The organism is Actinoplanes sp. L3-i22, assembly GCF_019704555.1.
In the GTDB taxonomy this organism is placed as follows: Bacteria; Actinomycetota; Actinomycetes; order Mycobacteriales; family Micromonosporaceae; genus Actinoplanes.
Map to the genome: position 1 here is coordinate 10,330,515 of NZ_AP024745.1, position 56,614 is coordinate 10,387,128.

The 56,614-nt window shown below is 70.8% G+C and carries 53 protein-coding genes (2 of these 53 only partly in view); 24 read left to right on the forward strand and 29 right to left on the reverse strand.

The features are described from left to right. The 4 genes in view from L3i22_RS45740 to L3i22_RS45755 are tightly spaced (at most 37 nt apart) and all read right to left on the reverse strand, a layout consistent with a single transcriptional unit that may run on beyond the window. On the reverse strand, positions 1 to 1,408 hold the 5' portion of the coding sequence (locus tag L3i22_RS45740) for a glycoside hydrolase family 127 protein (protein ID WP_255657651.1). Its footprint begins 449 nt before the window's first position; 1,408 of the gene's 1,857 nt are visible here — the first part of the coding sequence; it begins with the start codon at positions 1,406 to 1,408; its stop codon lies beyond the left edge, outside the window. 37 nt (positions 1,409 to 1,445) lie between these two features. After that, positions 1,446 to 2,255 carry a carbohydrate ABC transporter permease gene (locus L3i22_RS45745; protein ID WP_255657652.1) on the reverse strand — a complete coding sequence of 270 codons (810 nt, stop codon included), beginning with the start codon at positions 2,253 to 2,255 and terminating at the stop codon, positions 1,446 to 1,448. Further along, positions 2,248 to 3,174 carry a carbohydrate ABC transporter permease gene (locus L3i22_RS45750; protein ID WP_221323673.1) on the reverse strand — a complete coding sequence of 309 codons (927 nt, stop codon included), beginning with the start codon at positions 3,172 to 3,174 and terminating at the stop codon, positions 2,248 to 2,250. Before L3i22_RS45750 ends, L3i22_RS45745 begins: the two co-directional genes overlap by 8 nt. Continuing rightward, the gene (locus tag L3i22_RS45755) at positions 3,171 to 4,244 is read right to left on the reverse strand and encodes an extracellular solute-binding protein (RefSeq protein ID WP_255657653.1); all 1,074 of its coding nucleotides are present in this window, start codon (positions 4,242 to 4,244) and stop codon (positions 3,171 to 3,173) included. Before L3i22_RS45755 ends, L3i22_RS45750 begins: the two co-directional genes overlap by 4 nt. A 285-nt stretch (positions 4,245 to 4,529) precedes the next feature. Here L3i22_RS45755 and L3i22_RS45760 point away from each other — a divergent pair, with 285 nt between their 5' ends. The 5 genes from L3i22_RS45760 to L3i22_RS45780 all read left to right on the forward strand — a co-directional run bounded on the left by L3i22_RS45760 (position 4,530) and on the right by L3i22_RS45780 (position 10,113). Then, positions 4,530 to 5,525, forward strand: a complete 996-nt coding sequence (locus tag L3i22_RS45760; RefSeq protein ID WP_221330469.1) for a LacI family DNA-binding transcriptional regulator — start codon at positions 4,530 to 4,532, stop codon at positions 5,523 to 5,525. A gap of 178 nt (positions 5,526 to 5,703) precedes the next feature. Beyond that, positions 5,704 to 6,369: a hypothetical protein gene (locus tag L3i22_RS45765; RefSeq protein WP_221323675.1), complete on the forward strand. Its 666-nt coding sequence runs from the start codon at positions 5,704 to 5,706 to the stop codon at positions 6,367 to 6,369. Further along, entirely contained in the window at positions 6,366 to 6,845 is a 480-nt protein-coding gene (locus L3i22_RS45770) for a hypothetical protein (RefSeq protein ID WP_221323676.1), read from the forward strand. The genes L3i22_RS45765 and L3i22_RS45770 overlap by 4 nt, the downstream gene beginning before the upstream one ends. A 37-nt stretch (positions 6,846 to 6,882) precedes the next feature. Further along, a complete protein-coding gene (locus L3i22_RS45775) occupies positions 6,883 to 7,314 on the forward strand; it encodes an SRPBCC family protein (RefSeq protein ID WP_221323677.1) in 432 nt (143 codons plus the stop codon). 351 nt (positions 7,315 to 7,665) lie between these two features. Continuing rightward, positions 7,666 to 10,113, forward strand: coding sequence for a glycogen/starch/alpha-glucan phosphorylase (locus L3i22_RS45780; RefSeq protein ID WP_221323678.1), 2,448 nt, complete (start codon positions 7,666 to 7,668; stop codon positions 10,111 to 10,113). A gap of 212 nt (positions 10,114 to 10,325) precedes the next feature. On the opposite strand, the gene L3i22_RS45785 is transcribed toward L3i22_RS45780, so the two are convergent. The 3 genes from L3i22_RS45785 to L3i22_RS45795 are packed head-to-tail and all read right to left on the reverse strand — an operon-like array spanning position 10,326 to position 12,028. After that, a complete protein-coding gene (locus L3i22_RS45785; protein WP_221323679.1) occupies positions 10,326 to 11,168 on the reverse strand; it encodes a helix-turn-helix transcriptional regulator in 843 nt (280 codons plus the stop codon). 9 nt (positions 11,169 to 11,177) lie between these two features. Next, complete coding sequence (locus L3i22_RS45790) at positions 11,178 to 11,699, reverse strand: DUF6879 family protein (RefSeq protein WP_255657654.1); 522 nt, start codon at positions 11,697 to 11,699, stop codon at positions 11,178 to 11,180. Beyond that, the gene (locus tag L3i22_RS45795; protein WP_221323680.1) at positions 11,696 to 12,028 is read right to left on the reverse strand and encodes a hypothetical protein; all 333 of its coding nucleotides are present in this window, start codon (positions 12,026 to 12,028) and stop codon (positions 11,696 to 11,698) included. The genes L3i22_RS45790 and L3i22_RS45795 overlap by 4 nt, the downstream gene beginning before the upstream one ends. A 298-nt stretch (positions 12,029 to 12,326) precedes the next feature. Between L3i22_RS45795 and L3i22_RS45800 the strand changes: the two genes are divergently transcribed. The 3 genes from L3i22_RS45800 (at position 12,327) to L3i22_RS45810 (ending at position 14,006) form a co-directional block, all read left to right on the forward strand. Next, positions 12,327 to 12,566: a DUF397 domain-containing protein gene (locus L3i22_RS45800; RefSeq protein ID WP_221323681.1), complete on the forward strand. Its 240-nt coding sequence runs from the start codon at positions 12,327 to 12,329 to the stop codon at positions 12,564 to 12,566. A gap of 71 nt (positions 12,567 to 12,637) precedes the next feature. Continuing rightward, positions 12,638 to 13,096: a hypothetical protein gene (locus L3i22_RS45805; protein ID WP_221323682.1), complete on the forward strand. Its 459-nt coding sequence runs from the start codon at positions 12,638 to 12,640 to the stop codon at positions 13,094 to 13,096. Between the two features lie 13 nt (positions 13,097 to 13,109). Then, the gene (locus tag L3i22_RS45810) at positions 13,110 to 14,006 is read left to right on the forward strand and encodes a cupin domain-containing protein (RefSeq protein WP_221323683.1); all 897 of its coding nucleotides are present in this window, start codon (positions 13,110 to 13,112) and stop codon (positions 14,004 to 14,006) included. 265 nt (positions 14,007 to 14,271) lie between these two features. Here L3i22_RS45810 and L3i22_RS45815 read toward each other — a convergent pair whose 3' ends face one another. Continuing rightward, positions 14,272 to 15,282, reverse strand: coding sequence for a phosphatidylinositol-specific phospholipase C (locus L3i22_RS45815; protein WP_221323684.1), 1,011 nt, complete (start codon positions 15,280 to 15,282; stop codon positions 14,272 to 14,274). A gap of 151 nt (positions 15,283 to 15,433) precedes the next feature. Between L3i22_RS45815 and L3i22_RS45820 the strand changes: the two genes are divergently transcribed. Genes L3i22_RS45820 through L3i22_RS45830 form a run of 3 tightly spaced genes read left to right on the forward strand, consistent with a single transcriptional unit; the run spans position 15,434 to position 17,337 of the window. Next, positions 15,434 to 15,940 (forward strand): SigE family RNA polymerase sigma factor, encoded by a 507-nt coding sequence (locus tag L3i22_RS45820; protein WP_221323685.1) that lies wholly within the window; start codon positions 15,434 to 15,436, stop codon positions 15,938 to 15,940. Then, a complete protein-coding gene (locus tag L3i22_RS45825) occupies positions 15,937 to 16,794 on the forward strand; it encodes a hypothetical protein (RefSeq protein WP_221323686.1) in 858 nt (285 codons plus the stop codon). Before L3i22_RS45820 ends, L3i22_RS45825 begins: the two co-directional genes overlap by 4 nt. A gap of 54 nt (positions 16,795 to 16,848) precedes the next feature. Next, the gene (locus L3i22_RS45830; protein ID WP_221323687.1) at positions 16,849 to 17,337 is read left to right on the forward strand and encodes a carbonic anhydrase; all 489 of its coding nucleotides are present in this window, start codon (positions 16,849 to 16,851) and stop codon (positions 17,335 to 17,337) included. 123 nt (positions 17,338 to 17,460) lie between these two features. On the opposite strand, the gene L3i22_RS45835 is transcribed toward L3i22_RS45830, so the two are convergent. Further along, a complete protein-coding gene (locus L3i22_RS45835) occupies positions 17,461 to 19,821 on the reverse strand; it encodes an excinuclease ABC subunit UvrA (RefSeq protein ID WP_221323688.1) in 2,361 nt (786 codons plus the stop codon). A gap of 106 nt (positions 19,822 to 19,927) precedes the next feature. Between L3i22_RS45835 and L3i22_RS45840 the strand changes: the two genes are divergently transcribed. The 6 genes from L3i22_RS45840 to L3i22_RS45865 all read left to right on the forward strand — a co-directional run bounded on the left by L3i22_RS45840 (position 19,928) and on the right by L3i22_RS45865 (position 28,860). Next, positions 19,928 to 21,094 (forward strand): sensor histidine kinase, encoded by a 1,167-nt coding sequence (locus L3i22_RS45840; protein ID WP_221323689.1) that lies wholly within the window; start codon positions 19,928 to 19,930, stop codon positions 21,092 to 21,094. Then, positions 21,091 to 21,762 carry a response regulator transcription factor gene (locus L3i22_RS45845; protein WP_221323690.1) on the forward strand — a complete coding sequence of 224 codons (672 nt, stop codon included), beginning with the start codon at positions 21,091 to 21,093 and terminating at the stop codon, positions 21,760 to 21,762. Before L3i22_RS45840 ends, L3i22_RS45845 begins: the two co-directional genes overlap by 4 nt. An 89-nt stretch (positions 21,763 to 21,851) precedes the next feature. Then, positions 21,852 to 24,923, forward strand: a complete 3,072-nt coding sequence (locus L3i22_RS45850; protein WP_221323691.1) for an efflux RND transporter permease subunit — start codon at positions 21,852 to 21,854, stop codon at positions 24,921 to 24,923. 66 nt (positions 24,924 to 24,989) lie between these two features. Further along, a complete protein-coding gene (locus tag L3i22_RS45855) occupies positions 24,990 to 26,705 on the forward strand; it encodes a putative Ig domain-containing protein (protein ID WP_221323692.1) in 1,716 nt (571 codons plus the stop codon). Further along, positions 26,702 to 27,337, forward strand: a complete 636-nt coding sequence (locus L3i22_RS45860) for a type II secretion system protein J (RefSeq protein WP_221323693.1) — start codon at positions 26,702 to 26,704, stop codon at positions 27,335 to 27,337. Before L3i22_RS45855 ends, L3i22_RS45860 begins: the two co-directional genes overlap by 4 nt. Further along, positions 27,337 to 28,860, forward strand: coding sequence for a ricin-type beta-trefoil lectin domain protein (locus L3i22_RS45865; RefSeq protein ID WP_221323694.1), 1,524 nt, complete (start codon positions 27,337 to 27,339; stop codon positions 28,858 to 28,860). The genes L3i22_RS45860 and L3i22_RS45865 overlap by 1 nt, the downstream gene beginning before the upstream one ends. A 3-nt stretch (positions 28,861 to 28,863) precedes the next feature. On the opposite strand, the gene L3i22_RS45870 is transcribed toward L3i22_RS45865, so the two are convergent. Continuing rightward, entirely contained in the window at positions 28,864 to 29,718 is an 855-nt protein-coding gene (locus L3i22_RS45870; RefSeq protein WP_221323695.1) for an MEDS domain-containing protein, read from the reverse strand. 114 nt (positions 29,719 to 29,832) lie between these two features. Between L3i22_RS45870 and L3i22_RS45875 the strand changes: the two genes are divergently transcribed. Next, the gene (locus L3i22_RS45875) at positions 29,833 to 30,999 is read left to right on the forward strand and encodes an acyl-CoA dehydrogenase family protein (protein ID WP_221323696.1); all 1,167 of its coding nucleotides are present in this window, start codon (positions 29,833 to 29,835) and stop codon (positions 30,997 to 30,999) included. Here the strand turns inward: L3i22_RS45875 and L3i22_RS54775 are convergent. Both L3i22_RS54775 and L3i22_RS45885 read right to left on the reverse strand, forming a co-directional pair. Continuing rightward, on the reverse strand, positions 30,990 to 32,870 hold the full coding sequence (locus L3i22_RS54775) for an RNA polymerase sigma factor (RefSeq protein WP_221323697.1): 1,881 nt from the start codon (positions 32,868 to 32,870) through the stop codon (positions 30,990 to 30,992). The two genes, L3i22_RS45875 and L3i22_RS54775, sit on opposite strands and share 10 nt — an antisense overlap. 37 nt (positions 32,871 to 32,907) lie before the next feature. Further along, positions 32,908 to 33,228, reverse strand: coding sequence for a YciI family protein (locus L3i22_RS45885; protein ID WP_221323698.1), 321 nt, complete (start codon positions 33,226 to 33,228; stop codon positions 32,908 to 32,910). Between the two features lie 290 nt (positions 33,229 to 33,518). Here L3i22_RS45885 and L3i22_RS45890 point away from each other — a divergent pair, with 290 nt between their 5' ends. From L3i22_RS45890 to L3i22_RS45905, 4 genes are read left to right on the forward strand one after another with little or no spacing between them, the layout of a single operon-like run. Next, positions 33,519 to 36,635 carry a LuxR family transcriptional regulator gene (locus L3i22_RS45890; protein WP_221323699.1) on the forward strand — a complete coding sequence of 1,039 codons (3,117 nt, stop codon included), beginning with the start codon at positions 33,519 to 33,521 and terminating at the stop codon, positions 36,633 to 36,635. Further along, a complete protein-coding gene (locus L3i22_RS45895; protein WP_221323700.1) occupies positions 36,632 to 37,822 on the forward strand; it encodes an alpha/beta hydrolase fold domain-containing protein in 1,191 nt (396 codons plus the stop codon). The genes L3i22_RS45890 and L3i22_RS45895 overlap by 4 nt, the downstream gene beginning before the upstream one ends. Further along, positions 37,819 to 40,539 (forward strand): LuxR C-terminal-related transcriptional regulator, encoded by a 2,721-nt coding sequence (locus L3i22_RS45900; RefSeq protein WP_221323701.1) that lies wholly within the window; start codon positions 37,819 to 37,821, stop codon positions 40,537 to 40,539. The genes L3i22_RS45895 and L3i22_RS45900 overlap by 4 nt, the downstream gene beginning before the upstream one ends. Positions 40,540 to 40,543: 4 nt before the next feature. Next, positions 40,544 to 41,494, forward strand: coding sequence for an alpha/beta hydrolase (locus L3i22_RS45905; protein ID WP_221323702.1), 951 nt, complete (start codon positions 40,544 to 40,546; stop codon positions 41,492 to 41,494). A gap of 15 nt (positions 41,495 to 41,509) precedes the next feature. Here L3i22_RS45905 and L3i22_RS45910 read toward each other — a convergent pair whose 3' ends face one another. The 8 genes from L3i22_RS45910 to L3i22_RS45945 all read right to left on the reverse strand — a co-directional run bounded on the left by L3i22_RS45910 (position 41,510) and on the right by L3i22_RS45945 (position 47,404). After that, entirely contained in the window at positions 41,510 to 42,607 is a 1,098-nt protein-coding gene (locus L3i22_RS45910) for an acyltransferase (protein ID WP_221323703.1), read from the reverse strand. Positions 42,608 to 42,732: 125 nt separating this feature from the next. After that, entirely contained in the window at positions 42,733 to 43,773 is a 1,041-nt protein-coding gene (locus L3i22_RS45915; RefSeq protein ID WP_221323704.1) for a hypothetical protein, read from the reverse strand. A gap of 35 nt (positions 43,774 to 43,808) precedes the next feature. Beyond that, complete coding sequence (locus L3i22_RS45920) at positions 43,809 to 44,243, reverse strand: hypothetical protein (protein WP_255657655.1); 435 nt, start codon at positions 44,241 to 44,243, stop codon at positions 43,809 to 43,811. Continuing rightward, on the reverse strand, positions 44,236 to 45,474 hold the full coding sequence (locus L3i22_RS45925) for a hypothetical protein (protein ID WP_221323705.1): 1,239 nt from the start codon (positions 45,472 to 45,474) through the stop codon (positions 44,236 to 44,238). Before L3i22_RS45925 ends, L3i22_RS45920 begins: the two co-directional genes overlap by 8 nt. A gap of 93 nt (positions 45,475 to 45,567) precedes the next feature. Further along, complete coding sequence (locus tag L3i22_RS45930) at positions 45,568 to 45,819, reverse strand: hypothetical protein (protein WP_221323706.1); 252 nt, start codon at positions 45,817 to 45,819, stop codon at positions 45,568 to 45,570. Positions 45,820 to 45,855: 36 nt separating this feature from the next. Beyond that, a complete protein-coding gene (locus tag L3i22_RS45935) occupies positions 45,856 to 46,230 on the reverse strand; it encodes a hypothetical protein (protein ID WP_221323707.1) in 375 nt (124 codons plus the stop codon). After that, the gene (locus L3i22_RS45940) at positions 46,230 to 47,111 is read right to left on the reverse strand and encodes a class I SAM-dependent methyltransferase (protein WP_221323708.1); all 882 of its coding nucleotides are present in this window, start codon (positions 47,109 to 47,111) and stop codon (positions 46,230 to 46,232) included. Before L3i22_RS45940 ends, L3i22_RS45935 begins: the two co-directional genes overlap by 1 nt. Further along, a complete protein-coding gene (locus L3i22_RS45945) occupies positions 47,111 to 47,404 on the reverse strand; it encodes a hypothetical protein (RefSeq protein ID WP_221323709.1) in 294 nt (97 codons plus the stop codon). The genes L3i22_RS45940 and L3i22_RS45945 overlap by 1 nt, the downstream gene beginning before the upstream one ends. 65 nt (positions 47,405 to 47,469) lie before the next feature. On the opposite strand from L3i22_RS45945, the gene L3i22_RS45950 reads away from it, so the two are divergent. Further along, positions 47,470 to 48,105 (forward strand): TetR/AcrR family transcriptional regulator, encoded by a 636-nt coding sequence (locus L3i22_RS45950; protein ID WP_221323710.1) that lies wholly within the window; start codon positions 47,470 to 47,472, stop codon positions 48,103 to 48,105. A gap of 26 nt (positions 48,106 to 48,131) precedes the next feature. Here the strand turns inward: L3i22_RS45950 and L3i22_RS45955 are convergent, their stop codons facing one another. Beyond that, the gene (locus tag L3i22_RS45955; protein WP_221323711.1) at positions 48,132 to 48,356 is read right to left on the reverse strand and encodes a hypothetical protein; all 225 of its coding nucleotides are present in this window, start codon (positions 48,354 to 48,356) and stop codon (positions 48,132 to 48,134) included. A 209-nt stretch (positions 48,357 to 48,565) separates the two neighbouring features. On the opposite strand from L3i22_RS45955, the gene L3i22_RS45960 reads away from it, so the two are divergent. Next, positions 48,566 to 48,778: a hypothetical protein gene (locus L3i22_RS45960; protein ID WP_221323712.1), complete on the forward strand. Its 213-nt coding sequence runs from the start codon at positions 48,566 to 48,568 to the stop codon at positions 48,776 to 48,778. A gap of 3 nt (positions 48,779 to 48,781) precedes the next feature. Here L3i22_RS45960 and L3i22_RS45965 read toward each other — a convergent pair whose 3' ends face one another. The 8 genes in view from L3i22_RS45965 to dpgA are tightly spaced (at most 48 nt apart) and all read right to left on the reverse strand, a layout consistent with a single transcriptional unit that may run on beyond the window. Beyond that, positions 48,782 to 49,738, reverse strand: coding sequence for a LysR family transcriptional regulator ArgP (locus L3i22_RS45965; protein WP_221323713.1), 957 nt, complete (start codon positions 49,736 to 49,738; stop codon positions 48,782 to 48,784). A 7-nt stretch (positions 49,739 to 49,745) separates the two neighbouring features. Then, positions 49,746 to 50,891 (reverse strand): glycine amidinotransferase, encoded by a 1,146-nt coding sequence (locus L3i22_RS45970; protein WP_221323714.1) that lies wholly within the window; start codon positions 50,889 to 50,891, stop codon positions 49,746 to 49,748. Between the two features lie 18 nt (positions 50,892 to 50,909). Further along, entirely contained in the window at positions 50,910 to 51,104 is a 195-nt protein-coding gene (locus tag L3i22_RS45975) for a ferredoxin (RefSeq protein ID WP_221330472.1), read from the reverse strand. An 11-nt stretch (positions 51,105 to 51,115) separates the two neighbouring features. Then, on the reverse strand, positions 51,116 to 52,306 hold the full coding sequence (locus tag L3i22_RS45980; RefSeq protein ID WP_221323715.1) for a cytochrome P450: 1,191 nt from the start codon (positions 52,304 to 52,306) through the stop codon (positions 51,116 to 51,118). A 3-nt stretch (positions 52,307 to 52,309) separates the two neighbouring features. Next, positions 52,310 to 53,590 (reverse strand): PLP-dependent aminotransferase family protein, encoded by a 1,281-nt coding sequence (locus L3i22_RS45985; protein WP_221323716.1) that lies wholly within the window; start codon positions 53,588 to 53,590, stop codon positions 52,310 to 52,312. Next, positions 53,587 to 54,924, reverse strand: a complete 1,338-nt coding sequence (dpgC, locus tag L3i22_RS45990; protein ID WP_221323717.1) for a (3,5-dihydroxyphenyl)acetyl-CoA 1,2-dioxygenase DpgC — start codon at positions 54,922 to 54,924, stop codon at positions 53,587 to 53,589. Before dpgC ends, L3i22_RS45985 begins: the two co-directional genes overlap by 4 nt. Continuing rightward, positions 54,921 to 55,640 (reverse strand): enoyl-CoA-hydratase DpgB, encoded by a 720-nt coding sequence (dpgB, locus tag L3i22_RS45995; RefSeq protein WP_221323718.1) that lies wholly within the window; start codon positions 55,638 to 55,640, stop codon positions 54,921 to 54,923. Before dpgB ends, dpgC begins: the two co-directional genes overlap by 4 nt. 48 nt (positions 55,641 to 55,688) lie before the next feature. Next, positions 55,689 to 56,614 carry the 3' portion of a 3,5-dihydroxyphenylacetyl-CoA synthase DpgA gene (dpgA, locus tag L3i22_RS46000; protein ID WP_221323719.1) on the reverse strand. It continues 172 nt past the right edge of the window, so only the last 926 of its 1,098 coding nucleotides appear in the window; its start codon lies beyond the right edge, outside the window; its stop codon occupies positions 55,689 to 55,691.

Consider the following 56,614-nt stretch of genomic DNA (forward strand, 5'->3'; position numbering starts at 1 on the left):
CGTTGACCGTCAGCCGGGCGTCCCCGCACCACGCCGGGATCCGCAGCGACAGCGTCCACGGCCCGGGCCCGACCTCGGTGATCGTCACGCTGATCGTCTCGTCCCACGGGAAGCGGGTGCGCACGTCGACCGCGTGCCCGCCGGCCCGGAACGTGCCCGCGGTGTACAGGTGCAGTTGCAGGCCGCCGGGGTCGCCGGTGGCGGCGTAGTTGTCCAGCGAGGCCATCAGCCGGGCCAGGTTCGGCGGGCAGCAGGCGCAGGAGTACCAGGGCAGGCGCTGCGAGGGGGCGTCCTCGTGCGAGCCGTCGTGCCCGGTCCGCAGCTGCAGCGGGTTGGAGTAGAAGAACGTGGCGCCGTCGACCCCGGTGCTGCCGGCGATGCCGTTGTAGATCAGCCGTTCCATCTCGTCGGCGTACTTGGCTCCACCGGTGGCCAGGAGCAGGCGCCAGGCCCACTGGAAGCTGCCGATCGCGGCGCACGACTCCGCGTACGCACGGTCCGGCGGCAGCTCGTACGGATCCCCGAACGCCTCGTCGCGGTGGCGCGAGCCCTGGCCGCCGGTGATGTAGGTGCGGCTGGCGAGCGCCGAGTCCCACAGTCGCTCGGCCGCCGCCAGCAGCTCGGCGTCGCCCGTCTCCACGGCCACGTCGACCGCGCCGGCCAGCAGGTACACCTGCCGGACGACGTGCCCGGTGACCTCGTCGGCCGCCCGCACGGGTGCGTGATCCTGGAAGTAGCGTGGCCCGAACCGGCCCTCGCCGAGCACGCCGTGGCCGCGGTTGGCGACGAAGTGCGCGGCCAGGTCCAGGTACGGCCGGTGGCCGGTGACGCGGTAGAGCTCGACCAGCGCCGTCTCCACCTCGGGGTGGCCGTCCACTTCGGGCGACTCGGCGAACTTCCGTACCAATAAGTCTGCATATTTCCGGGCAATGCCCAGCACCTGCTGCGCGGCGGGATCGTCCGGCGCACTCCGCTCCGCCGCGACCGCCGCCTGGAACAGATGCCCCGCGCAGTACATCTCGTGACTGAAGTGCAGCTCGCTCCACTGCTTGTCGCGGTTGTCCACCTGGTAATACGAGTCAAGATACCCATCGGCATCCTGCGCTTTTTCCAGCAACGCGGCAATATCAGCGACAAATCCGGACTTGTCGCCTAGCCACCACGCCGCCTCCAGCGTCTTGTACACATCGGAGTCCGCGAACCAGAAGCCCCGGAACTCCCCGGCGTCATCGCCGGTCACCCGCCGCAGATTCGCCAGGTTGCCGTAGGAGTCGAGCTGCGCGACGCAGTGCGGCAGGGTCGCGGCGGCGTTGCGGGACTGCCAGCCGCCGAACAGGCTCTCCGGCCGGAGCGTCACCGCTTCCCGCGGCAGCGGCCGCAGCGCGGAGACGGCACGGGCGGTGGGCACGACAGGGCCGTATGAAGCGTCCATGGCGGGGTTTTCCTCAATCCTTGACCGCGCCGGCGGTCACACCGGCGGCGACGTAACGCTGGGCGACGATGAGTAGCAACGTCGCCGGGATGGACGCGATCACGGCGGTGGCCATGATGGCGTTCCACTGCTGGTTGTTGTTCCCGATGTAGTGGTAGATGCCGAGCGTGATGGGCTGGTACTCACCGCCGCCGTCGAGCGTGGTGGCGAAGACGAAGTCCGACCAGGCCCAGAGGAAGGCGAACAGGCTGACCGTGACGATCGCGTTGCGGGACACCGGCAGGATCACCGAGCGGAACGTGCGGAACTTCGAGGCGCCGTCGATCGCCGCCGCGTTGATCAGCTCGTCCGGGATGCCGGACATGAACGCCGTGAAGATCAGCACGCCGAACGGCACCGCGATCGTCGAGTCCGCCAGGATCAGCCCGGGCACCGTGTTGAGCACGCCGGCGCGCAGGTAGATGGCGTAGAAGCCCATCGCCATGATGATCCCGGGGATCATCTGCGCGATCAGCAGCACGAAGTTCAGCGCCCCGGTGCCCCGCGGGCGCAGCTTGGCCAGGGCGAATCCGGCCGGCGCCGACAGGAGCAAGGTCAGCAGAACCGTCCCGACCCCGATCAGAAGACTCGTTCCGAGGTACGGCATCTGTTGGTCGAGCACAGCCCGATAGCCCTCGAGCGTCCCGTGAAGCGGAAACAGATGCGGCGGATCGGCGCGCATGTCGGTGTCCTTGGTGAAGGACACGTTGACCATCCAGTAGACCGGGAACAGCATGATCGCGGTCAGCAGCACCCCGACCGCGGTCTTCAGCGGCTTAGTCACGGCGCTGCCTCCGGACATAGATCAGCCCGAAGAACAGGGCGATGATGATGAGCAGGTTGCCGACCGCGGCCCCCGGCCCGAACTCGGGCAGCAGGTTGCCGAACGACAGCCGGTAGGACCAGGTGGCCAGCGTGGTCGACGCGTCGGTCGGCCCGCCCTTCGTCATGATCCAGATCAGGTCGAAGACCTTCAGCGTGTAGACCAGCCCGAGCAGCAGCGTGATCGCCGAGACCGGCCGCAGCAGCGGGAACGTGACCCGCCAGAAGCGCTGCCAGCCGCTCGCGCCGTCCAGCGCGGCCGCCTCGTAGATGTCGTTCGGGATGCCCTGCAGGCCGCTGTAGAGGATCACCAGGTTGAACGGGATCCCGATCCAGACGTTCGCGATGATCACACTGGTCAGCGCCCAGTCCGGCGAGGTCAGCCAGTTGATCTGATCCACGCCGAAGATGCTCAACGCGTAGTTCACGATCCCGGAGTCGCTGTTGAGCATCCAGGACCAGGTCGACGCCGAGACGATCAACGGCAGCAGCCACGGTACGAGAAACAACGCCCGCAATGTCGCGGAAAGCTTGAAGTGCTGGGTGAAGAAGACCGCCAGCGCCAGCCCGATCGCGAACTGGAACGCGATGCTGACCAGCGTGAACACCATGGTGTGCAGCAGCGCCGGCCCGAACGTCGGATCGCTGAACACGGTCCGGTAGTTGTCCGCGCCGCTGAACGGCGCATCCCCCTGCACGAAGCTGCGCACCGTGTAGTGCCGCAGGCTCAGGTCGAGGTTCCGGTAGAGCGGGTAGGCGTAGAACGCGACCAGGTAGATGATCACCGGAGCCAGGAACGCCCACGCCGCCCACTGTCCCCGGGCCCGCCGGACCCGGGACGAACCCCGGGTCCGGACGAGCGTCTCCGCGTGCGAGGTCACTTGCCCGCCGCCGCCTGGGCGTCGGTGAGCGCCTGCTGCGGGGTCTTCGAGCCGGAGAGGGCGGCCTGGAACGCGCCCCACATCGGCTGGGAGATCTTCGGGTACTTGGTGCCGAGGTCGTCGCTGGTCCGGCCCTTGGCCGCCTTGACCGCCTCGACCCAGACCGTCAGCTCCGGGTTCGCCGCGACCTGCTTCTGCTGGACGGCGTCGGTCGCCGCCACGTAGGAGAGCGTGGTGTCCGTGGTCAGCGCGTTGTCCGCGCTGGTCAGGCAGGCCACCAGCTTCTGCGTGGTCGGGTACTTGGCGGTGTCGGACTGGACCGGCGCGGTGACGAACTCACCACCGGTCGGGGCCGGGGCGGTGCCGCCGGCCTGCGACGGGATCGGGATGATCCCGTACTCGAAGCCGGTCTTCTTGGCGTTGGCCAGCTGCCAGGTGCCGTTCTCGCTGAACGCGAAGTCCCCGGCGGCGAACTCCTGCCAGCTGGTGGTCTGGGTGTTGTTCAGCACCGAGTTCGGCGCGTAGCCCTTCTTCAGCCAGTCGGTCCACAGCGTCAGCGAGGCGACGCCCTGCGGCGAGTCGAGCTGGGTCAGGTTCGCGCCGGAGCCCCAGAACCACGGGAGGAACTGGAACGAGCCCTCCTCGGTGCCGATCGCCGAGAACGTGATGCCCTTCTTGCCGGCCGCCTTGACCTTCTCCAGCGCGCTGGTCAGGGACGCCCAGTCCTTGATCGCCGCCGGGTCGACCTTCGCGGCGTCCAGGACCTTCTTGTTGTAGTAGAGCGCCAGGGTGTTCGCGCCGATCGGGGTGCCGTACGTCTTGCCGCCCTGCTGCCCGGCGGCGAGCAGGTTCGGCGAGACCGCCGACGTGTCGATCTTCATGTCCTCGGTGGTGGTCAGCACGCCGGCCTCGGCCAGCGTGGAGACCACCGGGTTGTCGACGATCAGCACGTCCGGGGAGTTGCCCTGCTGCGCGGCGAGCAGCGCCTTGTTGGTCAGGTCGGTGGTGTCGTAACCGGTTCGCTTGACCGTGACGCCGGCGTCGGTGCCGCACTTGGTCAGCAGCTTCACCCAGTCCGAGCTGGCGTCGAACTGCGGGTACGGGTCCCAGATGGTGTAGTCGGTGGGGGTTTTGCTCTCCGTGCCGGAGCTGCCGGAGGAGCAAGCGGTGAGCAGGCAGGCGGTGACCGCGAGGACGGCTCCGAGGCCTCGGATGTTCATGGTTGTTACCCCTCAAGAGCGGTGTGGGGAAACTCAAGGAAAACGATTGCCTAGACGCTAAGGACGACCTTGCGGGCCTGTCAATAGGAAGTTACCGTCGCATTACACGGGGCGAAGGAAACCGGGGAGGAAACACTGAGCAACGATCGACGCGGCGCCACGATCAGCGAGGTCGCCGCACTCGCGGGGGTTTCCACCGGTACGGCCTCGAAGGCGCTCAACGGTCGCGGGACCATGCGCCCGGAGACCCGGCTGCGCGTCCGGCAGGCCGCTGACCAGCTCGGCTTCGTGGTCAACGCGGCCGCGCGGTCGCTGCAGACCGGGCGCACCTACACGGTCGGGATGATCACCACCGACACCATCGGGCGGTTCAGCATCCCGCTGCTCATCGGCGCGGAGGACGCGCTCGGGGCGGGACAGATGTCGGTGTTCCTGTGCGATGCCCGGGACGACCCGATCCGGGAGCAGTACTACCTGCGGACGCTGCTCGGCCGCAAGGTCGACGGGATCATCGTGACCGGCCGCCGGACCCAGGCCCGGGCGCCGATCGGCGCCGAGCTGCCGGTGCCGGTGGTGTACGCGTTCATCAGCTCCACCGACCCGCGCGACTGCTCGGTCGTGCCTGACGAGGCGGACGGCGCCCGGCGCGCGATCCGGCACCTGCTGGACACCGGCCGCCGCCGGATCGCACACGTCACCGGGCCGGAGCACCACCACTCGGCACAGGTCCGGGCGGCCGCCGCGGGGGCCGAGGCGGAGCTCGCCGCCCCGGTGCTCTACGGCGAGTGGACCGAGGCGTGGGGTCGCCAGGCCGCCGGGATGCTGGTCTCCGGCGGCGTCGACTTCGACGCGGTGTTCTGCGGCAACGACCAGATCGCCCGGGGCGTCGGGGAGGGCCTGCGGGAGGCCGGGCGGGACGTGCCGGGCTCGGTCGCGCTGGTCGGCTTCGACAACTGGGACGTCATGGTCGACGCCAGCCGGCCCGCCCTGACGAGTGTCGACATGGACCTGGAGGGCATCGGCCGGACCGCCGCCGAGGTGCTGCTCGCCGCGATCAACGGCGACCCGGCGCACGGCCCGATCACCCGCCCCTGCCGCCTGGTCCCGCGCGGCTCGACCGCCATCCGCTGATCCCGTTTCCGGCACTGTCGTGAATGGAACAGCGGAATGGACTCTAAACTTTCCATTCCATTCAAATGGCGTTGCGCTAATCACAGACGAGAATGGTTAATTGACCATCATCACGCGGCGCACCTACTGTGGCGAACCGATCCACTGAAGATCATCTTCATTTGCGAACGGGGACCCCTTGAACCGCCGACCGCTGCGCACCGCAGTACCGATCCTGTCCACCACCGCCCTGCTGCTGACCGGCGCCACGGCCGCGTCCGCCGCGGCGCCCGCGCCCACCGGCGAACCGGTCATCGTCCTCGACAACGGCACGGTGGTGCACGCCGGCGAGACGGTCACCTTCAGTTTCACCGGCGACAAACCGGCCGGGAGCCAGGACGACGCGGACGCCGGCAGCGGCGTCCACCACCCCACGCGGTGCATCGAGACGAATGACAAGCCGACGTACACGGTGAAGGGCACGCCCTATTTCCTCGAGGACAGGAACAAACCGCAGTCGACCTATCTGCTGCCCCGTCAGACGGTTTCCTGGGCGGTCACCGGAACGCACACGTTCACCTGGGACGTCGGGACCGGGGTCGAGATCGACGCCAACGCCATTCTCGCCAAGGCAAAGGTGAAGCTGGATACCAAAATCAGCAATTCCTGGACCTGGACCGGCACGCAGACGGTGACCGACACGAACACCACGAGCAAGGCGTACCGCGCGGTGCTCGGACAGGTCGGGTGGAAGATCACCTCGGTGAAGAGCTGGGTGGCGGCCCCGTGCACGCCGAAGACGAAGACCATCGTGATCAAGACGCCGCGCCGGGGCGACATGTCGATCGGGCGCCAGAGCTCGTGACCCGGATCCGCACCGCGGGACGGCGCGCCTGGGTGGCGGCCGCCCTGTTCGGTCTGCTGCTGACCGCCGCCGCCTGTCATCCCGACCGGCCCGCGAGCGATCCCGGGAGCTCGCCGTCCGCCGACGGGTCCGGCGCGGTCCCGATCCTGGACGGGGCGTTCACCGGGACCGAGAAGATCGGCGGCGGCTTCGGCCGGCTGGCGGCCGACCTGGGGAACACCCTCGCCGTCACGCCCGGGCACGTGACCGGGGTGGTCGTCGCGTTCACCTGCACCGGTGGCGGCGCCGTCACGGTCGGGGCGGTCACCGGCGGCGGCGTCCCGGCCCGGGCGATCTCGGGTCCGTGCGACGGGTCGATCGTGCGGCAGGACGTGGACCTGCCGAAGCCGGACTCGATCGGGTTCACCGCCCGGGTCGGGGGTTCGCTGGACGGCGACTTCGCGTACGGGTACTACGTCGAGAAGACGCAGGACTGACCGCGTCCGGAAGGAAGATCCGTTAGGGTGCGCGGTCATGGAGTTCGCGCACTCGTTCACGGTTGCCGCGCCGGTCGATCGCCTCTACGCGCACCTGATCGATCCGCGCAGTTACATCGGTCTGTCGCCGCTGGTGGTGGCGGTTCGCGAGATCCGTCCGGTGGGCGCGGCGATCGCCTATGTGGCCGTGGAGCGCTTCGACTTCGGGCCGTTCCACTGGAACAACCCGATCCGGGTCACCATGACCGGGGCTCCGGACACCCACACGATCGTCAGTGATGTCCGGAGTCCCGGCTTCGTGACGCTGACCTCCCGGGTCACGCTGACCCCGGCGGTCGAGGGCACCTCGGTCGTCGAGACGATCGCGGTGACCGCCCCGCTCGGACTGCGGCGCTTCGTCCGGACCCAGGCCGCCTCGGTCCAGCAGCACCGCGCCGCCGAGCTCACCCGCCGCATGCAGACCCGCTGAACGCGAGCCAAGCGCCGCTCACGCCCCCGGCCGGCACTCACGGTCCTTCCCGGCGGGCGAAACAGCCCTCAGCGCCAGCCGCCACCGCGAGACGCGGCCGGGCCGGGAGCACAGACCGGGTCGCGTGGTCCTTTGAAACCGCGACCACCCACGGACATCGCCCTGGAGGGCCTCGCGTTCTGGGCGCCCCGGCGCCCTTGCGAGGCCCGGAAGGGTCCCCGCGGGAGCGACGATCTGTACCCCGGCGGACCGAGGCAAGGAAGAATTTGATCTTTATGGGGTGAAGGGTCTTCTTCTGGCGGAATGGGGAACGTCAGCCGCTGGAAACGTGGTCGCGGCAGAATGGGCGGCATGGATCTTCGCCAAGGCAGCCAAGGCATCGGTCTGCGACGACTGGGCACCACCGCGGACGAGTTCCAACAGGATCTGCTGAGCAGCCTCTATTACCGCAGGGGCACCACGGTGGAGTCGGCGAGTCCGCGGGACGCCTACGAGGCTCTCGCGCTCACCGTGCGCGACCGGCTCGCCGATCGCCGGGCCCGCACCGCGGCGGCGCACTTCGCCAGCAACCCGCGCTGGGTCTACTACCTCTCCGCGGAATACCTGCTCGGCGCGCAGCTGGAACAGAATCTGCTCTACTCCGGCACCGGCGAGCTCGCCACCCAGGCGGTCAAGGTGCTCGGCCGGTCGATCGAGGAGCTGGAGGACCTGGACGTCGAGCCCGGGCTCGGCAACGGCGGCCTCGGCCGGCTCGCCGCCTGCCTGGTCGACTCGATGGCCACCCGGGACATTCCGGCGGTCGGCTACGGCATCCGCTACGACTTCGGCATCTTCAAGCAGTCCCTGGAGAACGGCGCCCAGGCCGAGCGCCCGGACGACTGGGCGTTCCAGGGCAACCCGTGGGAGTTCCCGGCCCCGGACGACCGGCAGGTGGTGCACTTCTACGGCCACACCGAGCCGATCCCCGGCTCGGACACCCGCAAGCGCTGGGTGCCCGGCGAGATCGTGCTCGGCGAGCCCAGCCACATGCTGGTCCCGGGGTACGGCACCGAGACGGTCAACATCGTCCGGCTGTGGCGCGCGCGGGGCAGCGAGGCGTCGTTCGACCTGTCCCGGTTCTCCGCCGGGCAGTACGCGGAGGCGGTCCAGGAAGCCGTCCGTGCCGAGAACATCAGCAAGGTCCTCTACCCCGACGACAGCACCGAACTGGGCCGTGAGCTGCGGCTCAAGCAGCAGTATTTCCTGGTCTCCTGCTCGCTGCGGGACATCGTCCGGCGGTTCCGGCTGCGCAACGAGGACTGGGCCGACTTCGCCGAGAAGACCGTCATCCAGCTCAACGACACGCACCCGACGATCGCCATCCCGGAGCTGATGCGGCTGCTCGTCGACGAGTACGAGGTGGACTGGGACCAGGCCTGGTCGATCACCCGGAGCACGTTCGCGTACACCTGCCACACGCTGCTGCCGGAGGCCCTGGAGACATGGCCGGTGCAGCTGTTCGAGCGGCTGCTCCCGCGCCACCTGGAGATCATCTACCTGATCAACATGCTGTTCCTGCGCGAGGTGGAGGAGCGTTTCCCGGGCGACGTCGACCGGATCCGCCGGATGTCGATCATCTCCGAGGGCGGCGAGCGCCGGGTCCGGATGGCGCACCTCGCGGTGGTCGGCACCGAGGCCGTGAACGGGGTCGCCGAGCTGCACTCCAAGCTGCTGCGGGAGACCGTGCTGCAGGACTTCGCCGCCCTGTGGCCGGCCAAGTTCCAGAACGTCACCAACGGAGTCTCGCCCCGCCGGTTCGTCAAGCTGGCCAACCCGCGGCTCTCCGATCTGATCACCGACGGGCTCGGCGACGACGGCTGGCTCAACGACCTGGAACGCCTCGCCGGGCTGGAACGGCTCGCCGACGACGCGGCGTTCGCCGAGCGCTGGCGCGCGGTGAAACGGGCCAACAAGATCGACCTGGCCGCCGGTGACCCGGACTCGCTGACCGACGTGATGATCAAGCGGTTCCACGAGTACAAGCGGCAGCAGCTCAAGCTGCTCCACGTGATCACCATGTACCACCGGATCCGGCAGAGCCCGACCGGGGACTGGATCCCGCGCACGGTGCTCTTCGCCGGCAAGGCGGCGCCCGCCTACCACGCCGCGAAGAGCATCATCCGGCTGATCAACGCGGTCGGGGCGACCATCGCGGCGGATCCGGTGGTGTCGCCGTACCTCAAGGTGGTCTTCGCGGAGAACTACAACGTGACCCTGGCCGAGCAGATCGTGCCGGCCGCCGACCTCAGCGAGCAGATCTCGCTGGCCGGCAAGGAGGCCAGCGGCACCGGCAACATGAAGCTGGCGCTCAACGGGGCACTCACCGTCGGCACGCTCGACGGCGCCAACATCGAGATCCGGGCCCGGGTCGGCGAGGAGAACTTCTTCCTCTTCGGACTGGACGCGTTCCAGGCCGCCGAGGTGCAGCTGGCCGGCTACCGGCCGCGCGAGCACTACGAGCGGGACGCCGAGCTGAAGGCGGCCATCGACGCGATCGCCGCCGGCACGTTCGGCGGGGTCGGCCGGGAGGTGGCGGACTCGCTGCTCGGCTGGGACGAGTACCTGACGCTGGCCGACTTCCGGTCGTACCTGGACGCGCAGGAGGAGGTCGAGACCGCCTGGCGCGACCCGGCCCGCTGGACCCGCATGTCGATCCTGAACACGGCCCACAGCGGCTTCTTCTCGTCGGACCGGACCGTCGGCGACTACGCCGCGCGGATCTGGCGGGTCTCGCCGGTCGCGGTCCCCCGGGACGAATGACGCGGACGCGACGCGCGCGGCCGGCTCGGGCTCGGCGGCGCGCGTCGCGGTTTTCGCAGATCAAGAACTTTTTTGCCTCGGCTGCGGCCAATAACTGATCGTCGCTCCCGCGGGGACCCTTCCGGGCCTCGCAAGGGCGCGGGGCGCCCAGAACACGAGCCCCTCCAGGGCGACGTCCGCGGGTGGTTGCGCTTCAAAAGAACCCACCTGTCCTAGCCCGCGGCCAGCCTTTCCAGTTCCTCCATGATGATGCCCCGCGCGTGGGCACCATAAGCAGCTTGGCCAGCAAGGATGCTGAAGGCACGCGCGTACATCATGATTTCTCGCGGCTGCGTGACGGTTAGCTCTGCCGAAACTCCCTCAACATGAACCAGCCGGTCATCGAACATGATGAACTGGCTGGCCGGCGTCAGGTAGGGAGCTTCAGCGGGCACGATACCCAAGCGAACCCGCTGCATTGTCATCACCGAAAGTAGGCGATCCAGCTGCCCCGCCATCACGTCCCGGCTGCCGACGCGGGTGCGTAGTGCCTGCTGCGTAATCACGAAGTGGAAGGCATGTCCCCTCTGGTAGAGGATTTGCTGCCGTTCCATGCGGGCCGCGACGCCGGCGTCGACGTCGTCTGGAATTTGGTAGAAGGCGACCACGCGCTGAAATACAGCAGCTGCATACTCGGCCGTGTGGAGCAGCCCGGGTATCAGGAGCGGCTCGAACCACCGCATGAGCTGTGTGTCGGACTCCAGCAACCGCGATTTGTCCTGCCGCGCGCGCGTGCCGGTGCGTAGTCGGCGGCGCCACTCCACCGACATGGCTTCGATGTCGCGGACAGCAGCGAGCACGTCCTGGGTTTGGTCGTCAACCGCGCAAAGCCGGCACCATATCCGGATGTCTTGCTCGGAAGCGGCCTGCTTGCCGTATTCGATCTTGGAGACCTTGGAGCTGTGCCAACCGGCAAGGTCCGCCAGTCCCCTGCCGGTCAGTCCAGCATCCTTGCGCAGGTCGCGAAGACGCTTACCAAAATCCTCGCGTGCCTGATGAACAGTGCTCGTCGCCAAGGAACACGCTCAGCCCACGTAGTCGCGGTGTGGGGTGGCGAGCTTCCAGAGGGCGTCGCGCACACGGACGCATCGTTCGACGATCACGGGATCTGCGGTTGCGGCACCGCCGGAGAATGTGCCATCCGGGGTGAAGACCGTAAACACGACCCGCTTGCGGTCGATGAGCCAAAAATCGTCGGCGGTGACCTCGGCACCGTCGAGCAGTGACCGTGGGAGCCAGCGAATATCCTCGCCGGCCTCGATGTTCAGCGGCGCGACGGTCAGTCCCCAGCGGGTGTAGTCGACGTGCGGCACTGACACGATGCGGATCCGTTCCACCCGTTTGCCGGTCTTGGTCGTGTCGCGGACGAGATCGAGCCAGGGGCGGTGCCAATCAAAGTCGTCTGGCTCGCCGTGCAGGAACTTTCGGAACGGCTCTGACTCGTCGGGGGTGTGGTAGGCGTCCTCCACCTCGAGGTGGAACGCCGACTCTTCAAACGTCCGGAAGACGTCCAAAAACGCCTGGCCTTGCAGCAGCTGCACGCTCACCCATCCCTTCGTCGTCGCTGAACCTCAAAGCATGCCTCGTGGTCCGGAACGCTGAGTTGCTTCAGGACATCGTCGGGTAGCGGAGTTCCCGACAGGTAGAACGTCTCGCATTCTCCGTCGTCGCCCCGCCATCTGCGCCCGGTGGGAATGAGCTCCGTGTCGAGCTCCACACCAGGGTGCAGATGCCGAAGCAGAAGAGCCGGAATCTCGATGGCTGCGGGGAGTCCCTCCACCTTCCATCCCTGAACGACGTACGAGTCCTGGTCGGACGCGTACAGCGTCGGCGAGCCGCCGCCCTGCGTGTTTTTGCCGAGGAACGTTAGCTGCATTCCCAATCCCTCCGAACGGAAGTTGCTTGGTTTTGCTCGTCCTAGGCGATAGTTCGCGGCTTTGTGTAGTCCTGTCAAGCCAAAAGGTAACGAGCAAACTTGAGCAAACTCCTTGGAGGGTCGTGCTGCACCTCCATAACGTCGGCCTTGGCACGACGGGCGGGGCCGACACCCGGACGACGCCGACGCAGTCTCGCCACTTCCGGGAGACCGGTGATGTTGGTTCCCCACACCGAACACGTCGGCGAGCGCCCGCGAGGACCGACCCCGCGGCAGCACACGTAGGGAGATTCATGCCATGGCCAAAGACGACCTGTACCTCGTTGAGGTCCCGGAGGACGACTTCCGTACGCCGTGTGGCGGCAACATCGGCGGGAGCCTGGAGAGATGCGTGTCCTTCGCGGACATCCCCGGCCAGCCCGGCGCCTACGTCCTCCGCGACACCAAGCTCGGGGCGACGAGCCCGGAGCTGCGATTCAGTGCAGCGGAGATGACGGACTTCGTCGCCGCCATCACCGGCTCGGGCGACAACGCCTGATCGGTAAGACCAATTCATCGGGTGGGCCTCCGAAGGGCGGCCCGCCCACCTGACGAGGGGTAGACAACCGCATGACCGCAGCGGGGCGGCATTGGCACGGGTACCTCTGGACGGGCTCAACAGAGGAGCTGAAAAAGCGCGAAACCGGGCGCCGGCCCGGCGGTCTGAACGAGGTGCAGGGCTTCCGCCCCGAGCTGCCGCCGCTGCAGACGGGCTACTACCTCAGGCGCCGGCCTGACGCCGGTCTGACCTGGATCGAGGTCGATGATGTTGTCGCCTGGATGGTTACCAACCGCGAACGTCATCGTCCAACTGCTCGCGAAGACGGCACGCAGGCGTGGCCCGGCCTCGATCAACGGAGGGAGACCACGCGCGACGGCCTGTTGAACGGTGTCGACGGCTGGTGGCAATACCACACGGGCACCGGGACGGAGATAGTGATCGCCGCCATTGTCTGCCCGCATTCTCACCTGCGAGACATCGCCTGTCCCATGCCGCCCCAGACATCACGACCCACAAGCGGAGGATGAGATGTCCCTCAGCATGTTGTTCGACAAGGGCACGGTCGCCGAGATGATGACCGACTGGCCGGCCAAGCCGGCGGTCCACGAGATTCCGCCCGACAGCGTTTTCTCGAACATCATCAACGCGAAGCTCCTCAATACGTACCTCGACACCGGCTGCGCGCCGGCCGATGAGATCAACGTCGTTCGGGAGGGAGCCGCTCGCCACCCGCGGGCCTACGCCCCGGCCGGCACGCTCGATCCGTCGCGCGTCTCCACCCTGCGTGCCCGGGGATACAGCTTCCAACTGCGAAACCTCGACCGCTGGTACCCCCCGCTGCACGCCATGTGCCGGGCGATCCAGCGGGAGACCGGATACGGCTGCTACGTCACCGGCTTCGTCACCCCAGGCGGCGCCCAAGGGCTCGATTACCACTGGGATCAGAACATGGGCCTCGTCTGTCAGCTCTCCGGCAGCAAGACCTGGGAGATCTGGCATCCCGTAGTCGCGGACCCGCACCGCGACTTCAAGGCATCCAACCTGGAACCGCTCGACCAACTGGTGAAACAGCTCAAGGCCGACGGGCCGGACCAGGTGATCGAGCTGAAGGCCGGACAAGTCCTCGTCCTGCCGCGCGGCTGGGTCCACAACCCGCACGCCCGCCACCAGGCCACAGAGAGCACGCACCTGACGTTCGTGATGCGCGAGCGAACCGGCTTCTGGATCGGCCAGAAGCTCGTCAAGGCCGCTATCGAATCCGCCCCGCTGCGCAACATAATCGCGCCGGCCGGCGTGGTCGACGAGGAGGCGTTCACGAGCGCGGTCGAGCAGGCGCGGGATCAGCTCGTCGGCTGGCTCGGCAAGGTCGATGCGCGCGCGATGGCCGCGGAGTTGCTCGCCGTCGCGACGAGCGAACTGGAACCGGACTACGTCTGACCACCCGGACCACCCGGCTCAGCGGGAACTTCCCCGGCTGCACCGAGCGGATCCACGCTGAACAGGTTGACGGCATCGCCGGACCAGAGGAGCAGCAATGCGCACATTTCCGTGCCGGTCCTGGTCGAGCCGGACGAGGACGGCGTGTGGTGCGCCCACGCCCGGCTACGCCCCGGCGTCGGCGCCCACGGCGAGGCGACACGGCGGAGGCCGCCCTCGACGACCTCCGCGAAGCGCTCCGGGGACTGCTCGACGAGCCGCCCGGTCAGTTGTAGGACAGGATCTTGTCGATCAGGGTGCCGCCCGGGAAGTCCATCAGCACGGCGCCGGTGCGGACCACCGGGGTGTGCACCGCCGGGCCCTCGTTGAGGTAGGTCAGCAGGAACGGGTTCACCCCCTGCACCCCGAGCGACCCCCCGGCCACCGACTGCGGCTGGGCGAACACGCTCGCGCCGCTGGTGAAGTTGACGTACATCAGCGACGGGTCGCCCGCGCTGGTGGTGTCCAGGAAGCGGCGCACCTGGTCCCGCTTGGTGGCGATCGCACCCAGGTTCGGCACGTTGTACTCGTCCTGGACGTAGGTCGACGAGCCGTCGTGCCAGCCGGCGAACTGGGCCAGGCCGTAGTGCTCGACCACCCCGCCGCGCGGGCCGTTCAGCACCGCCAGCACCACCTTGCCGCGGATCTGCCCGAGCGTGGGCATCGCCGCCCCGGACGCGCGGGTCACCGACGGCGCCCAGAACAGGCCGGGGCGGCCGGCGACGTACCCGTCGAAGATGTCCTGGAAGCTGCTCTGCCCCGAAGCGTCGGTGCAGGAGCCCAGCTCACCGGTGCACTCCTGCTTGAGCCGCACCACCACGCTCTCCCCCGGGTGCGCGCCGAGGAACGCCGCCAGCCTGCTCAGCACGTCGTCGAAGTTGGCGTTCTGGTACGTCGCCCCGTGGTGCACCGTGAACGTGTTGCCGGTGTTCACCCGGGCCCGGATGTCGATCATCCGGATGCCGGCGTTCAGCTGCGCGGTCAGGGTCGCCGCGCTGTCGCCGAAGTCCTCCTGGGTCTGCGTCCACGCGCCGCCGTGGATCGACAGCGTCTCGTGCGTGCCCGGGACGGAGAGCGCGGCCAGGCTCCGCGCGTCCGGCAGGGATCGCATCCAGTCCGGATGACTCGCCGTGCTCAACGTCCGGTACGACGCGTCGGCGGCGACCGCCGCCGACGGTGTCATCAGCACACTCAGACCCAGGACCAATCCGCCCACGGCGGCAAGCGCTCGCTTCACGTGTCGAAGATTATCGATCAGTCCGACAGGTGGGAAGCCGCCGGGGGACAGTCCGGCAAATCACTGGCGAAGTGTCTGATCGGCCCTTGCCGCACCCCGGCCACGATCTCTACCGTCGTCCGGTCCGGTAAAAGTTTTCAGAGGGGTGCTGATGCGCGACGACGCGTTCCGCGCGTACTTCGAGCGCCAGCACACCTCGCTGTCGCGGCTGGCGTTCCTGATGACCGGGGAGTCGTCGGCCGCCGACGACCTGGCCGCGGACGCGCTGACCGAGGTCTGGCGGCACTGGGACCGGGTGCAGGCCGCGGACGATCCGGCCGCTTACGGACACGGCATCCTGATGAACCTGGCCCGCCAGTGGGTCCGCCGGCGGGGCCGGGAACGCCTGCTCACCTTCGGGATGTCGCCGGGCACCCAGGAGAGCCGGGACGTGCCGGCGGTCCTCGACGTCCGCGGCGCGTTGCGCAAATTACCGCATAGGCGACGGGCGTGCGTAGTCTTGCGGTACGCGTTCGACCTGTCCGAGCGCGAGGTCGCCGCGACGCTGGGCATCTCCGTCGGCGCGGTGAAGAGCGCCACCTCACGGGGCGCGAAACAGTTGGCCGGGCTGCTCGGCGGGGCGGTCACCCGGATCGACGGCTGGGAGGCGGCCCGATGACGCGCTCGGACTCGCCGCACGGCTTCTCCGATGATCAGTTGCGGTCGGTGCTGCGCGCCGAGGCGGCCGCCCACACGCCCGACCGCGAGGCGATGCTGGCCCGGATCACCTCGACCGCGATCAACGACCCGGCCCCGGTCCGCCGCCGCGGTGGCCCGCGCTTCCGGCTCGCGGTGGTCGGCGCGCTCGTCGCGCTGTTCGGCGGGGGCGGGTTCGCGGCACAGTTCGCGCTGGCCGGCGACTCCGGCAAGGAGGACGCCGCCCCGCCGGTCGTGACCACGCCGGCGACCACCCCGGCCGGCACGCCCGCGACCACGCCGCCGACCTCCTCGACGCCGACCCGTCCGCCCGCCTCGTCCGCGCCGCCCGCTTCGTCCGCGCCGGGCAGGACCACCGCGCCGACGACGGCTCCGCCGACCGGGGCGCCGGTCAAGGGCGCGCCCGGCAACACCCGGGTCGAGCAGGGGCCGCTCTGGTCGGACGGCTCGATCGACCCGGACAGCGGCGACACCCGGGGCGCGAGCGTGATCACCCTGAAGACCAGCGAGAAGCTCACGTCGCTGACCGTCACCGTCCGAGTGGCGAAGACCCCCGGCCTGGTCTCCCGGGGCGGCACCAAGTCGGTGCCGGGCGCGAGCGTCAGCGTCGCGGTGACCGAGCACTCCGACGCGCTGCTCTACACGTTCACGCTGGCCTCGGCGGACGAGGTCGCGCCGGGCACGTACACGTTCACCGCGAAGTACGACCACGCGCCGGGCGGCCGGAACGCGGGCGGCGACACCTACGAGGCCGTCGCCACCGGCGCGAGCGGCCAGTCCCTCGACGTCTACGGGAACTTCTTCGCCACGAACTGATTACCCGTGCGGACAACGACATTCCTATCGCATTGATAGGGATAGCATCCGGTGATGAGTGCGACCGACGAACTGCTCGCCAACGCCGAGCGCTATGCCGCGACCTTCGGCGGCCCCCTGCCCCTGCCGCCCGCCCAGCACGTCGCCGTGCTGGCCTGCATGGACGCCCGCCTCGACCCGCAGGCCGTGCTCGGCCTCAAGGAGGGCGACGCCCACGTCATCCGGAACGCCGGGGGCGTGGTCACCGCCGACGCGCTGCGCAGCCTGGCGATCAGTCAGCGCCTGCTCGGCACCACCGAGATCATCCTGCTCCACCACACCGACTGCGGGATGCTGACCTTCACCGACGACCAGTTCAAGGCGTCGATCGAGGCCGAGGTCGGGATCCGCCCGCAGTGGGCCGCCGAGGCGTTCCCCGACCTGGACACCGACGTCCGCCAGTCGATCCGCCGCATCCAGGCCGACCCGTTCATCCCGCACAGGGACGCGATCCGCGGCTTCGTCTTCGACGTCACCACCGGCAAACTCACCGAGGTCGTCTAAATCAAAACCCGCTTACGGTACGACCGGAAACCCGCCCGCCGCGGCCGGATCCGTCCCCCGCCCGCCGGTGACCAGCAATGCCGGAAGTACGGGCGCGGCGGGAGCGGGCGGCGCGGCGGCGGGTCAGGGTTTGACGTAGTCGGCGAGGTGTTCGCCGGTCAGGGTGGGGCGGGAGGCGACCAGGTCGGACGGGGTGCCTTCGAAGACCACCCGGCCGCCGTCGTGGCCCGCGCCCGGGCCCAGGTCGATGATCCAGTCGGCGTGGGCCATCACGGCCTGGTGGTGTTCGATGACGATCACCGAGCGGCCCGCGTCGACCAGGCGGTCCAGCAGGCCGAGGAGCTGCTCGACGTCGGCCAGGTGCAACCCGGTGGTCGGCTCGTCGAGGATGAAGACGCCGCCGGTCTCCCCCATGTGGACGGCCAGCTTGACCCGCTGCCGTTCACCGCCGGACAGCGTGGACAGCGGCTGCCCCAGGGTCAGGTAGCCGAGGCCGACGTCGGACAGCCGGGACAGGATCTTGTGGGCGGCCGGGTTGCGGGCGTCGCCGGCGGCGAAGAACTCGACGGCCTCGGCGACCGGCATCGCCAGCACCTCGCTGATGTCCTTACCGGCGACCCGGTAGTCGAGCACCGACGCGTCGAAGCGCCGCCCCTCGCAGACCTCGCACGGGCTGGCGACGCCGGCCATCATCCCCAGGTCGGTGTAGATCACGCCGTTGCCGTTGCAGTTCGGGCAGGCGCCCTCCGAGTTCGCGCTGAACAGGGCCGGCTTCACGCCGTTGACCTTGGCGAACTGTTTGCGGATCGGCTCCAGCAGGCCGGTGTACGTCGCCGGGTTGCTCCGCCGCGAGCCCTTGATCGACCCCTGGTCGACGGCGACCACACCCTCCCGCCCGGCCACCGAGCCGTGGATCAGCGAGCTCTTGCCGGACCCGGCCACGCCGGTGACCACCACGAGCACGCCGAGCGGAATGTCGACGTCCACGTTCCGCAGGTTGTGGGAGTCGGCGCCGCGTACCGAAAGATGCCCTGATGGTTTTCGGACGTCGGGCTTGAGCGACGCCCGGTCGTCGAGGTGCCGGCCGGTCAGCGTCCCACTGGCGCGCAGCCCGTCCAGGGTGCCCTCGAAGACGATCTCGCCGCCGGCCGCCCCGGCGCGCGGGCCGAGGTCGACGACGTGGTCCGCGATCGCGATCGCCTCCGGCTTGTGCTCGACCACCAGGACCGTGTTGCCCTTGTCCCGCAGCTGCAGGAGCAGCTCGTTCATCCGCTGGATGTCGTGCGGGTGCAGGCCGATGGTGGGCTCGTCGAAGACGTAGGTGACGTCGGTCAGCGACGAGCCGAGGTGCCGGATCATCTTGGTGCGCTGCGCCTCGCCGCCGGAGAGCGTGCCGGCCGGGCGGTCGAGCGAGAGGTAGCCGAGTCCGATCTCGATGAACGAGTCCAGGGTGTGCTGGAGTTTCCCGAGCAGCGGGGCGACCGACGGCTGGTCCAGCCCGCGCACCCAGTCGGCCAGGTCGCTGATCTGCATCGCGCAGGCGTCGGCGATGCTGACGCCGTTGATCTTCGAGGCGCGGGCGCCCGCGCTGAGCCGGGTGCCGTCGCACTCCGGGCAGGTGGTGAACGTGATCGCCCGGTCGACGAAGGCCCGGATGTGCGGCTGCATCGCCTCCCGGTCCTTGGCCAGGAAGGACTTCTGGATCGACGGGATCAGGCCGCTGAAGGTCAGGTTGATGCCGTCGACCTTGATCTTCGTGGGCTCCTTGTGGAGCAGGTCGTGCAGCTCCCGCTTGGTGTACTTCTTGATCGGCTTGTCCGGGTCGAAGTACCCGCAACCGCGGAAGATCCGGCCGAACCAGCCGTCCATGCTGTAGCCGGGGATGGTCAGCGCGCCCTCGTTGAGGGACTTGTTCTCGTCGTACAGCGCGGTGAGGTCGAAATCGGTCACCGCGCCGCGGCCCTCGCACCGCGGGCACATCCCGCCGGTGATGCTGAAGCTGCGCCGTTCCTTGGTGGTGACGCCGCCCTTCTCCATGGTCACCGCGCCGGCGCCGGAGATCGAGGCGACGTTGAACGAGTACGCCTGCGGCGAGCCGATGTGCGGGTCACCGAGCCGGCTGAACAGGATCCGCAGCATGGCGTTGGCGTCGGTGGCGGTGCCGACCGTGGAGCGCGGGTCGGAGCCCATCCGCTCCTGGTCGACCAGGATCGCCGTGGTCAGGCCCTCCAACACGTCCACGTCGGGGCGGGCCTGGGACGGCATGAAGCCCTGGACGAACGCGCTGTACGTCTCGTTGATCATCCGCTGCGACTCGGCGGCGATGGTGCCGAACACGAGCGAGCTCTTGCCCGAGCCGGAGACGCCGGTGAACACCGTGAGCCGGCGTTTCGGGATCTCGACGCTGACGTCCTTGAGGTTGTTGACGCGCGCGCCGTGCACGCGGATCAGGTCGTGGCTGTCGGCCGCATGCGTCTTCTCCATGGCGGAAAGGCTAGTAGCGGCGTACCGCGGCTGCTTCTTCTTTCCTGACCGAAATACCGCGGGAAGACGACGCGCGGGCGGGAGCCCGGAAACTAACGTGAGCGGCATGATCGCCGCCCGCCGACTCCTCGCCGGGCACCCGATCCTCGCCGACGGCCTGACCGCGCTGGCGGTCACCGCGGTCAGCGTGGCCGGCTACACCGCCGCCGCGATGAAGGCCCCGGTCCGCCCGTTGAACTGGGCGGACGTGGCCGGCCTCGGGGTCGCGGTGGTGGCCATGACGCTGCGCCGGACGTGGCCGCGGGCGATGCTCTTCGTGGCGACCACCGCGATGATCGCGCACGCCTGGACGCACCAGGGCCGGCATCCGCTGCTGATCATCGCGGCCGGCGTCTGCGCCTACACGACGGCCACCCGCAACAGCCGCCGGACCACCTGGCTGACGTTCGCCGGGTGCGTGGTCACGCTCTACCTCGGTGACGTGCTCTCCGGGAACTTTCCGCTGCTCACCGCGGCGACCATTCCGGTGGTCACGTTCGTCGGGATGGCCACCGCGTTCGGGGACGCGACCCGGAACCGTCGCGCCTACCTGGCCGAGGTCGAGGAGCGCGCCCAGCGGGCCGAGCAGACCCGCGAGGAGGAGGCCCGCCGCCGGGTGATCCAGGAGCGGCTGCGGATCGCCCGGGAGCTGCACGACGTGGTCGCGCACCACATCGCGGTGATCAACGTGCAGGCCGGGGCGGCCAGTCACCTGCTGGACCGGCGGCCCGAGCAGGTGCGGCCGGCGCTGGACCACATCCGGCACGCCGGGGACACCGTGCTCAAGGAGCTGGCGTCGATCGTCGGGGTGCTGCGGCAGTCGGACGACCCGGACGCGGTGACCGAGCCGACCCGCGGGCTGGCCCGGTTGCCGGAGCTGCTGGAGACGGTGACGGCGGCCGGGCTGGTGGTGCGGTTCCGGCAGGCCGGGGCGGAGCGGGGGCTGCCCGCGGTGGTGGATCTGGCCGCCTATCGGATCACCCAGGAAGCACTGACAAATGCCCATAAATACGGCATGGGGGACGCCGAGTTGGCCGTCACCTACACGCGTGAGGGCGTCCACATCGAGGCGACCAACGCCACCCGGATAAATCCCGACAAATCAGGTTCAGGGTACGGCATCGTCGGGATGCGCGAGCGCGCCGCGGCGGCGGACGGCACGCTCATCGCGTACGAAAAAGCCGGTTTCTTCTTTCTCAAAGCCGAACTTCCAGCACCGATCGAGGGCACATGATCCGCGTCCTGCTCGCCGACGACCAGGCGCTGATCCGCGCCGGCTACCGGATGATCCTCGACTCCGAACCGGACATCGAGATCGTCGCCGAGGCGATCGACGGCCGGCAGGCGGTCGCGCTGGCCCGCACCGAGCGCGCCGACGTCGTTCTGATGGACATCCGGATGCCGGTGATGGACGGGATCGAGGCGACCCGCCGGATCGCCGAGGACGACGACCTGGCCGGCGTCCGGGTCCTGGTGCTCACCACGTTCGAGCAGGACGACAACGTGATGCTCGCGGTCCGCGCCGGCGCGAGCGGCTTCCTGGGCAAGGGCGTCGGGCCGGACGAGTTGATCAACGCGGTCCGGGTGGTCGCGTCCGGGGACGCGCTGCTCTCCCCCAAGGCCACCCGCGGCCTGCTGGATCACCTGCTCAGCCAGCCGGAGGCCGGTCCGCCGCCGGCCGCCCTGGACGACCTGACCCAGCGGGAGCGGGAGGTGCTGGTGCTGGTCGCGCACGGGATGACCAACGACGAGATCGCCGAGCGGCTGTTCCTGTCCCCGCTGACCGCGAAGACGCACGTCAACCGGGCGATGGCCAAGCTGCGGGTGCGGGATCGCGCGCAGCTGGTCGTGGTCGCCTACCAGAGCGGCCTGGTCCGGCCGGGAAGTCCGCAGACGAAGTAGGCGCGGCCGGAAACTACCGCGATCGTGGTAGCCGGACGGACCGCCGCCGGACGACGCGCGGCCGAGGTCCCACGCCCGAGACTTCCAGCGTGTCTCTCCTGTCCCGATTGAGTCTCGCGAATCGCAAGCTGGTGGCGCTCGTCGCCGCGCTGGTCGTCGCCTTCGGCTGCTACGCGGCGGCGTCGCTGAAGCAACAGCTCCTGCCCGATCTGTCGTTCCCGGCCGTCACGGTCCTGGCCACCTATCCGGGCGCCGCGCCCGGGGTGGTCGAGGAGCAGGTCACCACCCCGATCGAGGACGCCGTGCGGGGCGTGACCGGGGTGGAGACGACGACCTCGACCTCACGTCAGGGGTCGGTGACGGTCACCCTGTCGTTCGGCTACGACACCGACATCGACGCCGCGACCGGCGACATCCAGCAGGCCCTGGCCAAGGCCCGGCTGCCGGCGGGCGTCGACCCGCAGGTGCTCACCGGCAGCACCGGTGACCTGCCGACGATGACCCTGGCCGCGACGTCGGACGGCGACCAGCGCGCCTTCGCGGCGAAGCTGACCTCGACCGTGGTGCCCGCGCTGCAGGCGGTCGGCGGCGTCAACGAGGTGTCCGTCTCCGGCACCCGCGACCAGGTCGTCACGGTCACGCCGAAGGCCGGCACGGCCGCCTGGACCCAGTCGATCATGACGGCGCTGGGCACGCTGGGCGGCACCTCGTCGGCCGGTCAGATCACCGCCGGCGGGAAGAACCTGAGCCTCGCCGTCGGGGCCGCGGTCACCTCGCTGGAGCAGGTCCAGAACCTCTGGATCGCCGGCCCGAGACCCGTCCAGCTCAAGGACATCGCGACGGTCACGCTGGCCGACGCGGCGGTCACGTCGATCACCCGTACGGACGGGAAGCCGTCCCTCGGGGTGTCGATCACCATGGCGCACGACGGGTCGTCGTCCTCGATCTCCGACGACGTCCGCGCGAAGCTGGCCGGCCTGCAGGACTCGCTCGGGGACGGCGCCCGGCTGACCGTCGTGTCGGACAGCGGGCCGCAGGTCAAGGACTCGGTGAACGGCCTGCTCGAGGAGGGCGCGCTCGGCCTGCTGATGGCCATCCTGGTGATCGTGCTGTTCCTGCGCTCGGGCCGGTCGACGCTGGTCACCGCGGTGTCCATCCCGCTGTCGCTGCTGATCGCGCTGATCGTGCTCTGGTGGCGCGACTACTCGCTGAACATCCTCACCCTGGGTGGGCTGACCATCGCGGTGGGCCGGGTCGTCGACGACTCGATCGTGGTACTGGAGAACATCAAACGGCATCTGGGGTACGGCGAGGACCGGCGCCACGCGGTCCTCACCGCCGTCCGCGAGGTCGCCACCGCGGTCACCTCGTCGACGCTCACCACGGTCGCCGTGTTCCTGCCGATCGCGTTCGTCAGCGGCCTGGTCGGCGAGCTGTTCGGGGCCTTCTCGATCACCGTGACGGTGGCGATGCTGGCGTCGCTGCTGGTGTCGCTGACCGTGGTGCCGGCGCTCGCCTACTGGTTCCTGAAGTCGCCGGTCGTCACCGAGGACGGCGAGGCGTACCGGGAGCGGGTCGAGGCGCAGGAGCGGCAGGGGCTGCTGCCCCGGCTGTACCTGCCGGTGATCACCTGGTCGGTGCGCCGCCGCAAGACCGTGCTGACCGGGGCGGTCCTGCTGCTGATCGGCACGGTCGCGATGGCCGGCGCGCTCAAGACCAGCTTCATCGGGGACTCCGGCTCGGACAGCGTCCGGGTCAGCCAGACCCTGCCGGCCGGGACCGACCTGGCCACCACCGACAAAGCCGCGCAACAGGTCGAGTCCGTGCTCGGCACGCTCGACGGGGTCGCGTCGTACCAGGTGACGATCGGGTCGTCGGGCGGGTTCTTCGGCGGGTCGGGTGGTGGCAACACGGTCTCGTACACGATCAACGTGACCGGGGACTCCGCCGCCGTCGAAGACGCTCTCAAGGACAAGCTCGGGCAGATCGCCGGCGCCGGTGAGATCTCCGTCGGCGGCGGTGGCGGCGGGTTCGGCGGCAGCGACATCGAGGTGTCCGTCCGGGCCGGTGACGACGCCACGCTGACCGCCGCGACCGAGCGGATCCAGCAGGCGCTCACCAAGGTCCCCCAGGTCACCGACGTGAGCAGTGACCTGAGCGAGAGCGCGCCGCAGATCAGCATCGTGGCCCGGGGCGAGCAGGCCGCGAAGTACGGCCTGAGCGACCAGACCATCGTCTCCGCGCTGCGCACCGCGGTGCAGGGCGCGACCGCCACCCAGGTCACCCTGAACGGCGCCCGGCACGACGTGCTCGTCCGGACCGGCGCGACCACGCCGGACAGCCTCGCCGAGGTGAAGGCCCTGCGGATCATGACGGCCACCGGGGCGGTCCGCCTCGACCAGGTGGCCACGGTCACCCAGGTGGACGGGCCGGTGCAGCGGGTCCGGGTGGACGGCGGCCGGACCAACACGGTCACCGCGTCGCCGGCCGGGGACGACACCGGGGCGGCCAGCACCGCGGTGAGCGCCGCACTCGCGGACCTGACGCTGCCGGGCGGGGCGTCGTACCAGATGGGTGGGGTCACCTCGCAGCAGAGCGACGCCTTCAGCCAGCTGATCCTGGCCATCGCGATCGCGATCGGCCTGGTGTTCCTGATCCTGGTCGCGGTCTTCGGCAGCATCCGGCAGACGTTCGTCCTGCTGGTGTCGATCCCGTTCGCGTTCGTCGGCGCGATCGCGCTGCTGCTGGTCACCGGCACCCCGATGGGGGTGGCCGCGCTGATCGGCCTGCTGATGCTGATCGGCATCGTGGTCACCAACGCGATCGTGCTGATGGACCTGATCAACCAGTACCGCGAGCGGGGCCTGCCGGTCGACCGGGCGGTGGTCGAGGGTGGGCTGCGCCGGCTGCGGCCGATCCTGATGACCGCGCTGGCGACGATCTTCGCGCTGCTGCCGATGGCGCTCGGGATCACCGGCTCGGGCGGGTTCATCTCGCAGCCGCTCGCCGTGGTGGTGATCGGCGGCCTGGTCACGTCGACGCTGCTCACGCTGGTGCTGATCCCGGTCCTCTACACGATGGTGGAGACCCGCCGGGACCGGAAGCGGCAGGCCGTCGCGCCGAGCCCGGAACCTGCCCCAGAACCGGTCCCGGTCGGGTAGTTCTGCTAAACGCGCTCTCCCGGCTGCCGATCTGAGGCTCAGCGGATCTAGACGCTGGGAGAGCGCGTGGGCAGCGAAAAAGACGAGGGCTTCAGCGTCCTCGAGATGGTCATCGCGCTGGCCGTGATCAGCGTGACCATGCTCGCCGGCGCCCCGTTCTTCGTCAGCAGCCTGACCAACGTCAACAAGCAGCGGTCCAAGCAGGCCGCGATGCAGCTCGCCGAGACGGCCATGGAGCAGGTGCGCGGCCTCAAGGGCAGCGCCCTGCTCACCGGCCGCAGCCAGAGCGCGACCCAGAGCCAGTTCGACGCGGTGCTGATCCCGGACGCGGCCAAGCCCTACCTCGCGGTGGCCCGGCCCTACCTGACCGCGATGCAGGTGGCCGGCGACCCGATGATCACCGACCCGGCCTCGACGGTGGGCACGGACGCGCCGCTCCCCACGTCGCCTCAGCAGATCACCGTGGAGTCGCTCACCTACACCCAGAACATCTACGTCGGCCAGTGCGAGGTCTACCTGACCGGCACCTCGGAGTGCGTCTACCCGAAGGGCTCGGCGGCCCCGGCGGACACCACCCAGATCCTCAAGTTCTTCCGGGTCGTGGTGCTCGAGACCTGGCCGGACAGCACCTGCACGGCCACCGGCAACGTCTGCGCCTACGTCGCCACCACGCTGGTCTCCCGGTCGTCCGAGCCGACCTTCGACTTCAACCGGCCGGCGCCGGTGGTCATGGACAACAACCAGACCTGGTACGTCGGCGACAGCGTCTCGTACCAGCTGAAGGCCCGCGGTGGTCAGCTCCCGAACACCTGGACGCTCAGCGGCCTGCCGCCGGCCGGTCTCTCGATCGCGTCGTCCGGGATGATCACCGGCACGCCCACCACCGCCGGGGTCACCACGCGGACCGCGACCGTCACCGACCACGCGAACCGGAACAACACCGGGGCGGTCACGTTCACCATCGTCCAGCTGCCCGTCCCGACCCTGCCGGCCAGCCCGGTCAGCCGGATCGGCGACACGTACAGCCTGGTCCTGGCGGCGACCGGCGGGGTGCCCGCGGCCGCGGTGCCGTACTACACGTTCACCGCGACCGGCCTCCCGCCCGGGCTGACCCTGGACGCCACCACCGGCACGATCGCCGGCGTCCCGACCACGGCCGGCGTCTACACCGTGACGCTGACCGCGGCCGACGCCAACGGCCGGACCAGCGTCGGCACCTACACGTACAAGCACACCGTCTATCCCGCGCTGACCCTGAGCGGGCTCTCGAACCAGACGATCGACATCAAGACGAAGCTCGACCTGACCGCGGTCGGCGGCGGCGGGGACGGCAACTACACGTACACCGGCACCGGCCTGCCGCCCGGCGTGAGCGTCAACAAGAACACCGGCGCCGTCTCCGGCAAGTCGACCGCGTCCGGCCGGTTCCTGCCGACGATCACCGTCACCGACGGCAGCGGCGGCACGGCCAGTCAGCAGATCGTGGTCGTCGTGACCACCACCGACTCGCTGGTCTTCACGGCGCCCGCGCTGACCGCGCCGGACCAGGCCGGCGTCAAGGGCACCGCGACGTCGCTGACGCTGACCACGAACGGGACGCTGCTGGGCCTGTCCCCCGCGCTGAGCATCACCGGCCTGCCGCCCGGCCTGTCGCTGAACGCGCTGACCGGGGTGATCTCCGGGACGCCGACCACGGCCGGCAGCTACACGGTCACCGCCACGGCCAGCTCGCTGGCGCCGCCGAGCAGCAGCATCGTCACCTTCACCTGGAAGATCACATGAGCGACGAGATCGAGGTCCCGGCCGCCGGGAAGTCCGGCGACGAGGGCTTCTCCCTGATCGACCTGATCGTCGCCACCTCGATCATGTCGTTCATCATGGTGATCGTCACCGGCGCGATCATCGAGATCTACTCGGACGTGAACCGGACCGACGGGATCAGCACCGCCCGCGACCAGCTCGGCAACAGCTTCCGCCGGCTGGACCGGGAGATCCGCTACGCGACCTGGGTGAACACGCCCGGCAAGGTGGGCGGCGACTGGTACCTGGAGTTCGCCACGAACTCCGGCTGCCAGCAGCTCAAGTTCTCCAACGGGGTGCTGAGCCGGGCGACGTACGCCTCGTCCCCCACCCCGACCGTGGGCCCCGCGCTCACCATCGCCAGCCAGCTGACCCAGACCGGGACCACCGACCCGTTCACCGTCTACGACCCGGGTGACCAGCCGTACGCCACGTCCACCCCGAACGTCAGCGGCGTCGGCCGCACCTACGAGCTGGAGCACAGCCAGGTGCGGCTGCGGTTCTCCGGGACCGTCGGCACCACCAGCCTGCCGCTCGACGTGCTCTTCACCGCGCAGAACACCAACCGCAACACGCCCGCGCTCAACAACTGCAGCTTCGGAAGGCCGACGTGATGAGGCTCCCGCTCCGCCGCCGCGCCCTCCACCGGCCCGACGAGGGATCGTTGCCGCTGGCCATGCTGGTGGTGACGGTCGTCATGTCGCTCTCCGCGACGATGGTCCCGATCGTGGTCCGGCAGATCAAGAACACCCAGGGGTACGACCAGCGCGGCGCCGCGCTCGACGCCGCCCAGACCGGCCTGGACGTGATGATGGCCCGGGTCCGCGCCGCCGCCGACGACGAGCAGAACGGCTACCTGGAGAACATGCCGCCCTGCACGATGACCGGGACGGTCGGCGTGACCGGCACCGGCGTGCAGTCGACGTACAAGGTCACGGTCACCTACCGCGACCGGGACGCCAACACCATCACCAACTGCGCGGTGAACGACGTGCCCACCACCGCGGTGGTCCAGTCGGCCGGCACGAACGGCACGAGCACCCGGACGCTGACCGCCACGTACGTCTTCTCCACCAGCAACACCAACATCCCGGGCGGCCGGATCAAGATCTCCAGCAGCACCCTGGGCGACCAGTGCCTGGACGCCGGCTCGGCGGCCAGCCCGTCGGCCGGCACCGCGGTCACCATGAAGACCTGCAACGGCAGCAGCCAGCAGCAGTTCGGCTACACCCCGGACCTGTACCTGAAGCTGATCTACTCGGAGTCGTCCACCGCGACGCTGGGCATGTGCCTGTTCGCCGCCGCGACCAAGGTCAGCGGCACCACCCCGGTGGTCTTCCAGCCCTGCCCGGTCACCCGGACCACGACCTACCAGTGGGCCCTGGACGGCAGCAGCGTCTTCCACGCCACCACCACGGCGAGCAAGTCCGACGGCTCCTACTGCATGAACGTCAAGACGCCGGGCTCGACCAGCGACCAGGCCGTGGTGCTGGCCGGCTGCGGCGCCACCTCGACCAAGAACGTCTTCTACTCGGCGCCCGGGGTCGGCGCCGGGATGGCCGGGGACAGCACCAACCAACTGGTCAACTACAAGCAGTTCAGCCGGTGCCTGGACGTGACCAGCAAGAACATGGGTGCGACGTACATGATCGCCTGGTTCTGCAAGCAGGACCCGGGCGCGCTCGTCGACTTCAACCAGCAGTGGGTGCACCCGGTGCCGGTGCTGCCGGCGATCTCCAAGTCCGGCCCGATCATCGTCAACAACGCCTCCAGCAACAGCAACGCCAACAGCGGCGCCGCGGCCAACAACTACTGCCTGAAGTCGCCGGGCACCGCCACCTCGGTCTCCTGGGTGACCGTGGTGACCTGCACGACCGCCGCGGTCCAGGCCCAGCAGGCGCTGACCTGGACGGTCTACCACGACACCGGCGACTACGGCACCAGCTACCGGATCATGGACTACAAGGGGAACTGCCTGCAGCCCACCGAGCAGGGCACCGGCATCAGCAACGACTTCCACAGCGACGGCACCAGCAAGGTCAAGGTCGCCACGTGCACCACGGCCGACATCCAGAAGTGGAACGCCCCGGCGAACATCAACCAGCCCACGCCGCTGACCAACCTGGTCGAGAAGTAGCCGTCACCGGATCCACAGCCGGCCGGCCGGCCCGGCCCAGTGGAAGTCCAGCAGGCGGCGCAGCGACGCGGAGCACCCGACGACGTCCAGCCGGTGCCCGCCGGTCGCGGCCGGCGCCAGCAGGATCCGGGCCGCGGCCGAGTCGGCGAACCGCAGGTCGGTGACGTCCAGGGTGACCCGCGGCCGGGTCGCCGGGGAGTCCTCCAGCAGATGTTCCAGCACCGCGCTCAGCGCCTGCCGGTTCGACAGGTCCGCCTCGCCGGACAGGCGCAGCCCGTGCTCCCCGGCGCGCACCGCGCGCAGCAGCGGGATCCGGGACGGGTCGGTGTGCCGGGTGATCGTCGCCGGGTGCTCGCGGGTGACCCGGCGCAGCGCCGGCTCGTCGAACAGACGCCGGTCGTAGAGGCACAGCCCGGTCGTGAAGCCGTCCACGCAGATCCGGTTGACCTGGGACTCGTACCAGGAGAGCTGGTCGATCCCGATGTCGCGGCAGGCCCAGGACATGTCGCCGATGCCGCGCATCCCGCGGTACCCGGCGGCGCGGGCCGCCTCGACCTCGCCCGCCCAGCCCGCCAGGCTCGCCACCGGGTCGAAGACCCCGGCCGGCAGGTACGCCGCCTCGGCCCCGGCCACGGTCAGCTGCCCGTCGCGCACGGCGGCGGTGACGTCCACGCCCTGCCCGGCGAGCACCGGCGCCAGGCGGCCGGCGTCCTTCCCGCAGTACAGGATCCGATGATGCTGACGCAGCCCGGACCGGATGAACGCCGCCAGGCTCCGGGCCCACAACAGCTCGTCGTCGTAGACCAGACACGCGTGATCACCCGGACCCAGGCGGTCGAGCAGCGTCGCCTCGGCCATCGTGTCCCCCCGGAGCTGCCACCCCCGTGACGGTTTTGTTGGGCCTCACGGTATGCCCGGCCGCGCGCCCGTACCATCGCTGAATCGGGTGCGCCGCAGACCTCTGGAGGACCCATGACCGTCACCGACCCGCTCGAACTGCTCGACTTCGCCGGACTGCTGAGCGCCGAGGAGCGGCAGATCCAGGAGACCGTGGCCCGGTTCGTCACCGACCACGTGCGGCCGAACGTCGCCGAGTGGTTCGAGGCCGGCACGTTCCCCCGCGAGCTCGCCCCGGAACTGGGCAAACTCGGCGTCCTCGGGATGCACCTGGAGGGTTACGGCTGCGCCGGGACGAGCGCGGTCGCCTACGGCCTGGCCTGCCTGGAGCTCGAGGCCGGCGACTCGGGCCTGCGCAGCTTCGTGTCGGTCCAGGGCTCCCTCGCGATGTTCTCGATCTGGAAGTACGGATCCGAGGAGCAGAAGCAGGAGTGGCTGCCCCGGATGGCGGCCGGCGAGGCGATCGGCTGTTTCGGCCTGACCGAGCCGGACTTCGGCAGCGACCCGGCCAACATGCGCACCCGCGCGGTCCGCGACGGCGGCGACTGGATCCTCACCGGCACCAAGATGTGGATCACCAACGGCAGCATCGCGGACGTCGCCACCGTCTGGGCGCAGACCGACGACGGCATCCGCGGCTTCCTCGTCCCGCGCGGCACCCCCGGCTTCACCAGCCGCACGATCAAGCAGAAGCTCTCGCTGCGCGCCTCGATCACCGGCGAGCTGATCCTCGACGACGTGCGCCTGCCGGACTCCGCCCGGCTGCCCGGCGCACGCAGCCTCGGCGCGCCGCTGAGCTGCTTGAACGAGGCCCGCTTCGGGATCATCTTCGGGGCGACCGGGGCCGCCCGGGACAGCCTTCAGGCTGCCCTCGACTATGCCGGCACCCGGGTGCAGTTCGACCGGCCGATCGCCGCGTTCCAGCTCACCCAGGAGAAACTCGCCGACATGGCGGTCGACCTGAACACGTCCGCGCTGCTCGCCCTGCACCTGGGCCGGCTCAAGGACGCCGGCACGCTCAAGCCGCACCAGGTCAGCGTCGGCAAGCTGAACAACGTCCGCAAGGCGATCGCGATCGCCCGCGAGTGCCGCACCATCCTCGGCGGCAGCGGCATCACCCTGGAGTACTCCCCGCTCCGGCACGCCAACAACCTGGAGTCGGTGCTCACCTACGAGGGCACGTCCGAGATCCACACCCTGGTCATCGGCCAGGCCCTGACCGGGCACGCCGCCTACCGCTGACGGAGGGTGCGCAGCGTGCGCCCGGTCGCCCGCTTGAACAGGTACTCCGCGCGCGGGTAGGAGAGCCGCCGCCGGCCGGTCTCCGGGCAGAGATCGGCCGGTGCCGGCCGACGGGCCGGCGCCGGGCGGCGATCGGAGAGGAAGAGCGGGCCCCGGGTACGGCCCCCGATCAGCTCCGGGAGCAGCGCGGCGGTTCGCTCGCCCCAGGTCACCCCGGGTCCGCGGCGACCGGTCAGATCCAGGCCCTGGACGTCGAGCGCGAGCACCACCCCGATCGGCGCGTCCGATTCGCGCACCATCAGCCACAGCACGCGCTCCCGCACCGGGACGGTGTCGATCGGCACCGGCGCCGGCTCCCCGCCGGTCGTCCCGTCCGGCACGGGCCGATTCCGCAGGTCCGCGGCCAGCCCAGGGAACCCGGCCCAGCCGGCGAAGGAACGGAACGCGGCGAGGTGCCGATTCCAGCCGCGCGGCGCGGCTTCCGGCCAGAGGGTGGCAACGACCGCGGCTACGCCGCCGGGGTCGAGGGTGGTCAAGGGAGTCCGTTCGCCCAGGGCCCGGCGGATTCTTCCCAACGATTTCCGGTACGCGGTGGCAGTCCCCGATCCGAGCCCGGCCAGAAAGGCGTCGACCGTCGCGCCCAGCAACGGGCCGCCCGCCGTCGTGCCCGCGGACTCCGCCCGGGCGCGCAGGAAGTCACGCTCGGCGGTGTTGCGGGTCAGCGAGGCCGCCCGCTCCCACTCCGAGCGGGCCTCCGCGACCCGCCCCACCCGCCGCAGCAGGTCGGCCCGCACCCCCGGCAACAGGTGGTAGTCCCGCAGCGCCGGATCCGCCCGCAACTCGTCGACCAGCGCCAACCCGGCCGCCGGGCCGTGCGCGAAGCCGACCGCGACGGCCCGGTTCAGCCGGACGACCGGGGTCGGCACCAGCCGTTCCAGCGCCTCGTAGAGCGTCGCGATCCGCGCCCAGCCGGTCTCCTCGGCGGTCCGGGCCTGGGCGTGGCACACGGCGATCGCGGCCTGCAGAACGTATGGCCCGGGCGCCTCGCCGGCCCCGGCCGCGCGGGCCCGCAGCATCGCCGCGAACCCCCGGTTGATCAGCAGCCGGTCCCACTTCCCGCGGTTCTGCTCGTGCAGCTGGACCGGCTCGCCGCGCGACCCGGTGCGCGCCGCCGAGCGGGACTGCTGGATCTCCATCAGCGCGACGAGACCGTGTACCTCCGGATCGTCCGGCGCCAGCTCGGCCAGCAACCGGCCCAGGCGCAGCGCCTCCAGGCACAGGCCGGGCCGGGTCAGATCGTCGCCCGAGGTCGCCGAGTAGCCCTCGTTGAAGACCAGGTAGACGACCTCGAGCACCGAGGCCAGCCGGCCGTGCAGCTCGGCGCCGGACGGGAGTCCATAGGCGACACCGGAGTCGGCGAGGGTGCGCTTGGCGGCGGCGATCCGGTGCGCGATCGCCGGCTCGCCGACCAGGAATGCCCGGGCGATCTCGGCGGGGCTCAGGCCCGCGACGACACGCAGCGTGAGGGCCGCGCGGGCCGGCTTGTCCAGGATCGGATGGCAGGAGATGAACATCAGCCGGAGGACGTCGTCGCTCTGCTGATCACCGGCGGGCGGCTCGACCTCCGTACCGTCGAATCTCTGGGATCGCCGCAGGTGGTCGACGGCCCTACGCCGGGCGACGGTGGTCAGCCAGGCGCCGGGATTGTCCGGGACGCCCTGATCGGGCCACTGCTCCATGGCCGTTACCAGGGCGTCCTGCGCGAGCTCCTCGGCCAGGCCGACGTCGTGGACCATCCGCAGGAGGGTCGCGACGATCCGCGCGGACTCCTGCCGCCAGACGACGCCGACCGTGGCCCGGACATCCGTCATGACCCGCTCCTTCGGCCGGCCGTTCGTCAGCCTGCGGTCAGTTGAAGACCTGGTGGATCAGGCTCTCGCCGTCACCGACGATCTTGCGGAAGCGGCGGCCGAGCTCGATCGCCTCCTCCTTCGAGCGCACCTCGACCAGCGCGAACCCGCCGACCGCCTCCTTCGCCTCGGTGAACGGCCCGTCGGTGACCGTCACGTCCTCGCCGGCCGAGGCGATCTTGAAGCCGGCCGGGTCGAGGCCGCCGGTCGCCAGCAGCACACCGGAGGCGGTCATCTCCTCGATGAACGCGGCCATCTCGGCGAACAGCTTCTCGTCGGGCTGGGTGTCCTGCATCTTCGAGAGCATCAGGTAACGCATCGGTTTCTCCGTTCTCGGGGGTTTGCCTACACCCTGACGTCGCGCGGGCCCATGTGACAGGTAATCACGTCGCTCGCCCTTCCGGCCCCGCTCCGGCGGCAGCTTTTGGGCGGCCGCCCCTCCAGCCGCTGCGGCATCTTTTGCCGGCCGCGGCGGCTTCGGAGCGGTCCGGCGCTCCGGGGTGCTCCGGGGCCTGGACGGCGGCGCGATGCGGATCACTGCGGCTTGGGATGGGCTCCGGGCGCGGGCAGACTGGGGCGCGGAAGACGGGGCCGGCCTGGGGGAATGCGATGGAACTCGACTCGGGCTCGCCCGGTCCGGTGGGCCGGGGGCAGGTGTGGGGCGAGCTGACCGCGCTGCTCGACCGGGATCGGCCGGAGCCGGCCGGGGTGCTGCTGGTCGGCGCGGCCGGCATCGGCAAGACGACGCTGGTGGAGCGGTTCGTGGCGCGGGCGCGGCAGCTCGGGTTCCCGGTGGCGCGGGCCACCGGTGAGGCCGGCGCCGAGCCGTACGCCGTGCTCCGGGCGCTGTTCGCGGGCGCCGACCCCGGCGCGCTCCCGGCCGGTCAGCAGCGGGCCCTCCGCGCCGCCCTCACCGACGACGGGACACCGGTGGACCTGCTGGCGTTGCGGGCCGCGGTGTGCGCGATGTGCGCGCTGCTGGCCGGCGAGCTTCCGCTGGTGCTGGTGGTGGACGACGTCGACCGCAGCGACCCGCCCACCCTGGACCTGCTGCTCACGGTGGCCTCGGTGCTCACCTGGCGGCAGGTGCCGGTGATCGCGGTGTTCGCCAGCCGGACCGAGCGGGTGCCGGTCGAGCTCGCCGACCTGCTGCGGCAGATCCCGGTGCCGCCGCTCGCCGAACGGGACGCGGAGATCCTGCTCGATCGGGTCGGCGCGCCCACCGGCTCGGCCCGCCTGGAGATCCTGCGCCGGGCGGCCGGCAATCCGCTCGCCCTGCTCGAGTACGGCGCCTGGACCCTCGCCCCGCGCGAGCGCGACGCCGGGAACCTCACCCCGCGCGAGCGCGACCCCGAGAACCTCACCCCGCGCGAGCACGACCCCGAGAACCTCACCCCGCGCGAGCGCGACGCCGAGAACCTCACCCCGCGCGAAGGCGGCGCCGGGAACCTCGTCGCGCGCGAAGGCGGCGCGTGGACCTCCGACGACCCGGGGAGTGTCGCGCAGGTCTTCGCCCGCCGGATCCGGGCGCTGCCGGAGGTCTCCCGGCGGGCGCTGACCCTGGCCGCCGCCGGGGAGCGGAACGTCGCCGTGCTGGCCCGGGCCGACCCGGCGCTGACCCCGGCCGCGTGGCCGCCCGCCGAGGAGGCCGGGCTGGTCACGGTCGCGGACGCGGTGGTGCGGTTCCGGCATCCGCTGGTCGAGTTCGCGGTCCTGGACCAGGCCGGGGCGGGCGCCCGGCGCCGGGCCCACCGGCTGCTGGCGGAGGCCACCGCCGACCCGCGCCGGGCGCTGTGGCATCGCGCCGAGGCGGCCGGCGGCATCGACCCGGAGCTGGCCGGCGAACTGATCGCCGCGGCCCGCACGCTCGACGGCGCCGCCGCGGTGACCGCGATCGGCCTGCTCGAACAGGCCGGCGAGCTGCTCCCGCCCGGGGACCGTGCGCCGGTGCTGCTGGAGGCGTCGGTGCACGCGGCCGCGGTCGGCCGGATCCGCTGGGCCAGCGACATCGCCACCCGGGCCCGCGCCATCCTCAACCCGGACCCCGCCGACCTCGACCCGGACCCCGCCCAGGCCCACGCCGACCTGGACCTGAACCCCACCCAGGCCGGCCTGGACTTGGACTTGGACTTGGACTTGGACCCCACCGTGGCTCCCGCCGACCCCGCCGACCCCGCCCCGGCTCCCGCCGACCCCGCCCCGGCTCGCGCCGACTCCGCTCTGGCTCGCGCCGGCCTGGGCTCGGACTCCGCGGCGGACCTGGCTCTGCGGGCGCAGCTGGATGCCTTCGCCTCCTGGATTCTGACCATGCGGGGGCGGGTCGACGACGCGGCCGTGGTGCTCACCGCGAGCATCGCCGCCGGGGCGACCGGGTTCCTGGAGACCGCCGCGCTGCCGGCGTTCCTGCTCGGGGACGGGCCGCTGAGCGACGCGCTGCGCGCCGCCCGACCGGCGACGCTCTTCCCGCGGGCGGCGGTGATGCCCGACGAGGACGTGCGGACGGCGATCCTGGCCGTGCCGGAGCCGGCTACGCCGGACGAGTTCGGGCCGGCCGCGGTGGCGGGCGCCGGGGCGATGCTGATCGACGAGCCCGAGCACGCGTTGCGCCTGCTCGGGCCGGCGACCCGGGCGGTGGTCGGTGGGACGGCGGCCGGCGCGTACCTCACCGCGCCGCTCGCCGCGTGCTGGGCGCTGATCGACACCGGGCGCTGGGTGGAGGCGGAGCAGTCGCTGGTTCCGTTGCTCGCGTCGCCGGTGATGGCCGAGGCGACGATGGTCCGGAGCGGCGCCGCGGCCCAACTCGCGGTGATCGAATCCGGGCGCGGCCTCACCGAGGAGCCCGCTGATCTGATCGGTTCCGGTCGCGGGCTCTCCGGGGAGTCCGTGGGCCTGATCGGTTCCGGGCGCGGACACTCCGGGGAGTCCGTGGGCCTGATCGGTTCCGGTCGCGGGCTCTCCGGCGGGTTCGCGGGGCCGAGCCGGGGGCCCGGGGTGGAACCGGCGGAGCCGGCGCTGGCGTTGCGGTGGCGGTGGGCGCGGGGCGTTGGCGCGCTGGCGGTCGGGGAGCATGCGGAGGCGTATCGGTTGCTCCACGCCGCGGCGGAAATCGCGCATCCGTGGCGGGTGCTGGTCCTACCGGATCTGATCACGGCCGCCGGGCATGCCGGGCGGGCGGCCGAGGGGCGGGAGATCTACGGGCGGGTGCTGCGCACGTACCGTAAATCGTGGTTGAGCGACCGCAAGCGAGGCCGCCTCGCCGCCGCCGGCGCCCTCCTGATCGCGGAGCCCGGCCGCTCGGCGGAGGAGCTCGCCGCGGTCGTCGAGGCGGCCGGTGCGCAGCGGTGGCCGTTCGAGCGGGCGGTCCTCGCGGTCGAGCTCGCCGATCGCCTGCGGCGCGCACAGCAACCGGCTCGGGCCAAGGATGTGCTGGTCCGAGCGTTGGACACGTTCGAGCGGCTGCGTGCCGCGGCCTGGACGGGCCGAGTGCACGCGGACCTCCGGATCGCCGTGCCGGCCACCGCGAGCACGCTGACCGCCCAGCAGGACCAGATCGTCCGCCTCGCCGCGCAGGGGCTGAGCAACCGCGAGATCGGCGAGCGGCTCTTCCTGTCGCCGCGGACCGTCGGCTCGCACCTGTACCGGCTCTTTCCGCAACTCGGCGTCACCAACCGCACCCAGCTCGGCGAAGTGGTCGACCGGCTCTCCCCCGCGAAGGACGCGCAGTGACCGAATTGGACGATGCCGCCCGGCGGCTGGCGGAGGGCGCGGCGCACCCGCCGTACCTGTACGCGATGGGGCCCGGCGACGCGCGCCTCGCGCTCGGCCTGATGCAGGCCCCGCCGGAGCTCCCGGCCGGTCTCGAGCATCGAACCGTCGAGATCAAAAGCGGTCCGGTCCATCTGCTGATCCCGCCGGGCGCGGTCGCCGCGCCGATCATTCTGTACGTCCACGGCGGCGGCTGGGTCCTCGGCGACTGGTCCACGCATCATCGGCTGGCCGTCGCGCTGTCCCGGGGCACCGGCGCGGTCGTCGTGATGCCGGAGTACGCGCGGGTGCCCGAGGCGCGCTATCCGGTGGCGATCGAGCAGCTCGTGGCGGTGCTCGCGGCGATCCGGGACGGCTCGCTGGAGGTGCCCGGCGATCGGCGCCGGATCGCGCTGGCCGGCGACTGCGCCGGGGCGACCCTGGCGCTGTCCCTCGCCATCCGCGACCGGGACCGGTCCCCCACCACCCGCGACCTGGCTCTCGCCACCCGCGACCGGGATTCCGCCGCCCACGACCCGGCCTCCACCACCCGCGACCGGGATTCCGCCGCCCACGACCCGGCCTCCACCACCCGCGACCCAGCACTCGCCACCCGCGACCGGGGTTCCGAGCCGGCCGATCGGCGTGCCGGGCGTGGGCCAAGTGATCCGCGGTCCGACGGGGATCTCGGGCCGGCGGCCGCGCTGGTCGCTCAGGTGTTGCTCTATCCGATCGGGCGGCCGGGCGCGGATGATCCGTCGGCGATCGAGTTCGCCACCGGGGCCGGGCTGCGGCTGGCCGACGTGCGCCGGATCTGCCGGGAGTACGCGCCGCGCGGCGAGGCCGGTGCCGATCCGCTGGCGGCGACGGAGCTGGCCGGGCTTCCGGCGACGCTGTTGATCACCGCGGAGGCGGATGTGACCCGGGATCGGGCCGAGGACTTCGGGAATCGGCTGCGGGCCGCCGGGGTGCCGGTGGTCGGTAGTCGCTATCTCGGGACGGTCCACGACTTCGCGGTGCTGGACAGTCTGCGGTGGACGCCGGCCGCGCGGGCCGCGGTCACCCAGGTCACGGACTATCTGCGGGCCGCTTTCACGGCCGCCGGTGGAGCCGCTCCAAGCGAATACGAAATATCCGAAATGGACGCGGCCGGGGCGGAATGGGCGTGACGCTGGTCGGGCGGGAGTCGCAGCTGGCGGCGATCGCCGCGGGCTTGCGGGACGGCCGGTCGGTTCGGGTGGTCGGTGAGCGGGGTACCGGACGGTCCGCGCTGCTCGCCGAGGCTGCCGGGCGGTATGCGGCCACCGGTGCGACGGTGCTCGCGGTTCGGGCTCTGCCCGGGGACGACGGCCTGCCCGGGGCGGGGCTGCAGCGGCTGCTCACGCCGGTGCAGGCCGAGGCCGGGGCGTTGCCGGCGGCGGCCGCGGCGGCGTTCGCCCGGCTCTTCGGGGCGGATCCGCCCGAGGTGGCGCCGCTTCCGCTGGCCGCCGCGGTCGCGCTGCTCGCCGAGGAGCTGGCCGCCCGTGGCCGATGGCTGTGGTGCGCTGACGATCTGGATCGGCTGGACGCGCTCTCGCGTACCGTAATCGTCTCGCAAACCCACCTCCCGGTCCTCGCCGCGACGCTGCCGCAACCCACCGCCCACCTCGCGGATGAGGTTCGGATGGGGCGGCTGAGCCGGGGTGAGGCCGAGCGGGTGCTCGGGGCGCTGCCCGGGGTTCGGGCGCATCCGGGGGCGCGGTTGGTGCTCGCGCAGGCGGCCGGGAATCCGCTCGCGCTCACCGAACTGGCCCGCCATCTGCCGCCGCCGGCCGAGATCAGCCCGACCGCCACCGAGCTGCCGGTTCCGCCGCGGCTCCGGCACGCCCTGGCCCCGGCCGTCGACGACCTGGACGAGCCGCAGCTGAGGGCCGCCGTGCTGGCCGCGCTCGCCGCCGAGACGCCCGGGCCGTGCACCGCCTCGGCGCTCGATGCCGCGGTCGATCGTGCACTGTGGACCGGGCTGATCGATCTCGGTCTGCTGCGGCCGGGGCGGGCTCGCCGGTTCCGGCATCCGGTCGCGCGGGCGGCGGTGCTGGACCGGGCCGGCTCGGCCCGGTGCCGCGAGGCCCGCCACGAACTGGCCGCCCTGCTCAAACCCGCCGGTGACGAGACCACCCAGCGCCTCGCCGCCGGCGGCGCGGCGGCCCCACACGTCGCCGCTGGCGGTGCGGCGGCCCTACACGTCGCCGCCGGCGGTGCGGCGGCCCGGACTCTCGCACCGGCCGAAGCGGGCGGCGGCGCGGCGGCGCGGAATCTCGCACGGGCCGAGGCGGGCGGCGGCGCGGCCGCCCGGAATCTCGCGCACGCCGGAGCGGACGATGGCGCGGCGGCCTGGCATCTCGGGCGGGGTGCGGCCGAGCCCGACGAAGGGCTGGCCACAACGCTGGAACGGACCGGCGCCGACCTGGCCCGGACCGGGCGGGTGCGGGCCGCCGCCTACGCCCTGGCCCTGGCCGCCGACCGCACCCCGGACCCCACCCTGGCCCGCACCCGCCGCCTGCGGGCCGCGCACCACGCCCGGCTCGCCGGCGAGCCCGCCTGGGAGGCCCAGCTCGGCATCTCCCTGGAGAACCTCGGCCAGCAACTGCGGATCGCCTGGCTGCGCGGCGACACCGCGATCCGGGTCGAGGAGCCGCCGGCCGGGCTGATGGCCGTCTGGGCGCGCGCCGTGCTGGACGACACCGACCCGGGCGGCGACGTCCAGCGGCTGATCAACGAGCAGCCAAGACACCACGAGCGGATGGCTCCGGACGAGCGGGCCATCGTCCTGGGCACGATCGCCGCGACCCGGCACGAGACCGCGCCGGCCGTCCGGCACCTGACCCGGGCCGCCGCCTCGGCCCCGCCGGGCGGGCTGGTCCGGCCGATCGCACTGGGCGCGCTGGCCTGGGCATACTTCGACGGCGGCGACCTGGACGCGGCGCGGGACGCCGCCGAGCGGACGTTGCGGGCCGCCGACGCCGACCGGCACGGGGAGGCCACTTCGGACACCCGGGCCGGGGCGCTGGCCACGCTCGCCGCGGTGGCCGTGCTGCGCGACGAGCCGGACGCCGCCGACCGGCTCGGCGACGCCCGCGACGCGCTGCGGCCCGGGCACCACGCCCTGCACGAGCTGCGACTGGATCGCGCGCAGGGGCTGATCGCCGGGATCCGCGGGGAGCACGCGCTGGCGTTCCACCGGCTGCGCCGGCACTACGGGGAGGACGGCCGGCCGGTGCACCACCGGATCTCCGACCTGTGCCTGGCGGATCTGGCCCGGGTTCGGGCGGCGGATGACCGTACCGAAGCAATTGAAGATCTTGTCGAAGCGGCCTCGAGCCGGGTGCGAACCTTGCGCTCCGCCCGCCTGGCCGCGGTCTGGCATCGCGCGAAAGCGCTGCTGGCGGGCCCGGATCCGGCGGCGGAGTCGTATTTCCGGCTGGCGCTGGCCGACCCGGGAACCGATCAGTGGGCGTTCGAGCGGGCCCTGACCCGGATGGACTACGCGATCTGGCTGCGCCGGCGGCAGCGCCCGGCCGAGTCGCGGCCGTTGCTGAGCGCCGCGCGGGACGTGTTCGCCGCGGCCGGGCTGGCGGCCTGGCGGGAGCGGGCCGAGACGGAACTGGCGGCGGCCGGGCGCGGCGAGCGGCGGGACGGGCTCACGCCGCAGCAGCGACAGGTCGTCACGCTGGCCGCGCAGGGGCTGACCAACGCGCAGATCGGCGCGCGGCTGGGCCTGTCGGCGCGGACCGTAGGCACGCATCTGAGCCGGGCCTACCCGATCCTGGGAGTGACTCGGCGGTCGCAACTTTCCGGGATGCAGTCATTCGACAGACGACGCGCGGACGGAAATTCGGGAGCCTGAGGTCATGAGCTATCCGAAACCGGTTCTGGAGCCCGCCGCCGAACAGTTCGCGCGGGACACGGCGCATCCGTTCGAGGGCGAGCCGGAACGGCTGCGCAAGGCGCTCGAGGCCGCGCAGACCAGGGACGACGTTCCGCTGCCCGAGGCGGCGATCGAGGAGCTCACGATCACCGGCGGTCCGTCCGGCCGGATCCGGATCCGGATCGTTCGCCCACCGGAAACCCAGGATCAAATTCCGGCGATTCTGTACGCCCATGGCGGCGGCTGGGTCGTCGGCGACGCCATCACCCACGAGCGCCTCACCCGGGAACTGGCCGTGCGATCCGGCGCCGCCGTGGTGTCCGTCGAGTACAGCCGCGCGCCGGAGGCCCGCTACCCGATCGCGGTCGAGGAGGTCTACGCGACGCTGGAGTGGGTGGCCGTGCACGGCGCCGGGCACGGCCTGGACCCGTGCCGGATCGCGATCGCCGGCGACTCGGCCGGCGGGAACCTGGCCGCGGCCGTGACGATCATGGCGAAACAGCGGTCCGGGCCGACGCTGGCCGCACAGGTACTGTTCTACCCGGTGACCGACGCGAGCTTCGACACCGACTCGTACCACCAGTTCGCCGAGGGTTTCTGGCTGCGGCGGGAGATGATGCCGTGGTTCTGGGACCAGTACGCGCCGGACGTGCCGGCCCGCGCCGAGATCACCGCGTCGCCGTTGCGGGCGACCGCCGAGCAGCTCGCCGGGCTGCCGCCGGCGCTGATCATCGTCGCCGAGGCGGACGTGCTGCGGGACGAGGGCGAGGCGTACGCGGCCAAGCTGCGCGCCGCCGGCGTTCCGGTCACCGCGGTGCGCTACCAGGGGATGATCCACGACTTCGTGATGCTGGACGCGCTGCGGGAGACGCATGCGGCGAAGGCCGCCACCTCGCAGGCGGCGGCCTTCCTCAAGGACCAGCTCTTCAGTTGACGCCGTTTTTGGGGGTCATCGGCCGGCCATCGCGGACGCCCGGTAGACCGTTCCGGCGCCGGCGGGCGGCGCCTGCTCCCGGACCGGGCGGCTCGGCCACGGCAGGAACCGCAGCCGCCGGCGGGCGGCCAGATCCTCCACCCAACCGAAGATCAGGACGGCGTTGACCAGCAACGCGAGCGCGATCGTCACGTAGCCCACCTCGAAGAACCTGCCGAACCGCCACACCTCCAGCGCGTCCCCGATCGGGTAGCAGAGCGCGATCGCCACGTTGTTCCAGAGGTAGATCGTGACCGCCCGGGCGTTGATCAGCGACACCCAGCTGTCCAGCCCGGTCCGCTTGATCAGCCACTCCATCCGCGGCCGCCACCGCAGCAGGACCAGGACGAAACCGGCGTTGTAGACGGCGTACGCCACCGGCAGATACTTGATCCCGCCGGCGTCCGGATGCGCCCAGCTCCAGGCCAGCCCACCGGTCACGCAGGCCGCGCCCAGAATCGCGATCAGCAGCCCCGGAATGCGCCGCAGAGTGCCGTCCCGATGCGCGAACCCGAGCATCCAGCACGCCGCGAAAGTCAGAACATCAGTGCCGACCTCCTGTACGGCGGCGACCGGCACCAGCGGCATCGCGGCGAGCGCCACCATCGGCGCGAGAATCGTCACCAGCCGGGCCCGGCGATACAGCCACAACAGCACCGGCGACAGCGCGACCAGCCACAGATAGGTGACCAGGTACCACAACACCTCGGCGGCCTGATCCCCGAACGTGCTGGCCGGCGGATCCGCGAACGGCACGATCCACGCGACCAGATGCCACAGCGGCGGCCGCTGCTCCCAGCCGACCAGGAACATCGCCGGCACCACCACCGCGCCGAGCACCCAGAGCGCCGGCAGCAGGCGCCGGACCCGCCCGTAGAGGACCCGCCCGGCACCCTGCCGCATCAGCGAGTTCGCCATCAGCGACCCGCCGAGCGCGAACATCACACCCATCGAAGGAAAGGCCAGTTCCAGTACGGCGAACGGGAACATGTGGAACACCGACACCCGGATGATCGCCAGCACTCGCAGCAGATCGAAATACCGATCCCGTCCCGTTGTCTCTGCCTCAGCCACCAGCTCCTCCAACGCTCGCGCAAAGCGGCTGCTCAGCCGCCCGCTCAAGCTAAGGCGCGAGCTTTTGGAGGCGCTGTGGCCGCCCTGTCAGCCACTCACAGCCAGCCACCCACCCCGGCCCACTGCTACCGCGCGGGACGCATGTTCCTGACAAGCTCCCCCGCCGTGGCGTCGGCGAGGGCCGGCCGCTCCAGGGAGAACGGCCCAGAGGCGTTGGCCAGCACAGCGTCCCGCCGAAGTTTCTCCACGACCTGGGTGATGGCACGCAGGGCGTTGGCCACCTGTTGTTCCTGCGCGTAGGTGTCCCGCTCCAGCGCGCTCATCGCGATGGTGATCTTCGCGCAGATGTCAGCCGTGGTGCGCCCTTCGATCGGAAAGCTGCTGATGGGCAGGTTCGTCTTGTCCGGGACGAGTCCCTGAGCGACGGTTCCGCCCGCGTCCAGCAGCAACGAACCCAGGATTCCCAATCCATGAGCGAAAGGTCCGAGTGTGGTGCCGGCCGCCACCGCGACGATGGTGGCCCACTTGGCGTTCTCCGCCTTCTGTTCCGCGGCCAGATTCCGGGTCGCGAAGATCGAGGCGTCGAGCAGATCGAGCGCGGACTGCCGCCGCCGGATGTAGATGACCTTGTTGCAGGTCAGTTGCTCCTGGACCAGTTGGGCGAGGTTGCGCTGGCTGGGCAGCAGCGTCTCCAGCGGGGTCACGAAGTGGTCGATGAAATTCTCGGCGAACGCGCCGGTCCATCCGGTGGTCATCTCGGCCCGGACGCTGTTGACCCGGGTGAGACCGGGACTGGCGCCGGTCCAGTCGTTCGCCGAATCGACCCTCCCGTCGAACCAGCCCTGGATGGTTCCCAGCATGTCGACGGCGGGATTGATGTCGTCCGGATCGGGCGTCAGGAAGGTCTCGAAGGCCGGCACGACCCAGTCGAAGTAGTCCGCCAGGCCGCCGAGGAACGTCTCGGCCTCTTGCCGGTAGGACAGCGACCCGGCCATCAACTCCGGATGTCTCCGGGTCACTCCCTCGTCGATCGCCCGCTCCCGGGAGTACTGGTCCTTCAGCGTCTGCTGAATCAGCGCGTCGCGGAGTTCGGCCGCTTTCTCCGTCAAGATCGACGCGTACGTTCCACCGGCGAGGTTCGCCGGGGTCGTGGCCAGGTTGCTCATGATCGTCTCACCCCTGCCGGTCGTCAGGACGGAGCTCAGGAGCCCCAGGGCGTGCCGGGATAGTCCGCGGCCCAGGGAGACGGCGGGTTGACCACCGGGTCGTCCGGGTCGTGCTCGGCGGGATCGCGCAGGTAGTCGTTCAGCAGGTCGGCGTTACCCCGGTCGACCTCCTCGAAGGCGTGGGCGGCCGCCATCACGCCATCGCCGGTGTCGAGGATCGTGGTGCCGATCTGCTCCATCATCAGTTGCATCTCCAGGCACAGCTCCGACCAGGCGGACCCGACCGAGCTGGTCATGAAGCCCGATCCGGGATAGGCGGCCTCATTCGCCCGGAAGGCCCGGCCGGTGCTGCCGCTGCCGTTGCCACCGAGCAGCCGGTTGGCGTCGTAGAACACATCGGCGACTCGGGGCAGATGCACCTGAGCGACGCGCCAGAGCACGAACAGGTCACCTCCGGTGACGTCAGCCATGATCGATCCCTCCCACCCCGGCCTGGTACGACGGGGCGCGACGCCGCCGGATCCACCAGCCCGCGGTGACCACGGCGACGAGGAGCATCGCGCCGGCGGCGTAGGGCCACCACTCGGTCCGGTCCGGTGCGGGCTCGGCGGCGACCGGGGCGACCCGGGCTGCCAGGACGCGGCTGTTCCGGTTGTCGGACAGGTAGACCGGGCCGTTCGGGGCGGATGCGGCCGCGGCCCAGAGGATGCTCCGGTCCGTGTCGGGAAGCGGCCCGACGGCCCGCACCCGGTGGTCCGGGGTCAGCCGCCGGATGGCTTTCGCCCCGTAGTCGAGGATGTACACGCCGTCGCGGCCGGCGGAGACGGTCGTGAACGAGGCCAGCGGCTTGTCGTTCTGCTGCTCCGCGGTCACCACCAGTTCCCACGTGCCGTCGACCGGCTCCCGGACCGGCGCCAGCGTGCCACTGTGGACCCGCATCAGGGACGAGGCGCTGCTGATCCACAGGTCGCCGGCGGCGTCGACCGTGATGCCGGTGACCGGACCGATCTGCGTCTCGGTGGCCGGCCCGCTCGAACCCGCGACTCCCCCGCCCACACCACCGGCGGCGATCCGCACCGAGCCGTCCGGGGCGAGCGCGAAGACCAGGTAGTTCGTCCGATCGGCGACGTACAGCGTGCCGTCCGGTCCGACTGCCAGCCCGGTAGGCGCGCCCATCGGGGCCGGCAGCACGCCTCGCCCGGTGCTCTGATCCGCCCGCACCGACAGGGTGCCGTCCGGGGCGAGCGCGTACACCCGGATCGTGCCGGCGTCGCCGATGAAGAGCGTGCCGTCCGGTCCTACCGCCAATTCACCGGGGTCGCCGAAGGCCACGTCCGTTCCCTTGACCTTGCCGTTCGGAGCCGGTGCGTTCGTACCGTCCTGCCCGGTCCCCGCGACCGTGCGGAGGATGCCGTCGGCGCCGACCGCTCGAACCCGGCGGCTGCCGCTGTCGGCGAGATACACCGTGCCGTCCGGCGCCACGGCGATGCCGGTGACGTTGTTCAGTGGGCTCTCGGCGGCGGGAGCGCCGTCCTTCGCCGGCCCCTGCTCACCGATCCCGGCCAGCACCGTGATGCCCTCGCCGAGGGAGGGGCCGGACGATGGCGCGGCCGCGGCCGGCGACGTCATCCCCGCCACGAACACGAGCGCGGCCGCGAACGACGCCGCCCGCCGCGCCACGACCGGTCTTCTGGACTTCATGCTCTATCGATACGCCGACACCGGCCGACCCGGTTCACCGACCCGGCCCGATGGCACATGGGGATTTCTCCGGGTCGGGACCGTCCACAGAGCTCAGGTACTCCGCTTCTTGTTCACGATGAGGTTGTAGAACCAACGGCACGCCTCATCCTCATTGGCGAACTCCTCGTCGGGCCACTCCTGGCCTCGCTCCCAGGTTCGCAGGGACCATCCGCCGTTCCCGGCCGGACCCAGAATCCAGCCGCCCTCGATGAGGCCGCCATCGGCCGCCACTCCCTCGATGCGGTAGGTCGCCCTGTCTACGCCGGCCGCGCGCAGCCTGGCATCGAGTTCATTCGCATTCATCAGTACTCCACACGGGGGACGAACGGGCTGCCCTGATCAGAACGAACTGAAGCTTTCCACGTCGATCAAGGTGAGGATCTCGGTGCGGACGGCCGGGCACGTCTTCTTCGTGGCGGTGTCCAGGGTGGCGCCGTTCTCCGGCTTGCCGTGCTTCTCGAAGAACGTGGCGATCCCGCCGGCCAGGTTGGCGTGCCGGCCGACCGGGCTGCCGATGGCCTTGAGGGCCGGGATCTCGCCCTTCAGATACGCGCAGACGTCCGTCGCGTCGTAGGCGCCGCCCGCCGCCGCGGCCGGCTCGCCCTTCGCGGGCGCTGGGCCGTCGGCGGCCGGGGTGGTCTCGTCGGTGGTGCCGCAGGCGGCCAGGGCCAGCACCGCCGTGGCCGACAGGGCGATCAGGAACGGTCTGGTCATCATGCCTCTTCCAGGTTGTTCGTCGTCGTGCGGGCGGTGATCAGCCACAGTCCGGTCGGCAGGCGATAACCGCTGCCGGGGGTACGGAATCGTTCGAGCAGCCGGGCCGCGCCGGCGCGGGCGTTCTGCTGGCCGGCCGGGGTGGCGTCGCGGTAGGCCGCACCGGCGGGACCGATCTCGATGAGCCATTCGGTGACCGCCGGCGGGTCGTCCGGGGCGGCGAGCGTGACGTCGTACGGCTGAATCTCGATCTCGGCGAAGCCGGCCTCGGTGAGCAGGCCGGTGACCCGGACCGGGTCGGCGAACGCGAAGGGGCCCGGCTCGGCACCGATCGGCAGCGGCGGCAACGGCCCGAGGTGTGGCGCCGCGCCGAGCATCGCCGCCGGCAGCCAGGGGTTCACCCGGCCGTCGCGGAAGACCGTCGCCGCCAGCCGGGCGCCGGCCCGCATCGACCGCCGGATCGTGGTCAGGCCGGCGACCGGATCGGCGAGCAGCATCAAGGTCATCCGGGAGTAGACGGCGTCGAACGGCGCTCCGGGCACGGTGCCGAGCGTCTCGACGTCACCGGCGACGAACCGTGGCCCCGCGCCGCCCGGCCCGGTGAACCGGGCGCGGGCCGCCGCCACCATCTCCTCGGCGAGGTCGAGACCGACCACGGCGCCCAGCGGCGCGACGGCCCGGGCGATCTCGGCGCTCGTGCCGCCGCACCCGCAGCCGACGTCCAGCACCCGCTCGCCGGGGCGGGGTCGCAGCCGGTCGAGCGCCACGGCGCCCAGCGGCCGGCCGAGCTCGTCGTGCCGGTCCGCCTGGTTGACCCAGCCGGGCGCCGCCCGGGCCCAGAACGAGGCGTTGCGGGCGCGCAGGGTGGCGGCGTCCGCCATCAGAACGGCATCTCGGCGCCGTCGACGCTGGCCGAGCGGAAGGAGGCGGCCTTCGCCGGGTCGAAGCCCTGCTCCTGGGCGGCCAGGCCGGCGGCCCGGACCAGGCGCTCGGACTGGAACCGGCGGAACGCGGCCTCGTCGGCCCAGATGTTGATGATCCGCCAGCCCTCGTCGGAGGGGCCGGACACGTGCGCCAGCAGGCCCGGCGGCCGGTCCGGGCCGAGGTGCTTCTCGACCTGCCGGTATTCCTGCTCGCTGACTCCGGGCATGTCTTGAACAACGCCGTACGGCATGGCCGTCCCCCTGATCCCTAGTCGATAGAGTTAAGCTCTATCGAATATTCCACTACGCTTTCCACGTGACTGTCAACCGGCCGTACGTCTCGCCCCGGCGTCAGGAACAGGCCCGGCAGACCCGGCGGGCGATCCTCGACGCGGCCGCCAAGCTGTTCGTGGATCCGGGCTACGCCGCGACGCCGCTGACCGCCGTCGCCGCCGAGGCCGGCGTCGCCGTGCAGACCGTGTACGCGGTGTTCGGCAACAAACGCCAGTTGCTCTCCGACCTGGTCGACGTCACCCTGGTCGGCGACGACGAGCAGGTGGCGATGGCGAACCGGTCGTTCGTCGCCGACATCCGCACGCTGACCGGCCTGCGGGCCAAGCTCACCCGGTACGCCCGGCACCTCGCCGAGACGCACGGCCGCCAGGTGCACGTGATGCTCGCGCTGGCCGGCGCGGCGACCGCGGACGCCGACGCCGCGGCGATCTGGCGCAAGAACCTCGACGACCGGCGCGTCGGCATGCTGATGTTCGCGACCGACCTCGCGGCCGGCGGCGAGGTCGTGGTCAGCCAGGAGCGGGCCGCCGACGTGCTGTGGCTCGCGCAGGACGTCCGCAACTACGACTGGCTGGTGCGCGAGCGCGGGTGGCCGGTCGAGCGGTTCGAGCGGTGGTTCGTGGACAGCGTCGCCGCCCTGCTCACCGCGCCGGACTGACCGACCGTCAGGCGCGCATCCCGCTGTCATCGTGCGATGTCCGACGACCAGTTCGATGCCGGAAACGGGCGGCCGTCCTGGCTGTGATCGGGAACGCACTCCGCGAACGCTACGTCTTCCCCGACGTCGTGCCCGCGATCCTCGACAACCTCGAGACCGGGCATCGCGCCGGACGGTACGACCTGGACGATCCGGGCGTCTTCGCCGAGGTGGTCGGCGCGGACATGCGCGGAGCAGCCGACGACAAGCACCTCAATCTGCGGTTCGACCCCGCCGGGAACGCGACCTACGCAAGCCGGGCCGACACGACGACGGTCTCGACTCGCTCGCCCGCCGCCAGTCGATCCGGATCCATCACCGACTCGTCGAGCAACGCATCCTCGACGGCAACGTCCGGTATCTACGGATCACCGACTTCGACTGGGTCCCCGGCGAGACCGAGGCCGCCCACGCGACCGCGTTGCGCCGGTTGATCGCCGCCGCACCGACCGGCGACCTGCGCGCCGAGCACGCCTGGGCGGTGGTCGCGGTGGACGCCCGGCGGCAGCCACCGCCACCGCCGGATCCTGCGGTTGTCGCCTCATATCTCGGTCGCTACGACACCGCCGAGGTCTGCCTCCGCGACGGCGAACTGTGGCTCATCCGGCCCCAGACGTATCGTCGCGCCGCCTGACCATCAGCCAATCACCAGGGCGGCCGACGCGGCCCTCTTCACCGTCTCGGTGAGCAGTTCCAGCAGCTTGGAGTCCAGCCGCCAGTGCTGCCAGTAGAGCGGTATGTCGAGGTGCCGCCCAGGCGCTACCTCGCGGTACTCGCCCGAATCGAGGTAGCCACGAGCCAGTGTCTCGGGCACCACCGCCCAGCCCAGGCCCAGCCGGACCGCCTCGTTGAACGCGGACACGGACGGCACGTAGTGGGTCGGCATGTGTGCCGGGCCATCACCGAGCGAACGCACGAAGCGATGCTGCAGGGTGTCCTTACGGTCGAAGGCGACGACCGGCGCCCGGGCCAGAGCCTTGGCCAGGCCGTTCGGGTCCACCACGTCGTTCGTGCCATCCAGGTGTCGCACCACGAACTCCGGCGCCGAGACCGCCACGTAACGCATGGCGCCCAGCGGCTCGATCCGGCAGCCCTGGACGACGACCCGCTCGGCGGTTACCGCTGCCATCACTGAGCCGTTGCGCAGCAGTTCCACCGTATGGTCCTGGTCGTCCTGGCGGATGTCGAAGGCCAGCAGCGGCACCCGGCCGTTCCGGGACTCCTCGGCCATCGACGCCAGCGCGGGCAGGAACCAGGTGGCGAGCGAGTCGGCATTGACCACGACCGCCACCCGGACCACCCCGTCGTCCTCCTCGCCGCCGTCCGGGTAGGCGGCAAGGTTGCGCGCATTGTGCAGCGCCTCCCGTTCCAGCAGGGACATCTGCTCGACGAAACGGAGTAGTGACTGGCCGGCCTCGGTGGCGTGACACGGCTTCGCCCGTTGGATCAGAACTTGTCCGACGGCCCGTTCCAACGCTTTGATCCGCTGGCTGACCGATGACGGTGTCACGTTCAGCAACCGGGCCGCCGCCTCGAAGCTGCCTTCGCCGACCACGGTGGCAAAGGTGGTGAGCTGTGTCGAGTCCAAGTTCATCGGGCACCTACAGGTAGTTCTCGGCGGCGCCGGTGCGCACCGTGTCGAGGGTGAAGCAGTGGAACCCGCCGCCGAACAGACGCCGGTGCCGGTGCCGGACCGGGACGACGGTGAAATGGTGCTGTTCGAGCGTGTGGATCAGGGTCTTACAGGCGTCGTTGACCAGCACGGTGTTCTCGTCGATCGACAACAGATTCAGGTCGATGTAAGGGCTCGCCGGAATCGGGTTGCCGTCCTCGTACTGCGGATAGTCGTGGATCTCCGGGGTCGGCGAGACGATGGTGTCCCACGAGCGCAGTTTCTCGGGCAGGAAGTCAAGCACCCGCTCGGAGCGGATCAGCAGGGTTCCCGGACGCAACGGTATGACCACGCTGTCGATGTGGCTCTGGGTCAGCCGGTGCATCCGGTGCACCCGGAACCGGCCCTGGAGGTGCCGTTCGAGCCAATCGCAGGCCAGCGCGTGATTGGCGTTGGAGATGTTGACGATCAGGTCGCGGCCGAGGCGCAGGCAGTTCGCGCCGTCGATCATGATCTCGACGCCGACGTCGTACGGGGAGGCTTGCGGGTCCTGCGGCGCCTCGATGTTGGGCGCCGCGTTCGGCAGGTTGTCCGGGTCGAACGAGGAGTCGGTCATCATCGGGCGTGGCATGGTGGTCCAGCGTGCGCCCTGGTCGAAATAGTTCATGAAGATCGGCTTGAGGAACTGCGTCTCGAAATAGCGCGCACGCAGCGTCGGTGGCGTCTCGATGATCTCGTCGCCCAGGATGAGTGTGTTGTCGCGGACGTTCAGCGGCGGTGTGACCGGCGCCGACCAGCCCGGCGCGGTGACCTCGCCGAGCGACGGAGGCAGCGCCATCGGGCGGTGGACCGTCACGCCTAGCTGCGCGATCTGCGTACCCAGGCCCTCGATGTCCTCGACAAGTTCATCGAGGAACCGCTCCTTCAGGGCGAGTTTGGCCGGCTCGTTGCGGTGGTCCCGGTCCGCGCTCGGCCGCCAATCGGTGATGCTGGGGTAGTAGCCGCGGGCACCGGTCAGGTTGTCGCTGATGAACATGTCGAACGACAGGTCGCGCAGACGCTGCGCGTAGTCGGTCGCCGAGCCGAGGATGACCTCTTTGAGCGGCGTGAAGTCGTCGTAGCTGTTGAGGCGCATGAGGGTCGGAACTCCTGTCTATCGGTCGGTCGGGGTGATGGCGCGCACCGGGCATCGACTCGCGGCGTCGCGCACTTCGTCGTGGAGTTCGGGCGGCGCGGTGGTGGCCAGCAGCAGCACGACTCCGTCGTCGTCCTGGTCGAAGATCTCCGGCACCGTCAGAGCGCACTGGCCCGACCCGATGCAGAGATCCACGTCGACGTCCACCCGCATGGAGCCGGCGCTCACCAGGTCACCGGCAGACGGTGTACGCCGTAGACGCTCATGTCGGACGACAGCGGCACCTCGTCAGACGGCACGGCGAGGGCCAGCCCCGGGAACCGGCGGAACAGGGCCGGCAGCGCGGCACGCAGCTCCATCCGGACCAGGTTCTGACCCAGGCACTGGTGGATGCCGTATCCGAAGGCCATGTGACCGGTGCTCCGGCGCTCGATGTCCAGCCGGTCAGGGTGGTCGGCGAACCAGGCGGGATCGCGGTTGGCCGCCGGCAGCGAGACGGTGATCGACTCGCCGGCCCTCAGCAGGTGCCCGCCGAATTCGACGTCCTCCAGGGGCGTACGCGGAACGCCGAAGTGGAACACGGACAGGTACCGCATCAGCTCCTCGACCGCGTTGTCGATCAGGCCGGGGTCGGCGGTCAGCTTCGCGAGCTGGTCCGGGTGCGACAGCAGCGCAAACGTGCTGAGCGCCAGCGAGCTGGAGGTGGACTCGTGGCCGGCGGTGAGCAGCAACACGCCGACCCCGGCGATCTCCTCCCGGTCGAGGGTGCCGTCCTCGGCGAGCATGGCGAGCAGCCCGTCGCGATCGCCGCCGGGTCCGGACAGCACGCGCAGCAGCTCGTACAGCCGATCCATCGCGGCCGACGCCTCGTCAGCGGTCACCCGCAGGCTGAACAGCGTCTCGCTGTTCTGCTGGAACTCGGCACGTTTCTCGTACGGAACCCCGAGGATCTCGCAGATCATGATCGACGGCACCGGCAACGCGAACAATTCGACCAAGTCGACCGGTGGGCCCTTGCGGGCCATCGTACTGAGCAAATCGTCGATCACGACGTCGAGCCGCGGCCGCAGGTCCCGCATACGCCGGGCGGTGAACTTGCCGGCCAGCTGCTGGCGGATCCGGGTGTGCTCGGGCGCGTCCATGTCGACCAGCCAGCCGGGCAGTGCCGGCGCACCATAGAACGGATCGGCGCCCGGGCGCGACACCGGCGGCCGTTTGAACTCCGACCGCGCGCTGAACCGGCCGTCGCTCAGCATCGCGCGGGCCAGTTCGTGGCTCGTGATCAGCCAGCCGGCGTGCCCGTCCGGGTAGGCCATCCGACGGATCGGCTCGGTCTCGCGATAGCGGCCCAGCTCCAGCGGCGGATCGAACGGGTTGGGCCGCGTGACGGGGTGCGGCGTGAGATCGCTGGCCATCTGTCAGAGTCCTTCCTGGAGGAACGCGGCGAGCCTTGCCGCGCCTTCGTCGATCTGTTCGGCGTCGAGGTAACTGCAGGACAAGCGCAGCTGACGGTCCCCCGCACCGGTCGGATAGAACTGCGCCATCGGAGTCCACAGGACACCGAACTCGGCCGCGGACCGCTCCAGCAACGCGAGAGTGACCGGCACCGGCAGATGGACGCGGACGAAGAAGCCCCCGTCCGGCCGGTTCCACCGCACTCCGGCCCGTGGCGACGGACCGAGCCAGGTGTCCAGGGCCCGCAGCAGGTGGTCCAGGTTCTGCTGGTAGCGGACCGCCCGGCGCCGGGCCGGGACGGCGAGCGAGCCGCCGTTGGCCAGCAGAATCCCGCCGATCACCGCTTGGGCGATAGGCGCGGTGTTCACCGTGACCACGGACTTGAGCGCCGCGAGGTCGTCGGCGAGCAGCCGGTCGCCGCCCGACGGATGGGCCGCCACCCGCTGGTCGGCGACGACGAACCCGACCCGAGCGCCGGGAAAGCAGACCTTGGCGAAAGTACCGATGTGCACCACCCGCCGGGACCGGTCGAGTGCCTTCAGCACCGGTCGCTCCTGCCCGGGAGCGGCGGTGAAACCGTAGGTGTTGTCCTCGATCACGAGGAAGTCGTGCTCCTCGGCCAGTTCGAGCAGCCGGTGGCGGCTCGCGACCGACATCCGGCCGCCACCCGGGTTGGCGAAGTCCGGGGCCACGTAGAAGGCCCTGATCCGCCGACCGGCCGTGCACGCCTTCGCGAGCGCGTCGAGGTCCGGGCCGTCCGCCGTCTCCTCGATGCCGACGACCGGGATGTCCAGCATCCGGGCCGCTCCGAGGATGCCGACGAAGGACGGGTCGGCCACCGCCAGCAGATCGTCACCCGGGGTGTAGAGCGCCCGCAGCGTCAGCAGCATCGCCTCCTGCGCGCCCACGGTGATGACGAGCGCCTCGGGCAAGGTGTGGATGCCGGCGTCCCGGCGGAGCAGATCGGCCACCAGATCGTTGATCAGGCCGCGGCTCGGCCCGTACTCGAACAGCCGGCGCCGGGCAGCATCCGGTGCGAGCCCGCGATCGGTCTCCAGGTGGCGGAGGTACCGATCGAGGTGACCGGCCACGTCGACATCGTCGTAGAACTCCGGGTGCGGCGCGCCCGGCGCGAACGAGATCGCCTCGGGATAGCGGCCCATCACCTCGTTCAAGAAGCCGATCGAGCCGAGCAGCGGATCCCGGAGCGAACCGTGCAGGTCGGTGAGCCTCTGCCCGGTCATCGTCCGGTGTCCTTGGATTCGGCCGGCGAGCGGCGCCGCTCGACCTTGGCCAGCACATCCGGGCTGTACGCCCGGATCGACTGGGCGACGGCGAACTCGGCCAGGTACTGCCGGTACAGCTCGACCGGTTCCTCGGCCAGAGTCAGCATCCGCCGGTTGGCCGTGATCCCGGGAGCGGCCAACGACGCGGCGGCCCGGGCGATCGCGGCGTCCATCTCGTCCGGCCTCACCACTTCGTCGCAGACGGCGGCCGCCTCCGGTGTGCCGGCCTCGAGGCGCTCGCCGCCCAGGATGATCCGCCGGGCCAGGCGGGTACCGGTGGCGCGGGTGAGGCGGAGGTTACCGAGCCCCGGCACGATGCCCTCGTCGGCCGCGGGCAGGCTGAAGAACGACCCGGTCTCCGCGATCACCCGGTCGAGCACCAACAGCAGCTGCATCCCGCCACCGATGGCGAACGAGTCGACCGCGCCGATCCACGGCTTGGCCACGGTCCGGTCGGACCAGGTCACGGCGGCCGGCTCGACCAGGAGCCCTCGTACGATCTTGTGCAGGTATCCGAGCTCGCGACCCATCAGGAAATCGACGAAGGAGATCCGGCCGTCGCGCAGGTGCTTGAGGTTGATACCCGCGCTGAAGACCCGGCGTCCGGCATACCGCGGATGCTCCACCGAACCGCCGCGGAGCACGCCGACCCGGGTCCGCTCGTCGAGCAGGACCAGGTCGACCGCCGTCTCCAGGTCAGCGATGAGCCGGCCGTCCTCGGCGTTGAGCGCGTGGCCGTTGTGGAAGGTCACGTGGGCGGTGGCCCCCTGGCGCTCGACGCCGACCGAGGGCAGCCGGACCGAGCCGGTGGCCCGGAACTCGTCGCGCAGCCGGTCGGGAACGATCGGGCGCAGCATGGCGTCGATCAGGTGGCTGCCGGCCCGGGGCGAGCGGAGGACCGCCGAGCAGAACAGGGCCTGATCGATCTCGAGCCCGTCCCGCTCCGACTGGATCAGAGCGAGCTCGGCCGCCATTCTCCGCGGGCCGGGCACCACCCCGGGGAAGCGGTCGACGGCGGCCGTGAGCAGATCGGCAAGCCTCAGATGCCGGGTCCGCGCGCCGGTCAGCTCGTCGTAGACCCGGTCGACGTGCACGGTCAGGAAGGCGAGCCGTGCTTTCCGGGCAGCGGCCAGCAGGGTCTCAGCGGTCCGCTGTTCGTTGACGTCTCGGTCCGGCCGGCGGGGCAGCCGATCCAGGCCATCTTCGGCGGCCTTGACGTCTACGGCGAGCCGGGCCGCATCGTCGGCCAGATCGCCGGCCAGGCCGACGGAACCGGAGAACGCGGTGATCATGGTTGCGACACTTCGGGGGCGCGCTCGTCCACGCGGGCGCCGACCGCCCGCAGCCGGCGCAGCTCCCGGTCGCATGCGGCCAGGTGCGCGCCGAGTGCCTCCTCGTACTCCGCCGAGCCGGCCTCGAGCAGCAGCTGACGGCGCACGGTCAGCTCCTTGTCCGAGATCCGGCCGGTGAGCACAGCGGCGGTGTGCACGGCCTCGACGAGGTCCTCGGTGACCTGGTCGACGAGGCCAAGCTCGGTCGCCGTGGCCGCGGGGATGTCGACGCCCCACAGCACGATCTGGCGTGCGCGGGCCACGCCGAGGTGCTGGACGAGCCGGTACAGCGACATGCCCGGCCAGAAGTGGCCGTCGTTCACCGGCAACATGAGCTGCAGGTCGGTGCCACCGATCCGGAAGTCGGCGGCGAGCAGGACATCCAGAGTCGGGCCGCCGCAGGTGCCCGTCGCGACGGCGATGTTCACCGCGCTCAGCCGTTCCAGCCGGCGGACGGCTCGTTCCCACCGGTTGACCAGCCGGACGCTCACGTCGCCTGGCCACTCGCGACCGGTGGCCGACGTGCCGTACAGCCGGAGCACGACGACGGTTCGCTCCGTACCACCCTCGACCTGCGTGCAGACCTCGTTCAGCATCACGGTGAGGTCCTCGAGTGGGCGGGCGCAGTCGATGTCGACGGTGAGGGCCAAGCCGTCCACGACCGGCGCCAAATCCATATTGCTGATCATTAGTTGAGGTTTCCTTTCGTCACCGGGGGCATCGCGTTACCAACGGACCAGGGCCATCTCAATGGTCGAGCCGGGTCCCATGGTCATCAGCACGCCGTACTCGCCGGCCTGCGTACACCGCTCGGCACGTAGTCGTTCGTAGGAGAACAGGAAGGAACCGCTCGACACGTTGCCGTGATCACGCAGCACCCCGGTGGTGTGCCGGACGTCGTGCCGGCTCAGGCCCAGGTTGGCCCGCACCGAGTCGATGACTTTCTTGCCACCGGAATGGACGATCCAATGCGAGATGTCGTTGCGGTCCAGGCCGGTGCCCACGAGCAGCCGGCCGAGGGCGGTCTCGGCGTTGGCGCCGACGACGTAGGGCACTTCCTGGTCCAGGAAGAAGCTGAACTTGCCCTGTTCGTCGTCCCAGTCGTAGCGCATCGCATCGATTGCCTCGGTGATGATGCAACTGGAGAAGCGCAGCAGCTCCGGACCGGCGCCGCCGTCGTCTCCGCCGGCACGTACGCAGACAGCCGCCGAACCGTCGCCGAAGAGGCTGTTGACGACCGACGTCCGCATCGAGCCGTCGATGACGTACGCCGCGGAGCACACCTCGATGCACACCATCAGCGCGAGCTGACCCGGATGCGAGTGGGCCCACGAGGCGACGGCGGTGAGCCCGTTGAGTCCGGCATTGCACCCCATGCCGACCACGTCGAGCCGGGAGCAGTGCCGGTCGATGCCGAGGTCCTTGACCAGCAGGGCGGAGAAGCCCGGGGTGAGGAGCCCGGTGGTGGTGATGCAGCACAGATACCCGACGTCGGCCAGAGTCGCGCCGGCGTCAGCGAGGCCTTTCGCGATCGCCTCACGGGCCATCGCCATGCCGTGCGCAGTGTGCTTGCGCAGCAACTCACCCTGGGACTCGACCCGGTAAGCGCCCTCGGCGTCCTTGGGCGGGAGAACCAGGCCCCGACGCTCAA

Excerpts from the sequence above, each read along its gene's own strand:
- L3i22_RS45775 (WP_221323677.1), top strand. The coding sequence starts at position 6,883 with ATGGAGTTCGCGCACTCGTTCACGGTTGCCGCGCCGGTCGATCGCCTC.
- L3i22_RS45780 (WP_221323678.1), top strand. The coding sequence starts at position 7,666 with ATGGATCTTCGCCAAGGCAGCCAAGGCATCGGTCTGCGACGACTGGGC.
- L3i22_RS45795 (WP_221323680.1), bottom strand. The coding sequence starts at position 12,028 with ATGCAGCTAACGTTCCTCGGCAAAAACACGCAGGGCGGCGGCTCGCCG.
- L3i22_RS45800 (WP_221323681.1), top strand. The coding sequence starts at position 12,327 with ATGGCCAAAGACGACCTGTACCTCGTTGAGGTCCCGGAGGACGACTTC.
- L3i22_RS45805 (WP_221323682.1), top strand. The coding sequence starts at position 12,638 with ATGACCGCAGCGGGGCGGCATTGGCACGGGTACCTCTGGACGGGCTCA.
- L3i22_RS45810 (WP_221323683.1), top strand. The coding sequence starts at position 13,110 with ATGTTGTTCGACAAGGGCACGGTCGCCGAGATGATGACCGACTGGCCG.
- L3i22_RS45820 (WP_221323685.1), top strand. The coding sequence starts at position 15,434 with ATGCGCGACGACGCGTTCCGCGCGTACTTCGAGCGCCAGCACACCTCG.
- L3i22_RS45825 (WP_221323686.1), top strand. The coding sequence starts at position 15,937 with ATGACGCGCTCGGACTCGCCGCACGGCTTCTCCGATGATCAGTTGCGG.
- L3i22_RS45830 (WP_221323687.1), top strand. The coding sequence starts at position 16,849 with ATGAGTGCGACCGACGAACTGCTCGCCAACGCCGAGCGCTATGCCGCG.
- L3i22_RS45835 (WP_221323688.1), bottom strand. The coding sequence starts at position 19,821 with ATGGAGAAGACGCATGCGGCCGACAGCCACGACCTGATCCGCGTGCAC.
- L3i22_RS45840 (WP_221323689.1), top strand. The coding sequence starts at position 19,928 with ATGATCGCCGCCCGCCGACTCCTCGCCGGGCACCCGATCCTCGCCGAC.
- L3i22_RS45845 (WP_221323690.1), top strand. The coding sequence starts at position 21,091 with ATGATCCGCGTCCTGCTCGCCGACGACCAGGCGCTGATCCGCGCCGGC.
- L3i22_RS45860 (WP_221323693.1), top strand. The coding sequence starts at position 26,702 with ATGAGCGACGAGATCGAGGTCCCGGCCGCCGGGAAGTCCGGCGACGAG.
- L3i22_RS45865 (WP_221323694.1), top strand. The coding sequence starts at position 27,337 with ATGAGGCTCCCGCTCCGCCGCCGCGCCCTCCACCGGCCCGACGAGGGA.
- L3i22_RS45870 (WP_221323695.1), bottom strand. The coding sequence starts at position 29,718 with ATGGCCGAGGCGACGCTGCTCGACCGCCTGGGTCCGGGTGATCACGCG.
- L3i22_RS45875 (WP_221323696.1), top strand. The coding sequence starts at position 29,833 with ATGACCGTCACCGACCCGCTCGAACTGCTCGACTTCGCCGGACTGCTG.
- L3i22_RS54775 (WP_221323697.1), bottom strand. The coding sequence starts at position 32,870 with ATGACGGATGTCCGGGCCACGGTCGGCGTCGTCTGGCGGCAGGAGTCC.
- L3i22_RS45885 (WP_221323698.1), bottom strand. The coding sequence starts at position 33,228 with ATGCGTTACCTGATGCTCTCGAAGATGCAGGACACCCAGCCCGACGAG.
- L3i22_RS45890 (WP_221323699.1), top strand. The coding sequence starts at position 33,519 with ATGGAACTCGACTCGGGCTCGCCCGGTCCGGTGGGCCGGGGGCAGGTG.
- L3i22_RS45905 (WP_221323702.1), top strand. The coding sequence starts at position 40,544 with ATGAGCTATCCGAAACCGGTTCTGGAGCCCGCCGCCGAACAGTTCGCG.
- L3i22_RS45915 (WP_221323704.1), bottom strand. The coding sequence starts at position 43,773 with ATGAGCAACCTGGCCACGACCCCGGCGAACCTCGCCGGTGGAACGTAC.
- L3i22_RS45920 (WP_255657655.1), bottom strand. The coding sequence starts at position 44,243 with ATGGCTGACGTCACCGGAGGTGACCTGTTCGTGCTCTGGCGCGTCGCT.
- L3i22_RS45925 (WP_221323705.1), bottom strand. The coding sequence starts at position 45,474 with ATGAAGTCCAGAAGACCGGTCGTGGCGCGGCGGGCGGCGTCGTTCGCG.
- L3i22_RS45930 (WP_221323706.1), bottom strand. The coding sequence starts at position 45,819 with ATGAATGCGAATGAACTCGATGCCAGGCTGCGCGCGGCCGGCGTAGAC.
- L3i22_RS45935 (WP_221323707.1), bottom strand. The coding sequence starts at position 46,230 with ATGACCAGACCGTTCCTGATCGCCCTGTCGGCCACGGCGGTGCTGGCC.
- L3i22_RS45940 (WP_221323708.1), bottom strand. The coding sequence starts at position 47,111 with ATGGCGGACGCCGCCACCCTGCGCGCCCGCAACGCCTCGTTCTGGGCC.
- L3i22_RS45945 (WP_221323709.1), bottom strand. The coding sequence starts at position 47,404 with ATGCCGTACGGCGTTGTTCAAGACATGCCCGGAGTCAGCGAGCAGGAA.
- L3i22_RS45965 (WP_221323713.1), bottom strand. The coding sequence starts at position 49,738 with ATGAACTTGGACTCGACACAGCTCACCACCTTTGCCACCGTGGTCGGC.
- L3i22_RS45970 (WP_221323714.1), bottom strand. The coding sequence starts at position 50,891 with ATGCGCCTCAACAGCTACGACGACTTCACGCCGCTCAAAGAGGTCATC.
- L3i22_RS45975 (WP_221330472.1), bottom strand. The coding sequence starts at position 51,104 with ATGCGGGTGGACGTCGACGTGGATCTCTGCATCGGGTCGGGCCAGTGC.
- L3i22_RS45980 (WP_221323715.1), bottom strand. The coding sequence starts at position 52,306 with ATGGCCAGCGATCTCACGCCGCACCCCGTCACGCGGCCCAACCCGTTC.
- L3i22_RS45985 (WP_221323716.1), bottom strand. The coding sequence starts at position 53,590 with ATGACCGGGCAGAGGCTCACCGACCTGCACGGTTCGCTCCGGGATCCG.
- dpgC (WP_221323717.1), bottom strand. The coding sequence starts at position 54,924 with ATGATCACCGCGTTCTCCGGTTCCGTCGGCCTGGCCGGCGATCTGGCC.
- dpgB (WP_221323718.1), bottom strand. The coding sequence starts at position 55,640 with ATGGATTTGGCGCCGGTCGTGGACGGCTTGGCCCTCACCGTCGACATC.